Origin of the sequence: Paraburkholderia bengalensis, assembly GCF_037126505.1 — a bacterium.
GTDB lineage: Bacteria > Pseudomonadota > Gammaproteobacteria > Burkholderiales > Burkholderiaceae > Paraburkholderia > Paraburkholderia bengalensis.
The window spans coordinates 1-56,911 of record NZ_JACFYJ010000011.1 but is presented as its reverse complement, the minus strand read 5'-3'; the positions used below and the strand labels follow the sequence as shown (position 1 = coordinate 56,911).

Sequence of the window (56,911 nt, the reverse complement as noted above, 5' to 3'; positions counted from 1 at the left end):
ACTGGCGACGCTCATGCTGCTGAATAGCAGTGAACGCCGTATCGAATCGCTCGATCCCGATGTACTCGCGCTACGCCACTACGAACTCGTCGAAGTGCGCGAGCTTCGTGGCGGCTCGGCGTCGCTGCAGCTCAGCGCGCGCGGACGCGATCTGCTCAAACGTCTTGGAATGAATGGCGCTGCCCGCGGCGCGTAGCCGCATATTGCATGTGTATTGCCGCCGACCGCGGCGGGCCTCGCGTGGCGCTATCGCCGGCGCGTACCGACGGCGTCGGCGGTCTGGCGCCGCTCGCTCACCAAGCTGTCGATGCTCATGCGCACGGTGATGTGCATGTTGCTCGCCCGGTACGACGACAACGCTTTCGCGTTGGGCCTGGATTCCGGCGCGAGACGCGGGCCATCGTCGCGTGCTTCGGGCGTGACGGGCGGCGCGGGGCTTTCGGTGGGGATGGAGCGCCTGGTTTCGATGCTGCTGTCGGTTTTGTTGCTGGTTGCGGTCGGTCTCGCGCTTTCGGTTGCAATGGCGCTTTCGTCCACAAAGACGCTTTCGGTTGCTCGCGTGCTTTCGTCCACAAAGGCGCTTTCGGTTGCTCGTGCGCTTTCGGTTGCTCGTGCGCTTTCGGCCGCAATGGCGCTTTCGTCCACAAAGGCGCCTTCGGTCACTCGCGCGCCTTCATCCACGACAGCGCTTTCTTCCGGCACCGAGCGTTCCACCCGTTCGACACGGTTCACCCGTTCGAGGCTCAGTACCGTCGCGACGCCATCGACGGTCGCACGCTTCTCCGGCATCACGCTGCCGTCCGCCAACACAGGCTCGCGCCGCGCGGCCGCCTCGGCCGGTGCAGACGAAGCGTCCGACGCTGTAACCGCAGCGTCCGACACATCGACCCAACGCGGCAACTCGGCGAGATCGAGCAGCGTGAGCTTGCCGCCGTAGACGGCACCCGTGTCGATGTTGATCACGTTGTCTTTTGCGGTAACCCCGGGCATGGGCGTATGACCGACGATCACGGCCGTCACATTGTCGATATGCCCGGCGACATGCGCCTGCCCACGCACACCGTATTTCGCCCTGTCGAGCAGACTGCGCAATGTGTTGCGCGACGGTGCGGGATGCGACTGGTACGACTTCCAGCGCGTGCGCGACCAGATCGCCTTGCGCCGCATCTTGCCTTCGCCCTTTTCTCGCTCGATCTCGCTGACAAGTCGCGTCCAGTCAGAAACGGGCGAATCTGCGTGCACGATGCCGACCAGCCCGTGCTCCGTTTCGATTTCGATCACATACGGCAGCGACGCCATGTACTGCGCGATTGCGTTGACCCATTCGCGCTCGTCGGCGCGGTCGAGCAGCCAGTTCGCGCCGTTGCCCAGCAGCGACAGCGCCTGCTCTTCGCCCGCATGCCAGCGAACGATCACGTCCTCGTGGTTGCCCTTCACCGACCGGATGCCGAACCGCTGGACCGTCTCCAGCACCGAATGCGAGTCCGGCCCGCGATCGACGAGATCGCCGACGGCAAACAGGCGGTCGCGTTGCGGATCGAAGCGGCGCGCTTCGAGTTCTGCACGCAGTTGTTTAAAGCAGCCGTGCAGGTCGCCCACGACGAAATCACGTCCCAGGTCGTTACGCGGATAGCGGTGAACGGCGCGATAGGGCTCTTTCATGGTTCAGGACAATACGAAGAACGACGTTGGGCGGCGCAAAATAATTCGCAAGAAATTCGCCAATAAACAATGAGGGGCAGAAAAAACAAACCGGCGCGTTGCATCGCTGGTCGCAAGCATAACGCGACGAAATGCGACAAGGTGCTACACAAAAATCGTTTGTGTAACCGTTCGTGAAGCGCGTGGCGGGCTATCACCCGCTCAGCTCATTACTGCCTTCAGGTCAGGCCGAATCGGCCTGTGGCGCGCTGTGCGTCGCACAGGCTTGCCGGCAGTTCGACGCAAGCATGCGCGCGAGCAGCACCTTCGAAATCTGCAATTCATTCGCGGCGGCATCGAGCCGCCCCTGATTACGCGCGATGGCCAGTTCGACCGCGTTCCACTCCGGAATCTCGGCGTCCTCGTGAGCGGCGCGCATCAACGGCATGCTCGCGGCCTGATCGAAGCCCAGATCGGCAGCGGTGATCAACGGACCACGGCCCGTGACGATCGCATGACGAATGCGGTTGATCATCTCGCGCACGTTGCCGGGCCACGTGTGCGTATCGAACGCCTCCCACGCGCACACGGAAAAACCCTGCACGCCGTGACGCGAATCGGAGCGGAAGCTCTTCAGCAGATGAGTCGCGAGCAGGCGGATGTCCGGACCGCGTTCGCGCAGCGGCGGAATGACGATCGTGTCGGCACACAGGTGCGCAAAAAGCCGCGCGTGCAGACGATGCTCGTCCGCAGCGCGCCGCAAGCCGGCATGTGTCGAGCAGATGATGCGCACGTTGCAGGCGCTGTCATCGAGGCGATCCGCGAGACGCTGCTGCGTCGCAAGCGGCAGTTCGCAGATGCCGTCGATGTACAGTGAGCCGCCCTCGGCCATGCCCAGGCGAGAGCGACGATGGCCGTGTCTGTCTTTTCCGCCGGCTTGTTCGCGGCTTCTTTCGTCGTCTCTTTCGTTATTTTTCCCGCCGCTCTGGTCCTGATCCCCGTTCCCCGCACTGGCCTCCTCGTCGCCGAATAGCTCCATTTCCAGACGCTCTGGTGCATACGCTGCGCAATCGATCGACACGAACGGTCCTTCGCGGCGCGCGGAACCCAGATGGATCGACGACGCCGTCAGGCGCCTTCCGCTGCCCGATTCCCCGACGATCGTCACAGGACGCTCATGTTCCGCCGCGCGCCTGATCGCCGCGCGCGCGTCGTTCATCGCCGCGCATGCGCCGATCATCGTGAGCGCCCCCGTGCTCGCGCTGCGCTGCTCGTTTGCGTCGGCAGCCGACGTTTCATAGGCGCGATCGAGTTCCTGCGCGATCATCTCCGCCGCGGCGGGCAAGCGGATATAGCTCACGCAGCGCGTGCGCACGATACGGCCGATCTCGGGATCGGCAAGGTGCGCATTGGTCACCACGGCCACCCAGCCGATGGCCGCACCCGTTCGCGTGAGTTCGTCGACTTCGTTCAGATCGGCGGGAATATTCAGCGAAGAAAATTCGATCAGGCCAGCAGCGCGATCGTTCGATAACAGCACGGCACCTTGGCGCTCGCGTATGTCGATGCTCCGGATGCGCCATTGCCGCGACGGAAGATTGCCGTCAAGGCAGGCACGCTCGGGATTACATACGTGATACAGCCGCTTTAGATTCAGGTTCATGATGTGATCGGTCGACCCGCCTCAATGAAGAACAAGTACCGACGGCTTCACGCTCCCCTGGTCAATCGTCCGCGATCGGTTACTCAAAAAGTAACGGAATCAGCGACGCATCAGCGTGGCCGGTTGTTACCGTTTGAAAACGTCGATTCGTGACTACAGGTTGGCGTTTTGGCTGCGTGGCGCTTGCTATCAGCGTGCGAACGACGCTGCTGAACGCGATGAAGGGACGGGGAAAGAGTGCGGCGTGCAGTGCTTGCAGTTACGGGAGTAACGATCCTTTACATTCGACACAAACCACTGTGGCGCACGGTACACAGCGGTAATGAGTTGCCTTGGGAACGCAGAAGTTCTTCCCAATTATCGCTGTATATGACGAGAAAAGTACTGCGTATGAAGAGGTGCGGCACAAGGTGGACCGGTAAGCTTGCGTTATTTTGGGTGGTGCGCGCAGTCTTTACCGAACGCCGTCAACTTGCGGCGCGCATGATACTGCGGCGCCCCTTAAGAGAACCTGATGGCCACAAAAATTGGCGAAGATTTGAATGGAGAAAGTCAGTGTTACAGCGCAGATCATAAGCGTTTACCTATCGTCTGTATCGAATCTTCTTACTATGCGTGCGCCGACGATTCTTCATATGTCAGAGGCGAGCGCGGCGGCCCTTCGGCCCGGCTTCGAATCGACAATCGTTGCACGAGCATCTACTTGCCGACCGTCGCCGCACTGCTTTGCACGCAAAACCAAAACCCGTCCGGCACCCGCCTGCCGGACGCGGCGCGGATCGGCGCGGACCGGCCTCAAAAGCCTGCCGACAGCGAAACGTATAGAATCGGGCCTTCGTCAACAGACGGACGTCCGCCCTGTGCGAGGCCTTCGTCGGCGCTGGGAAACCCCATTTACCTGGCGTCACTGCACGCACGCTTACTTCATGAACGCCTCTTCCTCCCGCTCAGCTTCGCTCGGGCCGCTGCCTTACGTCGTGGCCGCGACCTTCTTCATGGAGTACCTCGACACGACGATCATCGCGACGGCGCTGCCGCAGATGGCGCACTCGTTCGGCACCAGTCCGAACGCGCTGAGCCTCGGAATGAGCGCGTATATGATCGCGCTCGCCATTTTCATTCCGGCGAGCGGCTGGGTCGCCGACCGCTTCGGATCGCGCAGCGTGTTCTTCTCGGCGATCGTCACGTTCACGCTGGCGTCGCTGCTATGCGGGATTTCACAGAACGTGGGCGAGTTTACGGCCGCGCGCGTCCTGCAGGGCATCGGCGGCGCGCTGATGGTGCCCGTCGGCCGGCTGACCGTCGTGCGCAGCACCGACAAGAAGCAACTGATGCAGGCCATCTCGACCATCACCTGGCCTGGCATCGTCGCGCCTGTGATCGGGCCGCCCGTCGGCGGGTTCATCACGACGTATTCTTCGTGGCGCTGGATTTTCCTGCTCAACCTGCCCGTCTGCCTCGTCGTGCTGCTGGCCGTGCTCAAGTGGGTGCCGAACCTGCGCAGCGCCGAGCGCCGTCCGTTCGACGTGATCGGCCTCATGCTGAGCGGCGCGGCACTGACGGCGATCCTGTCCGGCGCGGACATGGCGAGCCAGCCGGAGACCAATCCATTCGCCGGGCTCGGCGTCATTGCCGTCGGCCTTGTGATCGGCGGTATCGCGTTTCGACAGGCGCGCCGCCGGCGGCATCCGCTGATCGATGTCACGACGCTGAACATCCCGACGTTTTCGGTGACGGTCGTCACGGGCACGTTGACGCGCATTGGCATCGGCGCGGTGCCGTATCTGATGCCGCTGCTGTTTCAGATCGGTTTTGGTTTGTCGGCATTCAAGTCGGGACTGCTGCTGCTCGTCAGCGCGGTGGGAAATCTCGGCATGAAGGCGCTCACGACGCCGATCCTGAAACGCTATGGCTTTCGCGGCGTCTCGATCGCGGGCAGCGCAGTATGCGGCGTCGCCACGATCGTGTGCGGCTTGCTGACGCCCGCTTCGCCGCTTGTGTGGGTTCTTTTCGTCGTATTCGTGTACGGGCTTGCGCGCTCGCTGCAGTTCTCCACGCTGGCGACGCTCGCGTACGCCGACGTCCCACCCGAACAGACCAGCGCGGCCAATACGCTGTGGAACGCGGCGGCGCAAATGAGCATCGGCCTCGGCATCGCGTTCGGGGCACTCGCGCTGCGGGCGGCATCGTCGATCAACGGCAAGGGCGGCGACGCCGCAGCCGTGTTCTCGCTCGACGACTTCCGCTTCGCGTTTCTCTGCGCGGGCGTACTGACCCTCGTCTCCGTCTATGGTTACGTGCAGCTCGCGCGCGACGCCGGGCATACCGTCAGAGGCGCATCGCGGTAGCAGCGATGTCGGCCTGGGCCTTCGCCGACATCGCGCGACACACCGATTAACCCGCCTCGACACCGCGTGGGGCATCGACGTCAAACACACTCATGAACGCACACATCGACTATCTCAATCCCGACCTTCCGCACGGACTGCGCCGCGTGACGATGCCCGTCGTCGACGCCACACCGCAGACGCTCGAAGGCTTCGGCAGGCTCGTCGCCGATCCGGCAGACTGCGCCATCGAAATCGTGCAATGGCCCGCTACAGGATCGAGGCCCATCGAGCCCGGCACGGGCGACGAAGCGGGTACGACGCAAGGCGTATTCGTGAGCGAATGGCGCGGTGAAATTCTGTATGGCCGAAATGAGGCCGTCGACGGTCACTATGTGCTCGCCTACGCCGCGCAGCCGGAAGCCGCCCGCGAAGACACCAACGAGCCGCCGCAGCGCATGCTGCTGTGGCACGCGAACTACCATCCCGACGGCGGACAACTTTTCTTCCCGCTCGACCATCGCCCTTTCTATGTTCCGTTGGCGCTGCCCGGCGACGACATTGCGCCCGAAAAGTTCGTGTGTTTCCGCTTCGACGGTCGCGAGGGACTCTACATTCACCCCAACATCTGGCACGAAGGCGTATTCACGCTCGAAGGGACGCAGCGCTTCTTCGACAAGCAAGGCGCCGTGCATGCGCGCGTTTCCGTCGAATTCGCGCGGGAGTTTGGCTGTCTGCTGGAAGCGCCCATCGCGCGTGCTTAGTCCTTTCGTGCGGTTCCCGTCCGGCTGCGCGCTGCTGGGTGCGTAGACACAACTCGCGCGGCGCGGCGGAATTCAATTCGACGCGCGCGACCGAATGCAGGTTCGGTGTAGAGACGACTGCGTCGTCAATCAACGCGCCCTGTTGCTGCCCGCGATTTTTTCACGCGCAGCCGGTTTTTTTACGCCGCCTTTATTCGCAACGCTCTACCCTTGAGTGCATCTCGACAACCGTTCAGGCTGCACCTCAACGATATGGCTTCCGCTCAAGTTCTAGCGAGACGCGACACCGCCCCGGACATCTCCCCGCGAATGCGCTGCAACGTCGTTCCTCTGCGCACGCCCCGCGTGCAGCTCGAAGTGCTGCTGACCGGCGCTCATCCCGACCAGCTACACGCCAATCTCGCGACGCTGTACCACTCTCCGCTCGGCGTCTACGTCTTTCATACCGATGCTTCGCGCGACACCCTGTGCGTGCACTTCGACATCGCGCCCGAAGATCTCGACTTCACGCTCCACACGCTGCTCACCACCTTGCCCGAAGCGACGATCGGCGCCATCACCCGTGCTGGCACGCGCAAGGAGCACTGACATGTACTCAGGAATCTGGCTTCCCCTCGTCACGCCGTTGCGCGCAGGCGAAGTGGATGTCGCGGCGCTCGTGGCGATCACCTCGCACTACGCTCGCACCGGCATCGCGGGTATCGTCGCGCTCGGCACGACGGGCGAAGCGGCACTGCTGTCCGATATCGAGATCCCGTGCGCCGTGTCGGCGTCGCCTGCCTGCATCAGTGACAGCACTTCGATCAGCAAATCCGCGCAGACGTCAAGGGACGGCTGCCTGTGTTTCAATAGATTCGCATTGCGCGACGTCGCATGCCATTTCTTTACGACATTTTTTTTGTGGCGCCCATGTGCGAGCCCTGAAGCTTACTCATCGCATGAAGTCCGCAGAGATGGCATGACAAAACGCCATACAAAGAACGCACCGCATCCGCCTCTTGCACACCTGAAGCGAGGAATCGGCAGCGTGGTGCTCAGACGCTTCGATCCGTCGCGCGACTCGTACGAGCAACTCACGACGATGCTGCATCGCGCGTTCGCACGTCTGGGCATGATGGAGCTGAACTGCACCTGCGTCGATCAGGACGTGTCGGTCACGATCCGGCGCGCGCAGGCGGGCGACTGCTTCGTCGTGGTCAGCGACGCACAAGTGATCGGCACGATGACGCTGTCCGCCAGCGACAGCGAGTCGGCCTGCGAGCACTACCACCGGCGCGATGTCGCGACGATTCGTCAGTTGGCCATCGACCCGTCATGGCAAAACCGCGGCATCGGCAAGTCGCTGCTTGCCTTCGCCGAGCATTGGGCCGCGACACGCGGCTACGCCGAACTCGCGCTCGATACACCGTACCCCGCTGCGCATCTCGTTTCGTTCTATCGCGCGCAGGGCTTTCGTATCGTCGATGCCGTGCGCTTCAAAGGCAAAGTGTACGAGAGCGCGATTCTCAGCAAGGCGCCCGTGGTGGCGCGCACGCTGGCTGCGTGGACCCATCAGATCGCGTTGCCCAGCGCGCGATTCGTCCGCTTTGCTGCATAACGTGGGAATCGATGCGATTCGATGCGTGCCTGCATACACCACATTGACGGCGCACGCAGCAGCTTGTATGACTTCGTGATGCCGCCCGGCGGCACAAGCACTCGATCACCCTTCGGCGCGTATCGTCCCGCGTTCAACGGATTCGCCTTGCAGATAGTCTTCGCCGTCGATGTCATAACCCGACGGTTCCCAGCGAATCGCCAGCAGCACCAGCAGCGACGTGAGCGGCGCGACGGCGATCACCCAGAATACCTTCGTGCCGAGCGCGCCTGCCAGAACGGGGAACAGAAACAGCGAGATCGTCGACGCCGTGCGCACGAGCGTCTGATTGAAGCCGACGCCGATGCCGCGCAGCCATGTCGGATAACTGAGCGACGCGAACGTCATCGAATGCGAGCCGGGGCCAAAGCCTTGTCCGAACAGATAGCCGCCCAGCAGCAGGATCGCCGCGACGACGAGCGCGCTGCCGCTTGGCCGGCCGATGAGCGCAAGTCCGATTAGCGAAGCAAACTGCAGCGCATGCCCGAGCACCGTCATCTTCCACGCACCGACCGTCGGCGCCGTGCGCACGCCGATCAGGCCGCCGACAAACGCGAATAGCAGGTTCAGCGCAAGCGAGGCGACGATGGTCGTGAGCGGACCTTGCGCGAAAAAGCTGGTGATGATGACAGGCAAGCCGAAGATGATCGCGTTATAGCCAAACGACGATGCGCTGCCGATCACGGCCGCGAGTATCGTGCGCTTGCGATAGGTCGCGTTGAACAGCACGCCGTAGTTGCGCCACGAAGCGCGGCGCGGCCGCACTGTGGGCGCCGCAGTCCGCTCGACGATCGCGTCGATGCCATAGGTGCGCTTCAGGATACGCGCGGCACCGTCCAGGTCGCCCTGGTTCGCTGCCCAAACGGGCGATTCGCTGATATAGCGGCTGCGCACCAGAATGATCGCAATGGCAGGCACCGCGCCGAACGCGAGCGTGAGTCGCCACAGCCAGCCCAACTGCTGCGCCGGCAAGATCGCGTAGAGCCCGAGAATGAGCAGATAGCAAGTGCTCGTTGCCGCGTACCACGCCGGGCACCACGCCGCGACGCTCGCGGCCTTGTTGCCTTTTCCCGCCACGCGGGAGAACTCCGCGAGAAAGGCCATTGCCACTGGCAGATCGAGCCCGACGCCGAAGCCCATCAGAAAGCGCGCAGCGCCGAGCACCCATGCGTTGGGCGCGAGCCCTGCCGCAATGGCGGCGACGACGAAGAACAGCATGTCGGCCATGAACACGCGATAGCGGCCGATGCTGTCCGTCAGATAGCCGCCGAACAGCGCGCCCAGGATCGCGCCGAAGGCGATCGCCGACGACACGAAGCCGACCTGCACGGGCGACAACGCGAACTGCTTCGCGATGTCCTTGATGCCGTAAGCCAGCGAAGTCAGATCGTAGGCGTCGAGAAAGACGCCGCCCAGCGCGATGGCGATCACGACGCGGGCATTGCTGCCCTTCGCGGCACCCGCATTGACGATACGCGATACGTCTTGCGCCGAACGGATGATGGCGGGTTGCGCAATGACTGGTTCGATAGAATCCCGAAGCGGATCGGGTGAAATAGCGACGGTAGACATGGTGGCTTTCTAAGGTTAAGTCAACAGTCCCTGCATGCTATCGATGCGCCATTCGCATTCCAAACGATCTTTACGCATATGTAAATCGCCAAGCGATCGGCGATCAACTGCGATCGACAGCGCCCGCGCGGTTTGCCGCGGCTAGCCGTCGACGGCAACCGCACTGGCCACCGCGTCGCGTTGCAGCTCGCTGCGCGAATGCGCGAGACTGAAGCGCTCGCTGGCCGGCTCACCGTTCAGGTGATAGTTGCCGACCATGCCTTCGCGCTGGATCGCCGGATTGTGCGAAGCCAGCACGCGCGCGTTGCGCCAGTGGCGATCGAGCCGTCGCGTTTCGCTGGTTGCCGAGGCGCCGCCCACTTCGAACACGAGCGTGGCCGCTTCCAGCACCTGTTCGATCACGATCTGCTGCGCCTTGTATGCCTCGATATCGAGTGCGATATAGGTCTGCGTCGTCGCGCGGCCTTCGAGCCGCGCCTGATACGCGCTTTCGAGCGAACGCGCCACCGACCCGGTGATGCTTTGCGCCGAATAGGCAAGGCTCGCAAGGCGCCCCACCACGCGATGCACGAGCGGATTGTCGCGCGGGCTCGACCGTCCCGGCACGCCGAATGTGCGCGTGCGCGCCTGCGCGAATGCGATGCCGTCGCGCAGCACGGCGCGCGCGATGCCCGTCAGTGTGGCGAGATGAACGGTTTGATAGAACGCCGTGAGCGACGTGTTGCGGCGCGGCTCCGACGCCTTGTAGCGCTTGAGCAGTTGCGCGTTGTCGACGTGAACCGACTCGAAGCGCGTTGTGCCGCTCGCCGTCAGCCGCTGGCCGAAGCCGTCCCAGTCATCGATGCGCGTCACGCCGCGCGCGTCGGCGCGAACGAGCACGCGCACATCGTCGGTGCCGTCGTGCGCCGCGACGTCGATCCAGTCCGCGTAGAGCGTGCCCGTGCTGTAGTACTTCTCGCCGTTCAGGCGCCAGCCGCTGCCGCTTGCATCGGGCGTCAGCGTGACGCTGTTGTGCGTGGCGCCCGTACGCTCGGAAATCGCCGCGCCGACCACCTCGCCTGCGGCAATTTTCGTGAGCCAGCGCTCGCGCAGACTTTCATCGTCGCTCTCGAGCATGCTTTCGATGAAGCCGGCGTTCAGTCGCAAGATCTGCGGCAGGTTCGAGTCGGCTTCGCCAAGCCGCGTCAGCAGGCGGAAAAACTGCGGCAATGTCGCACCGCCACCGCCGTAACGCGTCGGTACACGCAACGCCGTGAAGCCCGCCTCCTTGAGCCAGCTCACCGGTTCGTGCGCAAGTTCGCGCTTCTGCTCGCGCTCGATGCTTCCCGCTGCGATGCGCTCGAATATGGGCGCAAAGCGTGCATCCAGTTCGGCTTCGTCCGCATCTTGCGCGCTCTGAATCGTACTCATCGACACTCTCTCTTCGGTTTCACAATCGGTCAGACTACGTGCCCGACTGATGTCGATGCAACCAACAAAAGCCGATAACGATATGGTCGAACGCGCTGACGCTTCGCTTTAGACGAATGTGTGCTTTGGATATCGCGCGATGAGGATTGCGCTTGCGCAATGTGCGTGGCCGATGCCGTGATCCGGCGCGTGCGAAGACGAAAAGAAGCGCGCCAGGAGAACAGAGCGTTCTTCTCATTGGCGCGCTCGACAGGCGTCGCACAACCTGCAAGCAGAACGCCCATGCACATCGCGATCAGAACCGTGGCGCGTCTGAGATTCATCCGCGTGCGGCTGCCTGTACGTCGGCGACGAAAACGCCTGGGACAATTACAAGCGCGAACAGCTGCAGCAGAACTTCATCAACCAGGAACGCATGAACGCCGAGATGAACGAGAACGCCGCGTGGAGCTGGAGCATGTGGGGTCCAGGCTGGTGGGCATATTGATCGCGCGATAGCGGCCGCGTGACATAAACGGCCGCGCGCGGGCGCCGGTTTAGAAGGCGCTTCGATATGCAAAGAGTCCAGGCAGTCCGCCCGTCATCACGAACAGGATATTCTGCCCGGCCACATATTCGCCGGATCGCACGCTGTGCAGAAGTCCCGCAAACGCCTTTCCGCCATACACGGGATCGAGCAGCAGTCCTTCCATCGACGCCATCAGGCGAACGGCCTCGCGCATGCTGTCGGTCGGAATGCCGTAGCCCGGTCCGCGCTGCGTTTCGTCAATCACAATTGCGCTGCTTTCCACGTGCAGGTTTGCATCGATGAGCTGCGCCGTCTGATTGGCTTTGTCGAGTGTGGTTGTGCGCATCGGTTCGGCCTGGGCCAGCACGGTATGCGCCGCGACAATCGACGGATCGAGGCCGAGCGCGATAAATCCGGCAACAAGCCCCGCTTGCATGCCGCCGCTTCCATTGGGCACGACGATGCGATCGAATGCGATGCCCTGCGCGTCAGCTTGCGCAACGATTTCCGCCGCGCAGTCCGCATAGCCCAGACATCCCACCGCACTCGAACCGCCGAGCGGGCACACATACACGTTGCGCCCCTGCGCCCGCAGTTCGTCGGCGCGCTGCTCGGCGAATTCGAGTGCATTGGCGGTGCCGGGCAGATCGTGCACGCGTGCGCCAAACAGATCGTCGAGCAGAATGTTTCCGTTGTCGGTGTAGTCGCTGTCGAAACGCGGCACGGCGCGTGTCAGGACGAGTTCGCAGGCGAGGCCCGCGCGCGCCGCGACGGCCGCCGTGAGCCGCGCATGATTGGACTGCCGCGCGCCCACCGTGATGATGGTGTCCGCGCCTAGCTCGCACGCCTCTCCAAGCAGGAACTCGAGTTTCCTCAATTTGCTTCCGCCGCCGCCAAGACCGATCAGATCGTCACGCTTGACGTAAAGGTTCGCGCCGCCGAGATGCGCACTGAGGCGGGCGAGATGCTGGATCGGCGTCGGATTCTCAAGAAGCGTACGGCGCGGAAAATGGGAAAGATCGAGTTGGCGTGACGAGGGCATGGCGTTCATTGATCCGTGACGTATCGGTGCGGCGCGGCGGAAGGTCTTCTCGCCGATGTCGATGTCGATGTCGATGTCGAGGTCGGCGCGAGGCCAACGATTATAGTGAGTCGGCCCGGAACGCGCTGACAGCCGGTGATTCGACCGACGCAGCGCCCGCCACTCCACGTTACGTCATGCACGCTCAGGCCGGCTGATCGCTCTCGACAGTGCCGTGCAGCCACGTAGCCGGAAACAGATGCTGATTCAGAAAATCGACGAATGCGCGCACTTTGGGCGGCGTCATGCGGCCCGACGGCCATAGCGCATTGAAAGGAATCCGGTCGTTCGTGAACTCGCGAAGCACGGTGACGAGCGAACCGTTCGCGAGTTGCGAGCGCACCGCGAAATCGGGCGCATTGGTCAGCCCGAGTCCCTGCTCGGCCAACGCGATGAGCGGCTCCACGGCAGTCGCGATAGCCGTCGACGGCAGCTCGACGTCGAACCGCGCGCCATCGCGCGTGAACGCCCAGACCCTGAGCCGCCCAGTGCGCGAGAATCGATGCTGCAAACAGGCATGCGCGACGAGTTCTTCCGGCGTAGCCGGCGTGCCGTGCTGCGCCAGATACGCAGGCGAGCCGACGATGACATGCGAATAGTGGCCGAGCGTGCGCATCGTGAGTTGCGAATCGACGGCATCGCCCGTGCGCAACACGACGTCGAAGCCGTCCTCGATCACGTCGACCATGCGATCGCTGAAATCGATGTCGAGCTGCACGTCGGGATAGTTGCGCATGAACGCCGACAGCACGGGCATCAGCAGCGTGCCGACGAGCGGGATGCTCACGCGTAGCCGTCCCATCGGCTTCTCGCGCGAGATCGCGAGTTCCGATTCGGCCTCTTCGATCTCGTTGAGTATGCGCTGGCAGCGCGCGAGAAACAGTTCGCCTTCGGGCGTGAGGCGCACGCTGCGCGTGCTGCGATGAAACAGCCGCACGGCGAGGCGCGTCTCGAGCCGCGCGACCGCCTTGCCGATCGCCGACGAAGACAGCCCCAGTTGCCGCCCCGCTTCCGCGAAGCTCAGCGTTTCCGCTGCACGCGTGAAGATCACCATGCCGCTCATGTGATCCATCGCGCCGCTCGAGCGCCCGCTGACGACGCCCGAGACCGGCGCGGATCGTTCTGTTGAAGGACGAGTGGACTTGACCATTGCAACGCTCCCCGGCTGTGCAAAATCAAACCATCTATGACGCCGCGTTCAGGCGAACGAACTCGTGCGAATCGAATGACGCGTGCGCACCGTCGATCAGACGATGCATCCGCACGGTGTCGGCGAAGGTCGGCGTCGTCTGCGTGCCATGTTCGACGTCGTGCGCATAGGCCCAGTACAGCTCGGCCAGTTCGAGCACGGCGGACGGCCGCGCCGACTCCGGCAAGCGCAGATACGGCTGCGGCACGGGCAATCGTTCGAGCGGCGCTTTGTCGCCGTGGGCGCCGAAGATTTCATAATCGTCGCCTACATCGCCGAACGCCGATGCATTCACGATCCGCAAGTCGCCCTCCGTACCCGTGATGTCGATCTGCACGCCGGAGCCGTTGCGCTTGCCGCCTTCGACATGCACCGAAACGACTGCCGTCTCGTTCAGCATGCCCATCAGCACGAGCTGAGCGGGCGTCGAAGTGGGCGTGGCAACGCCCGTCTCGCGGATCGGAACGACGGGAAACTGGTTCGGCGTCAGCGCCGCAATGGTGTGAGGCCAGCCCGTCGCCGCGAAGAGCATGTCGAGAAAATGCCCGCCGTAAATCGCCACGACTGACGAAAAATTCTCGGGCGGCACGGTCCATTCGAGCGCCCGCCCGCGCGTCGCCTGGAAGTAATTCATGCTGACGTGCATGCGCGGAGCGCAGCTCGCCCACATAGCCCTGCGCGATCAGGTCGCGCACGTAACGGGTGTGCGGCGCGAGCCGCCTCTGCAGACCGGCCACATGACGCACGCCGCGCGCTTGCGCGAGACGCAGCAGTTCCTCCGTTTCGCCCGGCGTGGTCGTCAGCGGCCATTCGCAATAGACATGCTTGCCCGCGGCGATCACGCGCTTCACCGTCTGCGCATGCTGCGGAGCCGTGTTGAGCACGATCACGAGATCGATATCGGCGCTGTCGACGAGTTCATCAATAGATTCGGCCACGCGAGCGATGCCGTATTCACGCGTTGCCGCTTCGGCGGCTTCGCGCCGATGGCTGTACACCGCCTGCAGCGTGTATTGCGGCAACAGGTCGAGCACGCGCAAATGACCGTGCTTCGCCCAGTTGCCGACGCCGATGACCCCCACGCACAACGGCGCAACGTGTGACGCGTCCATGTTCTCCGACTCTCCAGATGAATGATCAGGGCAGTCTCGCGCGGCACACGCTTCGAATCGCGGCACGCGTCGAGACGGGTCGAATTATCGGAATGGCCGCCCGGACGATAAATGCGGCAGAGACGACATCACTGTTTTTCCTGCGCCAACAATCGCTGCGAATGCGCGACACACCGAGTGTAGGCCTTTCCCCGCGAGGCGCGGTGCGATTGCGGACACGCGCGTCCGGGGTGATCGAACCCGTGGCCCGTTTTTCGCGCCCGCCGCCGCGTCTACAGTTGCGTTCAAGCGTCGCCCGTCAGCGGCCAGATGCAACGGCACTGCGCAACGGCGCGCAACGGCTTTACGGATCACTCAAGTTTGTGGAGAAAGAAATGTCCAGGCTCTTTTCGAAAATCCCGGTCGGTCAGTACGAATTCGCGCATCGCGTCGTCCTCGCCCCGCTCACCCGCATGCGTGCCGAGAGCGGCGCGCGTCCCGGCCCGCTGATGGCCGAATACTACGCACAGCGCACGTCGCCCGGCGCGCTGCTCATCGGCGAAGCCACTATTGCGGCGCCGAACGGCAACGGCTATCTCGGCGCGCCGGGCCTCTACGACGACAGCCAGATCGCGGGCTGGAAGGCCGTCACGCACGCCGTGCACGCCAAGGGCGGCAAGATTTTCCTGCAGCTTTATCACGCCGGCCGCCAATCGAACGCGCAATTGCAGCCGGGCGGTGGCCGCCCTGTCGGACCGTCCGAAGTACCGCATGGCGGCGTCGCATACACGGAAGCGGGCTGGGTGCCCAACACGCCGAACCGCACGCTGGAAACGGCGGAGATCGCGGACATCGTCGAGAGCTTCCGCATGGCCGCCGCGCGCGGCGTCGAAGCGGGCTTCGACGGTGTCGAACTGCATGCCGCCAACGGCTATCTGCTCGACCAGTTCCTTCAGGACGGCAGCAACCGGCGCACCGACGAATACGGCGGCTCGATCGAGAATCGCGCGCGCCTGCTGCTCGACACGACGCGGGCCGTGATCTCCGTGTGGGGCGCGGACAAGGTTGCCGTTCGCCTCGGACCGAGCGGCTCGTGGGGCGATATGTCGGACAGCGACCCGCAGACGCTCTTCACCTACGTGGCGATGGAACTGGACAAGCTGGGCCTCGCGTATCTGCACCTGATCGAACCGCGCATCGCCGGCAATGTCGAGGACGAGGCCCGCGAGCAGCACCCGATCGCCGCGAAGTCGCTGCGCGCGCATTTCCGCGGACCGATCGTCGCGGCGGGCGGATTCGACGGCGACAGCGCCGAGGCGATTCTCCAGTCGGGCGACGCCGATCTCGTCGCGTTCGGACGACACTTCATCGCGAATCCGGATTTGCCGGAGCGGTTGCGCAAGCGCCTGCCCCTCAATCCGTACGATCGCGCGACCTTCTTCGGCGGCACGGATCTCGGCTACACGGACTACCCGTTCCATCAGGAAGCCGCCGTCGCGGCATAACGCGGCGGGCGGGCACGCGGCGGCATGCGTCGCCGTCGATCGCCTGCGCGGACATCGCATGTTCGCACTGCATCGTCCCGGCGACGGCCGCTCATCACACGTATGCGCGGCGCCGAATGTGGCGCTGCCGCGCGTTTCCAGCATTTCGCGCGTCGGCTTTCGTGACCTCTCATCCGCGGCTGTCCCTGTCGGCGATGACGGCGCTCGTCATGGCCTCGCTGCTCGCGCTTCCTGCCTTCGCGCACACGCATGGCGCCGTCGTCGCGGGCGTGCTCGCGTGGGGCATCGCATATGGCGCGATCCCGCTGTGCCTGAGCATATGGATGCGGCTGACGTCGCCGCAGCGGCCGGAAGCGGCCTCCGCGCTGTTCGTCAGCGCCGTGCAGACGGCCATCGCGGCCGGCTCGCTGGCGGGCGGCGTCGCGGTCGATCACGCGGGCGCAACGGGCGCGATGCATCTGGGCGTGCTGCTCTCGGCGCTGGGCCTCGCCGTGCTCGCTTCGTTCGCGACGACGCGGCGCACGCTGGCGACCGTGCTCGCGCAATAAGCGTGTTCGATCGACGGCCTTGCCCGAACGGAACGGTCGAAAGCAGAGCGCCGCCGCTCAGGCCTCAGGCTGCCCATTCCGCTTCCATCACACGCCGACAGGCGTGCAGAGACGCTCTTGCAACAGCGGCGCTCAGCGGCGCCGTCGCGCGCGTCCGGCCTCATGCACTTCGTGAATCACGGCGGCAAGGCGCTGCGACGCGTCCTGCATCTGCCCAGCACTGAATCCGCCGAAACCCAGCACCAGCCCGGATCGCGCCGTGTCCCGCGCGTACATGGGCGAAACGGCGCGCACGGAGACGCCCGATTTGGCCGCGAGTTCGGCGACGATCCGATCGTCCACGCCCTTCGCCAGCCAGAGCACCAGATGCATGCCCTGATCGCCGGGTTCGACCCACGCGAGCGGCGTGGGAAGCAACCTCGTCAGCGTCTCGATCAGTTGCGTCCGATGTTCCGCGTAGACATTGCGCACCCGGCGGATGTGCCGCTCCAGATGCCCCTGCGCGATGAACGCCGCCAGCAGATGCTGGTCGGCGTTCGGCGGATGCCGGTCCATCAGCACGCGCGCGCCGCAGAACGCATCGATCAGATCGGCGGGCGCGATCACATAGCCCAGGCGCAGCGACGGATACAGAATCTTGCTGAACGTGCCGAGATACACCACGCGCTCAGGGTCGAGACCTTGCAGCGACGGAAAGGGATGCCCCTGATATCGAAGCTCGCTGTCGTAATCGTCCTCGACGACCCACGCGTTGACTTTGCGCGCCCACGCCAGCAACGCCGCCCGGCGCGCCATGCTGAGCGGCATGCCCAGCGGATACTGATGCGACGGCGTGACGAACGCAGCCCGCGCACGGCGCGCCATGCCGATGCCGGCTTCGACGTCGATGCCTTCCGCGTCGACGGGCACGCGGATCATCGAATCGCCATGCCCCGTGCTTTCGAGAATCGCGGTGAGGCCGCGATACGCCGGATTCTCGACCCACACCGGGTCGCCCGCTTCCAGCAGCACCTGGCTGGCGAGATAGAGACCCTGTTGCGTGCCGCTCGTGATGAGCACCTGATCCGCGTCGCAACGCACGGAGCGCGACTTGCGCACGTACTGCGCAATCGCTTCGCGCAACGGCCGCGCGCCGAGCGGGTCGGCGTATCCGGCGGGCGCGCCCTCGCCTTTGGCGCGCACGCGGTTTCCGAGCCGGCGCCAGATGTCGGCGGGCGCGGTGAGGCCGCCTGGCACCGAGATCGCAAACGGCACGGGCGCAAGCGGCCTGAATTCGCCTGCTATCTGCGCAAAGGCCGCCGCGGGCGCGGGCAGGCGGCTGCGGGCGGTTCTGCGAATAGCCCGCGAGCGCCGCGCAGGCGGCTCGATCGCGCGTGGCAAAGCGAGCGCCGACGCAACGCGTGTGGCCGACCGCCCTTTCGATTCCAGAAAGCCCTCTGCGATCAGTTGCTCGTAGGCTTCGATCACGGTGCCGCGTGCGACGTCGAGCGACGCTGCCAGCAAGCGTGTGGACGGCAACGCATCGCCGGGACGGATGGCGCCGTTGCGCACGGCCTCGCGCAACGCGTCCGCGAGCTGCCTGCTCAGGTTTCCGGCCTCCCGGTTCAGTACTCCGAGCGACGGTATGCCCGCCACTCCGGCCGTTCTTGGCATGATTCTGGTCCTGTCGAACTGGTCTAAACTGGATCTACAGAATAAACCAGTTAAAGGACACCATGACGGTCGTCCAATACGCAACTACACGCGCTTCACTTTTTATCAGGCAGACGCACATGTACCTACCGGCGCACTTCACGGAATCCCGCACTGACGTCCTGCACGCGCACATCGCGCGCAACCCGTTCGGCATGCTCATCACGCATGGGGCGAACGGACTCGACGCCAACCATCTTCCCTTCGACCTCGCGGCGGACGACGGCGAGTTCGGCGTGCTGCACGCGCACGTCGCGCGGGCCAATCCCGTGTGGAAGGATGTCGCGAACGGCGACGAAGTGCTGGTGGTGTTTCGCGCAGGCGATGCGTACATCTCGCCAAACTGGTATCCGAGCAAGCACGAACTGCACAAGCAGGTGCCGACCTGGAACTACATCGTCGTTCACGCGCATGGACGCATCACGGTCCGCGACGACGAGCGCTACGTGCGCGGCGTCGTCGGCCGTCTGACGCGCGCGCACGAAGCCGCGCAACCGCGGCCGTGGAAGATGGGCGATGCGCCGAAGGAATACATCGACACGATGCTCGGCGCGATCGTCGGGTTGCAGATCGATATCACGCGTCTGACGGGCAAGAGCAAACTCGGCCAGAACAAGGAGGCGCGCGACATTCGAGGCGCAGGCGAAGCGCTCGTGGCAAGCGGCCCCAGCGTGATCGGCGAAGCGATGCTGGCTCACCTCGACAAGAAAGCCGAATAGCGCACATGCCGTTTTGCCCGCGGGCTGGACGTTCCCTGGCTCCAACCCGCGACAAGCCGCAGCGAGGAACGTCCCTCGACAACGCGCCTATTTCCCTGCCGCCGCGCGCTCTATCTCGGCGATGTCGATCTTCTTCATCGTCATCATCGCGTCCATCGCGCGCTTGCCGGCTTCGCGATCGGCACCCATGACGAGTTCGAGCAGCCGTTTCGGCGTGATCTGCCACGAAAAGCCCCAGCGGTCCTTGCACCAGCCGCACGGCGCTTCCTTGCCGCCATTGCCCGTGATGGCCGCCCAGTAGCGGTCGGTTTCTTCCTGCGTGGCGGTCTCGACCATGAAACTGACGGCTTCGTTCGCCTTGTAGTTGGGTCCGCCGTTCAGTCCCACGAAGCGCCGCCCGAGCACGGTGAACTCGACTGTCAGCTCGTCGCCTTGTCCGATGCCAGGAATCGGCGATGCGTGGCCGTCGTCGACGTGGCTGTCGGGAAAGGTCGCGGCATAGAACTGCGCCGCCTCGCGCGCCCTGCCTTCATCGAACCACAGACATGTCACAAGCTCCGCCATCGCAATCTCCTTTTAGACGTGGCGCCGTCGTGATGACGCCAGTTCGTGGGTGCACCGCCCGGTCGCTTCCCATCTGCGCCGACTATACAGAGTCTGCGCGCGCACGTCGCGTTCCCGCCGTCTCCGTCATGCAAGGCGCTTAACCGAAACTCCAGCTTCCTTCGACGACGATCGCCGTCTTCACCGAATTGGCGAGAAAGCAGGCGTCGTGCGCGAGATGATGCAGATGCGCGAGCGCCTCGTTGCTGGGCGCTTTCGAGCCTGCGAACGCAACGGCCGGCCTGAGCACGACGCGCGTCACGACTTGCTTGCCCGCGTCGGTTTTCTCCATCGTGCCCTCGGCTTCGTCGCGATACGACGTAACGACATAACCCTGCTCCGCCGCAATCGACAGAAACCACAGCATATGGCAGCTCGACAGCGCCGCGACATACGCCTCTTCGGGATCGACGCCCGCGGGGTCGGAGAACGGCACGCGCACGACATGCGGCGAACTCGACGCAGGCACCACGGCGCCGCCGTCGAATGTCCATCGATGCGCGCGGCTATAGCGGTTGTCGGTGAATGTGCTGCCGTTGCCGCTCCATTCGATCAGCGCAGTATGTTTGGCCATGCCCGAAAAGCCCTCGTGAAATGAACGGTCAATCAGAAATCAGATGGGTGTCAGCAAGCTTTCGCCCGCGATGTGCAGCAACGAGGCGCCCTGCATCACGACGGCGCCGCCCATTGCGCAAGCGTCGCGATCGTATTGATGTTGCGCGCCGTCCCTGTTTTCGCGGCGGGAATGCGCAGCTTCGACTTCGCCATGCCGTCGCCGTAATGCACGTAGATTTCGTGCTTGCCGAGCGCGACCTGTTCGTTCTGCTGGCCGGCAATGTGCGCGAGCGTGTCGGCGGGCGGGGCGGCGTCGAGAAAGATCGCGACGGTGCGGTTCGGCGCTTCGCGATGAAACGGATTTGCGGCCAGCACGGCGGCCATTTCCTCGCCGGTGCGGATCAGCACGCCGACGGGCTTGCCCGCGTATGCTTCGAGGCGCTGTTCGAGCGCCTGCTGCGCCGCGCGCTTCGCGAGCGTGCTGTCGAACACGACGTTGCCGCTCGCGATATACGTGCGCACGTTCGCGAAGCCCGCCGCTTCGCACAGGTGGCGCAGTTCGGCCATCGGCAGCTTGCCGGTTCCGCCGACATTGACGGCGCGCAGCAATGCAACATAGGTAGTCATGGTCGGTTCACAAAGTGGCCGGGAGAGCGGCACGGGACACTGGCTTTCGATGCTACCTCATCGGCCATGCCGCGATCATGCCGGACCATGTGAAAACGCGCGGCCCGGCGTGAACACCATCGCCATCGCGATGCATCAATGCGCGCCGCGCTTCTCGCTGTCGAGATGCGCCATCTGCGCGGCCGCGTAACGCTCGCCCGCTGCCGCGCCTTTGGGCACGGCCTCTTCGATGGCGGCGAGGTCGTCGGCGTCGAGCTTCACGTCGAGTGCGCCGAGTGCTTCCGTCAGCCTGTCGCGCCGCCGCGCGCCGACGAGCGGCACGATGTCGTCGCCTTGCGCGGCGACCCACGCAATCGCGATCTGCGCCACCGACACGCCCTTGCTTTGCGCAACCTTGCGCAGCGCTTCGACGAGCGCGAGATGCGCTCGACGTTCTCGCCCTGGAAGCGCGGGCTCATCGCGCGGAAATCGCCCTTGCCCGCCGCGTCCTTCTGCCAGTGTCCGCTGATGAGCCCGCGCGACAGCACGCCGTAAGCCGTCACCGCGATGCCGAGTTCGCGCAGCGTCGGCAGGATGTCGTCTTCGATGCCGCGCGAGACCAGCGAATACTCGATCTGCAGATCGCAGACGGGCGCGACGGACGCCGCCTTGCGGATCGTCGCCGCACCCACCTCGGACAAGCCGACGTGGCGCACATAACCTGCCTGGATCATCTCCGCAATCGCGCCGACCGTCTCCTCGATGGGCACGTTGGGATCGAGCCGCGCGGGACGGTAGATGTCGATATGGTCGACGCCCAGGCGCTGCAGTGAGTACGCGAGAAAATTCTTCACGGCGGCGGGCCGCGCATCGTAGGCCGTCCAGCCGCCTGCCGGATCACGCATCGCGCCGAACTTCACGCTGATGAGCGCGTTGTCGCGCCGCGACGCCGGCGCGCTACGGAGCGCCTCGCCGAGCAGGATTTCGTTGTGGCCCGAGCCGTAGAAGTCGCCCGTGTCGAACAGCGTGATGCCCGCCTCCAGCGCCGCATGAATGGTCGCGATGCTTTCGGCGCGGTCGGCCGGTCCGTACATGCCCGACATGCCCATGCAGCCGAGGCCGAGCGCCGAACTCGCCGGTCCCGTCTTGCCGAGTTGCAGTTGCTTCATGTTGGTTCTCTCCGTGAATGCGTTGATCGGTTGAACCGTCGCGCGTCGACTGGTGTGCGCCGTGCGCGACGTGTGCCACGCAGTATCGGCGCAAACCGACCGTGCGATAATCCACTTCAATCCGAATGCCCTGTGCGGAATTGCGAACAATCGTCGAACCCGATCTGGCCGATCTGAAAGCCTTTGTCGCCGTCACGGCCGCGCGCGGCTTTCGCAATGCGGCAGTCACGCGGGGCGTGTCGGCGTCGTCTCTGAGCGAGGCCGTGCGCCGTCTCGAGCAGCAACTCGGGGTGCGCCTGCTGAACCGGACCACGCGCAGCGTCACGCCAACGGAAGCGGGCCAGCGGCTGTTCGAGCGGCTTTCGCCCGCGTTCAGCGAAATCTCGACGGCGCTCGACGCGGTCAATCTGTTCCGCGACAGCCCGACGGGCACGTTGCGGCTGAACGTGCCGTCCATCGCCGCGCGCGAAATCCTGCCCGCCTTGCTGTCGCGTTTTCTGGCCGCGCATCCCGGCATCACCGCCGAGGTCGCGTCGAACGACACCTTCATCGACATCCTCGCAGCCGGCTTCGACGCGGGCATCCGCTACGACGAACGCCTCGAACGCGACATGATCGCCGTGCCGATCGGCCCGCCGATGCAGCGCATGATCGCGGCCGCGTCGCCCGCGTATCTGCACACGCACGGCGAGCCGCGGCATCCCGACGAGCTGGTGCGGCACGCGTGTATCGGCCATCGCTTCGAAAGCGGCGTGCTGGCCGTGTGGGAATTCGCGCGCGGCAGCGAGACGGTGCGGATCGTGCCGAATGGGCCGCTCATTGCGTCGGTCATCGAGTTGCAGCGGCGCGCGGCCATCGACGGGCTCGGCATCGTCTATTCGTTCGACGAGTTCCTGCGCCCCGCGCTCGACGACGGCACGCTCGTGCCGATTCTTCACGACTGGTGGCAATCGTTCACGGGCCCGCGTCTGTACTACGCGAGCCGCGAGCACATGCCCGCGCCGCTGCGCGCGTTCGTCGATTTCGTCTTGCAGGATAACGGCCGCCGCACGGCGTGCTGATTCGGCGCTGATTCAACGCTGATTCAACGCTGATTCAACCCGACATGGCGCGCGTCAGTGCGCTTCCCTTGGCTGCGTGCCCCCGGCCGTCATGGCCGTCACGGCGAGCACATCCTGTTCTCTGCCTGGCTCGCGCGCAAGCGGGCCGGCGTGCCACCCACCGATCGTCGTCCGCTTCACGGCGAAGCGCGTCGACACGCCGCGCCCGACAACACGTTTTCCCCGTCTTGCGCGTGCTGCCCGCATGACTTGCCGCGATTGCGTGTACCCTCCGGACTGTATTCAGCGACTTGATGAGCACGCGCACCGACACGACCGACGACCGGTAAATCCGAGTCGCCGGGCATGGAAGTGCGAAGGTCCACTCGGCGGCTGCATCGCGCGATGCCATCGCATGAGCACGGAATCGATCGATGACGACGCATCCATTGCCTGCCGTGCTGTTCGGCGCATTCGACCGGCACAACTTCGGCGACCTGCTGTTTCCGCATGTGGCTGCGCGCCTGCTGGCCGCGCGCGGCGACCGCGCCGTGCAGATGGCAGGACTCGCCGCGCGCGATCTGCGCGCGCAAGGCGGGCATCGCGTGACGCCGCTTGTACAGTTGCGCGACGCCGCGTTCGACCTGATCCACGTGGGCGGCGAAATCCTCTCGTGCGATGCGTGGGACGCCGCCGTCATGCTGCAGTCGCCCGCCGACGCGCAGCGAATCATCGCGTCGCAGCGCCACGCGCGGCTCGAATGGGCGCAACGCGTGCTGGGCATGCGCGATCTTGCGCCGTATGTCGCGTCGAAGCGCACGGTGCCGGGCGCCGCGCACGTGGCGTTTCATGCTGTCGGCGGCGTCGAACTCGACGAGCGGCCGGGCGCGCTGCGCGACGAAGTGCTCGCCAGGCTCGCCAGCGCCGATGCCGTCAGCGTGCGCGACGTCCACACGCAGAGGCTGCTCGCGAAGTCGGGCGTCGAAGCACGACTCGCGCCCGACAATGCGCTGCTGGTCGCCGAACTGTTCGGCGACACGATCCGCGAGCACGCGGCCCACGGGGCTGTCGCGCGAATCCGCGAGGCCGCGCCGCGCGGCTATCTCGCCGTGCAGTTCAACGCGACATTCGGCGACGACGCGACGCTCGCGCGAATCGCCGCGCAACTGGACCATGTCGCGGATGCACACGATCTCGCCGTGGTGTTCTTCCGCGCAGGCGCGGCGCCGTGGCACGACGACCTGTCGTGCTTGCAGCGCACGGCGGCGCGCATGCGCGCGCCTCGCGTGCAGATGCTCGGTTCGCTGAACATCTGGGACATCTGCGCGTTGATTGCGGGAAGCCGCGCGTATCTCGGCAGCAGCCTGCATGGGCGGATCATCGCGATGGCGTATGCGCTGCCGCGCGTGAACCTGCTGCACGACCAAGACTTCGCGCGGCCATGCAAGCAGCTCGCGTTCGCCGAAACCTGGGAAGACGCGATCCCAAGCGGCGCATTCAACGCGACCCATGCACCCGCCGCGGTGCGTGTCGGCGAAATCGCCGACGGCATCGACGCTGCGCTGTCCGTCCCGTCCGCGCGGCTCACGCGATTGGCCGCGCGGCTCGCGACGCTGTGCCGCGACGCCTTTCAAACGGTGGTTCCGGTGACGGGCTGATCGAAGCGCGTGAGCGCCGTCGATGTGCAGAATCGGCGCAATCTGCCGTTAAAGGGATGGAAGCCAAGGATCGCAGCCAGGCATTGTGGCCGATCCCGGCAGCACCGACGCCCCGACCGGCATTTTCGCCGGGACGCACCCGCACCGTAAAATAGCGAGATATTCGACTCTGGACCCGTCATGCCCAATCACCTTGGCCCGCGCACCTCAGCCGACGACGACTCGGAAATGTTCGATCTCGCGCCCGTCGCGCTCTGGCTCGAGGACTTCAGCGGCGTGAAGGCGCTGTTCGAGGACTGGCGAGCGCAAGGCGTGACCGACCTGCGCGCGCACATCGGCGACGACATCAGGCGCGTGGCCGAATGCGCGAGCCGCATCCGCGTCGTCAAGGTCAACCAGAAAACGCTGTCGCTGTTCGAAGCGGCGGATTTCAATGCGCTGACGGACAACCTGCCGGCGATCTTCCGCGACGACATGCTGAAGACGCACCTCGAAGAACTATGCCAGTTGTGGGCGGGCCAGCCGCAGTTCACGAGCCAGACGGTCAACTACACGCTCGGCGGGCGCCGCCTCGACGTGCTGCTCAAGGGCAAGGTGCTGCCGGGACACGAAGCGCGCTGGGACCGCGTGCTGGTATCGACGGAAGACATCACGGAACTCGAAGGCGCGCGACACCGCGTGACGGCCGCCGAGCAATACGTGCGCGGACTGTTCGAGCATTCGCCCGTGTCGCTGTGGGTCGAGGACTTCAGCGCCGTCAAGCGGCTGCTCGACGAAGCGCGCGCGGCGGGCATCAGCGATTTCCGCACCTTCACCGACGTGCATCCGGAGTTCGTCGAGCGCTGCATGGCGGAGATTCATGTGCTCGATGTGAACCAGCACACGCTGGATATGTTCGCCGCGCCCGACAAGCGGACGCTGCTCGCGCGCCTGCCCGAAGTGTTCCGCGACGACATGCGCCCGCATTTCCGCGAGCAGCTGATCGACCTGTGGGAAGGCAAGCTGTTCCAGCAGCGCGAAGTGCTCAACTATTCGCTCGAAGCGAACGAGGTGCACGTGCATCTGCAGTTCTCCGTGCTGCCCGGGCACGAACGCGACTGGGACCTCGTGCTCGTCGCGCTCACGGACATCACCGCGCGCAAGAAAGCCGAAGCGTATCTGGAGTTTCTCGGCAAGCACGACGTGCTGACAAAGCTGCGCAACCGCTCGTTCTACGTCGACGAACTGAACCGGCTGGAGCGCAAGGGGCCGTGGCCCGTCACCGTGATCATGGCCGACCTCAACGGCCTGAAGCGCGTGAACGACCAGCTCGGCCACGCCGCCGGCGACGCACTGCTGCGCCGCGCCGGCGAAGTGCTGGCCAAGGCGATGGAGACGCCGTTCAACGCGGCGCGCGTCGGCGGCGACGAGTTCGCGATTCTGCTGCCCGGCACCGACGAGCGCGGCGGCGCGGCGATGATCGAAACGATCCGCCAGCTCGTCGATCTGAACAACCAGTTCTATCCGGGCTCGCCCATCAGCTTTTCGATGGGTGCCGCGACCGTGCAGCGCGGGGAGCGGATCGAAGCGGGCGTGCAGCGCGCCGACCTTCTGATGTACGAGGAAAAGCGCGCGCACTACACGTCGCAGGCAGCGGCGGGCGCGGACAAGTAGCCGTCATTGCTTCACGGGCACGCCGTAAGCGCTGACGATGCGGCGATCCTGTTCCGCCGCCGAAAACAGCTCCCATTCGAGCCCGTTCACGTCGACGCTGCTCGAATAGCCCTGCACCGCGTCGTCCTCGAAACCGACGTGACGCAATTGCCCCGCTTTTTCAGGCTTTTCGTTGATGGAGAAGTTCAGCAGTTGGGTGCGCCACATCGCGTACTGGCCGGGCACAACAGCCGAGGGCGGCTGTCCGAGACGGCGGCTGTAGTCTTCGATCGATTCGTCGAGATTCGCGACGGCCAGCGCGATGTGAAAACGCTTCATGATGGTGCGCTCCTGGAAAGTGATTCGCGTTGTTTGAATGGACGGCGCAACCATCGTAATTGCGGCGCCTAAGCGTAGCCAGATCAGCAAACATGCTGGTATCGGCGTTACCTGCTTTTCGACATGAAGGGAGACACGCGCCATGCTGTCCCATGTGTTCGTCGGCGTGAACGACTTCGAGCGCGCATTCGCGTTCTATTCAACCGTGCTGGCCGAGCTGGGCCTCGTGCTGAAGTTTCGCGAGGACGACCGGACGTGGGCGGGATGGATGAAACCCGGCGTCGCGCGGCCGCTGTTCCTCGTCGGCAGGCCGTTCGACGGCGCGATGGCCGTCGCGGGTAACGGTCAGATGATCGCGTTGCTCGCGCGCGACCGCGCGAGTGTCGATCGCGCGCATGCGGCGGCGCTCGCGCACGGCGCGAGCTGCGAAGGGCCGCCCGGACTGCGGCCCGAATATCACGCGAATTACTACGGTGCCTACTTTCGCGATCCTGACGGCAACAAGCTCTGCGTGTGCTGCCACCATGCTCCGTGACGGCGCGACCGGCTGCATGACGTCACGCGCGACGTAGCGCACCACGTCATGCGGGCGCTCAGTTCGTCGTCACATACTTGCGCGCGGGCGCGGGCCGTTGCACGGGCGGCGCCACGGGGGCGAGCGTGCCGCGCATGCGCTTCACTTCGTCGACGGGACTCAGGCCGAACAGGCGCTTGAATTCCCGGCTGAATTGCGACGCGCTTTCATAACCCACGCGCGCCGCCGCGGCGCTCGCATTCAATCCGTCCTGCACCATCAAGAGACGCGCATGATGCAGACGCGTCGTCTTCACGTACTGCATCGGCGAAGTCGACGTGACGGTCTTGAACTGCGCATGAAACACGGCGAGGCTCATGCCCGATTCGCGCGCCAGCGTTTCGACATCGAGATTGCCCTCGTACTCGGTGTGAATGCGCCGCAGTGCCTTCGCGATGCGCCCGAAGTGATGCTGATGCGTGAGCGCCGCGCGGATCGCATCGCCCTGCACGCCCGTCAGCACGCGATAGCAGATCTCGCGCACGATCGACGGCGCGAGAATGCGCGCATCGACGGGCGATACGAGGGCTTCGAGCAGACGCAGCACGGCGTCGCTCAGCGGCTGGTCGAGCGGCGTCGAGTAGATGCCGCGCGGCTCGCTGTCGACGGCGCCATGCGTTTCGTTGAGCAGCATCAGCAGTTCGGCGACCATCGTCAGATCGACGCGGATCGAAATGCCGAGGAACGGCTCGTCGACGCTCGCTTCCGTCTCGCATTCGAACGGCAGCGGCACGGACAGCACGAGATATTGCTGCGCGTCGTAGATATACGAATGGCCGCCCAGATAGCCGCGCTTTCTGCCCTGACAGACGATCACGATGCTGGGCTCGTACATGACGGGGCGGCGCGGCATGGGATGATTCGCGCGCAGGAACTTGACGCCTTCGAGGGGCGCATCTGTCATGCCCTCAGCGGGCGCCAGCGTGCGCAGCAAGTCCACCATGCGCTGTTGCGGCGCGTGCCCGGCGAGCGACGCGTCAGATGAAGGTTTTGTGTCGGCCATGATGAAAGTCCAGTTGGCGAAACATGAGACGCCAGAGAATATGGCTTGAAATCTAGCATTAAATGGCCTATCGCGAGCGCGGCCAGGAGAATTAGGCAAGCCTTCAAGACGTTCAGGTATTCCCTGGGCCCGTTGCGGTCCCTAACATGGGAACCCTGTCGCAAAGCCCGCTTTCTGTCCGCACTATTCGTCCGCCGCCTCCCATAAGGCACGCGAGCCCGCGCGGCCCGGTTGTTCCGGCGGATCATCCTGCGGACATCCCGCGTGCCTCGGCGCACGACAGATTCGTCCGCCGCGCCCCCTGCTGCGCGGCGCCTCGGCACAACGCATCAACCAGCTGGAGCCCTCATGACCACGACTTACGCCTATGCCGCAAGCGACGCGCAATCGAAACTCGCGCCGTTCGAATTTCAGCGTCGCGATTTGCGCGAACACGATGTGCAAATGGAAGTCCTGTTTTGCGGCGTCTGTCACTCGGACCTGCATCAGGCGCGCAACGAATGGAAGAACACGATGTATCCCGTCGTCCCCGGCCATGAGATTGTCGGCCGCGTGACGAAGGTCGGGCCGGACGTATCGAAGTACAAGGTCGGCGATCTCGTCGGCGTCGGCTGTCTCGTCGATTCGTGCCGCACCTGCGCGAGCTGCCAGGAAGGCCTCGAACAATACTGCGAGAACGGCTTCGTCGGCACCTACAACGGCAACGACCGGCAGACGGGCGCTGTCACGTACGGCGGTTACTCGACCCAGCTGGTCGTCGATGAAGACTTCGTGCTGCGCGTGCCGGAGAACCTCGATCCCGCAGGTGTTGCGCCGCTGCTGTGTGCGGGCATCACGCTGTACTCGCCGCTGCGCACGTGGGGCGCGGGGCTCGGCAAGAAGGTCGGCATCGTCGGCCTGGGCGGCCTGGGTCATATGGGCGTGAAGCTCGCGCATGCAATGGGCGCGCATGTCGTGCTGTTCACGACGTCGCCGTCGAAGATCAAGGATGCGAAGCGTCTCGGCGCCGATGAAGTCGTGATTTCGAAGGACGCGGCGCAGATGGAAGCGCATCTGAACAGCTTCGATCTGATCGTCAACACCGTCGCGGCGCAGCACGATCTGAATCCGTTCATCAGCCTGTTAAAGCGTGACGGCACGCTGACGCTGGTGGGCGCGCCAGAGCACGATCATCCGTCGCCGCAAGTGTTCAACCTGATCATGAAGCGTCGGCGTCTGGCCGGCTCGCTGATCGGCGGCATTGCCGAAACGCAGGAGATGTTGGACTTCTGCGGCAAGCACGGCATTACGTCCGACATCGAGATGATTTCGATGCATCAGATCAACGACGCATACGAGCGCATGTTGAAGAGCGATGTGAAGTACCGCTTCGTCATCGATCTCGATTCGCTGCGCAAGTAACGGGCAGCAGGACCCCGCGCTTTACCCCTTCCAACCGGGCCGCGCAGCATGGCGGCCTGTCCCTGCTTCCCGCCTGGCCTTTGCCAATGCAGCCGTTGTATCGGCGCGCCTCCCTTTCGGGACGGAGCACGCCGAGGTGTTTTCTGCTGGTCCGTGTTTTTGTGGAATGTCCCGTCTTTTGTTTTGCGTCGGACCGGAGTGAGGCGCTAAGGCGTCGACTCCCGCGACCGCACTGCGTGCATGGGACCAGAGTAAGGCGCTAAGGCGTCGACTCCCGCGACCGCACTGCGTGCATGGGACCAGAGTAAGGCGCTAAAGCGCCAACTCTGGCGACCGCACTGCGTGCATGGGACCAGAGTAAGGCGCTAAAGCGCCAACTCTGGTCGACATAGGAGAGTTACGTGACTGATCGTATTCAGGCGATGCGTACGTTCATGCGCATCGTCGATACCCATAGCTTTACACGCGCCGCTCAATCGCTCGACATTCCACGCGCGACGGCGACGACCATCGTTCAGAACCTGGAGGCGATACTCGGCACCGCGTTGCTGGTGCGCACGACCCGCCGCCTGAGCCTCACGCCGGAAGGCGCGGCGTACTACGAGCGCTGCGCGCAGATTCTCGCCGATATCGACGAGATGGAAGCAAGCCTGCGGCAAACGCTCGACAACCCCAGCGGACGCTTGCGTGTCGAGATGCCGGGCGCGGTGGCGACATCGATCGTGCTGCCCGCGCTCGACGATTTTCACGACCGCTACCCCGCCATCGACCTCGCGATCGGCGTGAGCCATCGCAATGTGGATCTCGTCGGCGAGGCGGTCGATTGCAGCATCCAGCTGGGCGAGTTGCCCGACTCAGGCCTGGCCGCGCGTCGGCTAGGCACGCTCGAGCATGTGACGTGCGCGAGTCCCGCCTATTTGCAGCGGCACGGCACGCCGGAGAGTCTCGACGATCTGGCCAATCATGTCGCCGTGAACTGCATGTCGCCGCATAACGAACGCGCCGTCGATTTCGATTTCGATGTCGGCGGCAGTCCGTTGACCGTCAAGGTGAACGGCTTCATCAAGGTCAGCGACGAGCATGCTTATCTGACTTGCGGGCTGCAAGGGCTCGGACTGATCCAGCCTGCGCGGATCGCCGCACAGCCGTTGCTCGATCAGGGCTTGTTGCGCGAGGTGCTGCCGCAGTGGAAGCCCGTGCCGATGGCCGTATCGGTGGCTTACGTGAAGGGGCGGCGCGTGTCGCCGCGTGTTCGGGCGTTCGTCGATTGGCTTGCCGATCTGTTCGAACAGCAAGGGCATGTGGAGGCGGATCTGTCGCGCGTGAGGCTGGTTTTGCGCGGGGGGTTGCAGGCGGCCTGAGCTGGCAATCGCGCGCGCTAGTCGGGCGATGACGAGCGCACCTTGCGCGCCCGCGCCTCCCCCACCACCCTCGCCAACGTCGCATCGCTCATCCGCGCGGCCACGTCGCGCACATACTCATGATGCCGCGCGTCGAGCGGCGCACGCAGATGCTGCGCCTGCAGATAGCGGATCAACGCAATCCGCCGATGCCCAAGCGCAATGCTCTGATCGAGCAGCGCAACGGCGGCCTGTGCATCGCCTGCCGCATACGCGCGCTTGAGCAGTTCGGATGTTGCAGCGCGCGACATCTCGAACGCTCAGCGCACGTCGGACGCCGCGCGATACACGTCGAAATCCTCGCGCGTCCAGTCCAGCTCGACACCGATCCGCTTCGTGCCCTCGCGAATCTTCGGCTTGTGCAGCGACAGCGTGAGTGCATCGAGCGCCGGCCATTCGACGAACGACAACTGCGCGATTTCGACGGCGAGCGTCTCGAGCATTCTCGTATGCGGCTTCGCAGACAGAAACTCGCTCACGCGATTGCAATACCGCTCGTAATCGATCATCGCATGCGTGCCCGCCTCCGAAGGCTCGCATCGGTAAGCAAGGCTCGCGTCGATCACGACCGGCTGCGGCGCGAGATGCTCGTGCGCGTGAATGCCGATGCGCGTCGACACTTCGAGCTCGTCGATGAACACACGCCAGCCCTTGCCTCGCGAAGACGCAGACAAAGCAGGCCGCACATAAGCCGCCAACGGCGCTTCGAACGGCTTCACGAGATCAGCGGCTCGGCCGCGTCGAGCATGATACGGACGAAGTAATCGGCGAAGCTGCGGCGCACGACGATCTCGAACGTATCGTCGGCGACGGGCACGAGCACGATTGACGCCTTGAAGTAATGGCTCTGCGCGCACTGCCCCGGCGCGAACATGCGCGGATGCAGATCGAGCGGACAGCCCCGCGCGATCACGTCGCGCACCTTCTCGCCGCTCACTTCGAGCACCGTCCATCCGCTGCCGATATCGACGGCGGATGCGAACTGCCCTTGCAGCGCCTCGACGAGTTTGTCTTCGGCGATGGGCGCTTGCGGCTGCTGCGAGCGCACGAGCCATTCATCCGGGCCCAGCCACAGCACGTCGTAGCCGTTGCCGCGCGCCACCGTGTTCGGCTTTGCGGGAGCGCGGCAACCCGTCACGCTTTCGACGGCACCCTGAAACGCGGCGTCGTTGGCATCGCCGCGCAGGTTGACGAGATCGCAAAACGCCTTCTCGCGCAGATGGAACTTCTTCGACGGCGCGCTTGCATGCTTCTTCACGAGCGCATCGACACCGACGAGCGGCGATTCCTGCCACGGTTGACCGGCCCCACGCTGCGCGACAGCCGACGTTGCGCCCGGTGCATTGTTCCTTGCTTCATTCCACATGTTGACGCACTCCTTCCGTGTCGTAGAAAACGGGGCTCGCGATCTTGGCGGCGATCTGCTTTCCGCTTGCCAGCGGAATCGTCACGCTCTGCCCCATCTTGTTCAGGCCGCCCTTGACCACGGCGAGCGCGATCGAACGATTCAAAATCGGGCTGTAGTAACTCGACGTCACATGACCAAGCATGGGTGCCGTCTCGCCCTGGAACGGACCCGCCACAATCTGGCTTCCTTCGGGAAGCACGAACTTCGGATCATCGGTAAGCAGACCGACGAACTGCTTGCGGCCTTCCTTCGCGGTATCCGAGCGCGTGAGCGACCGGCGACCGAGGAAGTCCTTCGTCTTCGCGACCAGCCCGCCCATGCCGAGATCGTGCGGCGTGATCGAACCGTCCGTATCCTGACCGACGATGATGTAGCCCTTCTCCGCGCGCAGCACATGCATCGTTTCCGTGCCGTACGGCGTGATGTCGAACTCGGCGCCCGCGGCCATCAGCGCTTCCCACACCGCGCGGCCCATGTTCGCGGGCACGTTCACTTCATACGCAAGTTCGCCCGAGAAGCTGATGCGCATCACGCGCGCCTTCACACCCGCGACGGTGCCGTTGCGATACGACATGAACGGGAACGCTTCGTTGGCGAAGTCGATGTCGCTGCACACTTTCTGCACGACCTTGCGGCTCTTCGGCCCAACGACCGCGAACGTCGCCCAGTGATCGGTGACGGACGCGAGGCGCACCTTCATGTCCGGCCACTCGGTTTGCAGCCAGCGCTCCATCCACGTCAGCACGCGCGCCGCGCCGCCCGTCGTGGTCGTCATCATGAAGTGCTGATCGGCGAGGCGCACCGTCACGCCGTCGTCGAACACCATGCCGTTCTCGTCGAGCATCAAACCATAGCGGCACTTGCCGACTTCGAGCTTGGTCCACGGGTTCGTGTACATCCAGTTCAGCAGCTTCGCGGCGTCGGGCCCCTGAATGTCGATCTTGCCGAGCGTCGACGCATCGAGAATGCCGACGCTGTTGCGCACCGCGAGGCATTCGCGCTTCACCGCCGCGTGCAGATCTTCGCCGCTCTTCGGGAAGTACCACGGGCGCTTCCAGTTGCCGACGTCCTCGAACATCGCGCCGTTTTCGACGTGCCATTCGTGCACGGCCGTCTTGCGGATCGGATCGAGCAGGTCGCCGAGTTCGCGGCCCGCGAACGTGCCGAAGGTCACGGGCGTGTAGTTCGGGCGGAACGTCGTCGTGCCTGTTTCCGGAATCGTCTTGCCGAGCGCGTCGGCGAGAATCGCCATGCCGTTGATGTTGCCGAGCTTGCCCTGATCGGTGCCGAAGCCCATCGCCGTATAGCGCTTCACGTGCTCGACGGATTCGAAGCCCTCGCGCGCGGCAAGCAGAATGTCCGACGCCGACACGTCGTTCTGGAAATCGACGAACTGCTTCGGTCCGCGCGTCGCTTCCGCGCGGCTGCCGACGAGCCACAGCGGCTGAATCGGCGACTCGACCGTTTCCGCGACATGCGGCACCTTTGGACGCGTCGCCGCATAGCCGATCGACTTCACGGCTTCGACGCCGGCATCGACGGCGAGCCGCAAACCGCGCGCAAGGCTGAACTCGCCCGCCGCCGCGCCGATGCTCGTCTCCGGCTGCATGCCCTTGCCGGGCACGAAACACGCCTTCGAGTCGTTCCAGTGCGCCTTGCCGCCCGACTGTGCGAACAGGTGCAGCACGGGACTGTAGCCGCCCGACATCGCGACGAGATCGCACGGCAGGTCTGCCTGCTTCGCGCCCGTCTTGCCGTTCGCGTACGCAACCACTTCAACGGACGTCACACGCTGCTTGCCGTGCGCTGTCATGACGGCTGCGTTGTTCATGATCTTCACGCCGTGTCGGCGCGCCGCCGCCTGCAACGCGCCGCTGCCTTGCGCGCGCGGATCGACGACCGTGACGGTCGCGCCGCAGGCCTTCATGTCGAGCGCGCACTGATAGCCCGCGTCGTTGTTCGTGAACACGACGGCGTTGCGGCCCGGCATCACACCAAAGCGATGGATATACGTCGACACCGCCGACGCCAGCATCACGCCCGGCAGATCGTTATTGCCGAACACGATGGGACGCTCGTGCGCGCCCGTCGCGAGAATCACGCGTTTTGCGCGGATTTTCCACAGCAGTTCGCGCGTGCCCTTGCGCATCGATACAGGCAGATGGTCCGTCAAACGCTGCGTCACCGTGACGAGGTTGTGGTCCTGATAGCCGAACGCCGTGCTGCGCGACAGGATCTTCACGTCCGGCATGCGCGACAGTTCGGCCTCCATCTTCTCGACCCAGCTCATCGCCGAGCGCCCGTCGATCTCCGTCTTGCACGACAGCAGACTGCCGCCGAGTTCGCGCTGGTCGTCGACGAGAATCACGCGCGCGCCGCTCACGGCCGCCGCATGTGCCGCCGCCAGACCCGTCGGGCCGCCGCCCACCACCAGCACGTCGCAATGCGCGAAGCACTTGTCGTAGCGATCGGCGTCGCGCACTTCCGGCGACTTGCCGAGACCGGCTGCTTCGCGAATCTTCTCTTCGTACTTCGGCCAGAACTTCGCGGGCCACATGAACGTCTTGTAGTAGAAGCCCGCGGGCATGAAGCGCGCGAACTTCTGGTTGATCGCCATGCGATCGTGTTCGAGATTCGGCTCGGCATTCACGCTCGTCGCGACGAGCCCCTGGTACAGCTCGATTTCCGTCGCGCGCGCGTTCGGCACCGTGTACGCGCCGCGCTCCAGTTGCACGACGGCATTCGGCTCGGCCACATCGGCCGTGACGATGCCGCGCGGGCGGTGATACTTGAAGCTGCGCGCCACGAAGTGCACGCCGTTGGCGAGCAGCGCGGACGCGAGCGTGTCGCCCTGAAAGCCCTGATACGTGCGTCCGTTGAACGTGAAGGTCAGCGGAATCGCGCGGTTGATGCGCCCACCGGCGCCGAGGCGGTTGTTCTGGCTCATTGCTGGTTACCCTCGTTTGCTTCAGCGGACGTGTGGCCCGTCTTGAACGTGTCGTAGCCTTGAATCTGATAGGTCACCGTGTCGCGCGTCGCCATGAACCAGCGTCGGCAGCCCTGCGTGTGCAGCCATTGCTCGCGATGCACGCCGCGCGGGTTCTTGCGCATGAACAGGTAGTCGCCCCACTCTTTGTCAGTGAGCTTGTCGGTGTCGAGCGGGCGGGCGATATCGGCTTCGCCCCCGCAGGTGAATTCGGATTCGGCGCGCGGCCCGCACCACGGGCATTCGATCAGCAGCATGTCAGGTTCTCCTCTCGCAGTGCGCGTTTAGTGGGCCACGGCAGCAGCGCCGTGTTCGTCGATCAGATGACCGGTATAGAAACGGTCCAGCGAGAACGGCGCATTCAACGGATGCGGCTCGTCCTTCGCGATGGTGTGCGCGAACACCCAGCCCGAGCCGGGCGTCGCCTTGAAGCCGCCCGTGCCCCAGCCGCAGTTGAAATACAGGCCCTTCACGTCGGTCTTGCTGATGATCGGGCATGCATCCGGCGACACGTCAACGATGCCGCCCCACTGGCGGTTCATCCGCACGCGCGAGAACACCGGGAACATTTCGACGATCGCTTCGAGCGTGCCTTCGATGATGTTGAAGCTGCCGCGCTGCCCGAATCCCGTGTACTGATCGACGCCCGCGCCGATCACGAGATCGCCCTTGTCGGACTGGCTGATGTACGCGTGCACCGCGTTCGACATGATCACCGTGTTGACCACGGGCTTGATCGGCTCCGACACGAGCGCCTGCAACGGATGGCTTTCGAGCGGCAGGCGGATGCCCGCCATGTCGGCGAGTGTCGTCGTGTTGCCGGCGGCGACCACGGCGACCTTCTTCGCCTTGATGAAGCCCTTCACGGTATCGACGCCCGTCACGCGACCACCGTCGCGGCGGATGCCCGTCACCTGACAGTTCTGGATGATGTCGACGCCCGCCTGGTCCGCGCCACGCGCGAAGCCCCACGCGACGGCATCGTGCCGCGCGACGCCCGCGCGACGCTGAATGGACGCGCCCAGCACGGGATAGCGGCTGTTCAGATTGATGGTCGGCTCGATTTCCTTGATCTGCTCGGGCGTGAGGAATTCGGCATCGACACCGTTCAGGCGGTTCGCGTTCACGCGGCGCTCGGTGTCGCGCACGTCCTGCAGCGTATGCGCGAGATTCATCACGCCGCGCTGCGAGAACATCACGTTGTAGTTGAGGTCTTGCGACAGGCCTTCCCACAGCTTCATCGCCTTTTCATACAGCGCCGCCGATTCGTCCCACAGGTAGTTGGAACGCACGATGGTCGTGTTGCGCGCCGTGTTGCCGCCGCCGATCCATCCTTTCTCCAGAATCGCGACGTTCTTCACGCCGTGTTCCTTCGCGAGGTAGTAAGCGGTCGCGAGACCATGCCCGCCGCCGCCGACGATCACCACGTCGTATTCCTTCTTCGGTTCCGGGCTTCTCCATTGCCGCTCCCAGTTCTCGTGATACGACAACCCGTTGCGGAACAGACTGAAAATCGAATAGCGGCTCATCTCGCAGACCCCTTCGTTGTTGCCTTGCTGGTTTCCATTAACACTCGATGACGTTCACGGCCAAACCTCCGCGCGACGTCTCCTTGTATTTCGTTTTCATGTCGGCGCCCGTTTCGCGCATCGTCTTGATGACGTTATCGAGCGTCACGTAGTGCTGGCCGTCGCCCTTCAACGCCATGCGCGATGCGTTCAGCGCCTTGATCGCGCCCATCGCGTTGCGCTCGATGCACGGAATCTGCACGAGCCCGCCGACGGGGTCGCACGTCATGCCGAGGTTGTGTTCCATGCCGATCTCGGCGGCGTTCTCGACTTGCGTCGGCGTGCCGCCCATGACGGCCGCGAGCGCCGCCGCCGCCATCGAGCACGCAACGCCCACTTCGCCCTGGCAGCCCACTTCCGCACCCGAGATCGACGCCGTTTCCTTGTAGATGATGCCGATCGCGGCCGCCGTCAGAAGGAAGTCGACGATGCCGTTTTCATTCGACCCCGGCACGAACTTCACGTAGTAATGCAGCACGGCGGGAATCACGCCTGCCGCGCCGTTGGTCGGCGCCGTCACGACGCGGCCGCCCGCGGCGTTCTCTTCATTGACGGCCATTGCGTAGAGGTTGACCCAGTCGAGCATCGACAGCGGATCACGCAGCGATTCTTCCGAACGCGAGCGCAACTGCACGGTCAGATCGGCGGCGCGGCGCTTGACCTTCATCGGACCGGGCAGCTCGCCGTGCATCTTGCAGCCGCGCTCGACGCATGCGGCCATCGTGCGCCAGATGGTGAGCAGGCCTTCGCGCACGTCTTCGGGCGAGCGCGACGCGCATTCGTTCGCGAACGTCACCTGCGCGACGGAGAGCCCGCTTTCGCGGCAGACGCGCATCAGATCGTCGCCGGTGCGGAACGGATACGGCACTTCGCCGCCCGCGCGCACGCCGTTCACGCGATCGCCGTCGCGGTTGACGACGAAGCCGCCGCCGACGGAGTAATACTCTTTCTCCACCAGCAACTGGTCGTTCTCGTCGAACGCCTGGAAGCGCATGCCGTTCGGATGCACGACGCTGCCCGCGCCGCTCATGAGGCGGCGAAAGAACGACACGCTTTCTTTCTCGTCGAAGCCGATCTCATGCTTGCCGAGCAGCGCGAGGCGCTTGTCTTTGCGGATCTGCGCAAGGCGCGGCTCGATCAGGTCGGGGTCGATGGTGTCGGGCAGATGGCCTTCGAGGCCGAGCAACACGGCCTTGTCGGTGCCGTGGCCCTTGCCCGTCGCGCCGAGCGAGCCGTACAGCTCGACCTTGACGCGGCGCACGAACGCAAGCAGGTTCGCGTCCTCGATATGCGAAGCGAAGCGGCACGCGGCGATCATCGGGCCGACAGTGTGCGAACTCGAAGGGCCGATGCCGATCTTGAACAGGTCGAAAACGCTGACGTTCATGGAAACCTTGCTCAGTTGAGTGGGCGGAATTTCGTCGAATCCGGCGTGGATTGCGCAGTGACGCCAGTACACCAAAGCGTAAAATCGGCTGATAGAACAAAAACGGCATCGGCGTGGGATGGCAGCGCCAGATCGCGCCCCGAATGCGTTTCTGCGCAACTCCGTGACGGAAAAACGCAAGTCCCCGCAGCGTGCGATCCGCGGGATCGCAGGCGGGACGGTGGGCTGGCGCTTCGCATCCGCGAAGGTCGATGTCGGAAAACGACAAGAGGCGCAAGCGAGAATCGGCGACGCTAGGGTTATGCCGCGCGCGCGTGGTCGGCCGTCACCCAATTTGTTTCTGCCGGCTCGCGCCGCTTTGTGCAAGCGCCTGTCGGCTGTGTTGAACCTGTCGGACCCTTGCGCCATTGCGCCATGACCATCGCTGATTCGCTACCGCTGACTTCCATCGACGCGCTTCCCAAAGAGCGCATTCGATTCGGCATCATCCTGCTGCCGAACTTCACGCTGACGGCGTTCTCGGGCTTCGTCGACATGCTGCGCCTGTCCGCCGACGAAGGCGACTACAGCAAGCCCGTGCGCTGCTCCTGGAGCGTGATCGGCGAATCGCTAGCGCCCGTGCGCGCGAGTTGCGGCATCCAGATCACGCCGTGGGAAACCTTCGCCGATGCCGAGCCGTTCGACTACGTGGTGGTGGTCGGCGGGCTGCTGCATTCGGGACCGCAGGCGAGCGACGACACGCTGCAGTTCATCCGCGCGGCCGCGCGCACGAGCGCGACGCTGGTCGGCATCTGCACGGGCGTGTTCGCGCTGATGCGCGCGGGCGTGCTCGACGCGCACCGCATCTGCGTCAGCTGGTTTCACTACTGGGATTTTGTCGAGCGCTTTCCGTCCGTCGATTCGGATGCGCTGGTAGCAGATCGCCTCTTCGTGATCGATCGGCGGCGCATCACGTGTTCGGGCGGGCGTGCTTCGATCGACGTGGCCGCGGCGATCTTGCTGCGGCACTTCGAAACCGCCACCGTGCAGAAAGCACTGCGGATTCTGCTGGTCGGCGAGATGCAGAAGGGCAATGCGCCGCAGCCGCATCCGCCGGGGCTCGAACCGGCGACGCATCCCAAAGTGAAGCGCGCGATTCTGCTGATGGAGCAGCACGTCGGGCGCGCGTTGCCGCTAGAGGAACTGGCTTGCAAGCTGGATCTTTCGCCGCGACAGCTGGAGCGGCTGTTCAAGGCGGAGACGGGGAAAAGTCCGCAGTCGTTTGCCAAGCAGGTGCGCTTGCGCACGGCGGCGTGGCTGCTGACGAGTTCCGACCGGACGGTGGCGGATATCGCTTCGAGTTGCGGGTTTTCCGATGCTTCGCATCTCGGGCGCGAGTTTCGCAAGGAGTTCGGCATGCCGCCCGTGATGTTTCGCGAGCAGCGCGGCGGAGCGCCTGTTGAAGGCGATGCATCGGCGGCGTATGACGAGACGTTTCCGGGGCGAGTCGACGTGTTTTAGGGCTCTTCTGCGGTTGCGACTCGCAGAATACGAAATCAGATGTTGCGAGCGATGGCACCACTGCTTTTGTGTTTTATTTCGGCATCCTATGTTTCGGATCGTTCCGACGCGCAATCACGATTCTGACCATCAGCTTTTGATTAGCGCTAGCGGGATCGGCAGCATTCGCCTCGATCGTCGGTCGTCGCCGAAAACACAAATGACAACAGCGGTTGCACGACGCGGGACAGCCTGCCCCGCGTCGTGCTAGTCAGAAGCGAACCAGAAGCCAAGCCCGATCAGGAATCCTCGGCCCACCCCATATTGTCGCGCGCCATCATCGCCGTCGAAGCACCCGGCCCGAACGTACCCGCCGTATAACTGCGCGGCTTGTCGCCGTTGCGCTTCCATCCTTCGATGATGGGGTCCACCCACGTCCAGGCCGCTTCCAGTTCGTCGCGGCGCATGAAGTGCGTGAGCCTGCCGCGCACGACGTCGATCAGCAGGCGCTCATACGCTTCCGCGCGACGGCTCGTGAAGGCCTGCTCCAGATCGAGATTCAGATTCACGGGCAGCGTGCGCATGCCGCTGCCCGGCTCTTTTGCAAGCATCTGCAATTGAATCGACTCGTTCGGCTGCAGCTGGATCACCAGACGATTGCCGCAGTTGCGCGGACCGCAAGGGCTATTCGGCATGATAGAAAACGGCAGATCCGCGAATTCAATCACGATTTCCGACAGCTTCTTCGCCATCCGCTTGCCCGTGCGCAGATAGAACGGCACGTTCGCCCAGCGCCAGTTGTTGATATGCGCGCGCAATGCGACGAACGTTTCGGCGCGGCTGTCGGGCGGCACGTTGGCCTCTTCCAGATAGCCCTTCACCGGCTCGCCGCCGACGGCGCCCGCCGTGTACTGGCCGCGCACGGTATCGCGCGCGATGTCTTCGGCTGTCATGGGGCGCAGCGAGCGCAGCACTTTCAGCTTTTCGTCGCGCACGGCATCGGCATCCAGCGATACAGGCGGCTCCATCGCGACGATGCACAGCAACTGCAGCAAGTGGTTCTGCACCATGTCGCGCATCGCGCCCGTGTGATCGTAGAAGCCCGCGCGCGTGCCCACGCCGACCGACTCCGCCACCGTGATCTGCACGCTGCGAATGTACGGCGCCTGCCACAGCGGCCCGAAAATCGCATTGCCGAAGCGCAGCACCATCAGGTTCTGCACCGTTTCCTTGCCGAGATAATGGTCGATACGATAGATCTGATGCTCGGCGAAATGCTTGCCGACGGCATCGTTGATTGCCTTCGCCGATGCCAGATCGTGACCGAGCGGCTTCTCCAGCACGACGCGCGAATATTCGTCGAGCAGGTTGTGCGAGGCGAGGTTGTCGGAGATCGTCGTGAACAGTTCCGGCGACGTCGACAGATAGAACACGCGCAGCGCGTTTTCACGCGACACTTCGGCAAGACGCGCGTAGTCGTCCGATTGATCGACATCGACGCGCACGTATTCGAACAGCGACAGAAAACGGTCCCACGCGGACGCGTCGAACGCATTCGACTCGATGAAGGGCCTGCTCTGCTCCTCCATCCATTTCACGTAGTCGTCGCGCTGCCAGTCGCGGCGGCCGATTGCGAGAATGCGCGTTTCGGCGGGCAGATTGCCGTGCGTGTGCGCCATATACAGCGCGGGCAGCAGCTTGCGGGCTGACAGGTCGCCGGCGCCGCCGAAGATGATCATGTCGAGCGGGCGGTCCGGCGAAACAGGAGCGGTGGAAGTCGTCATAGCGCGATCGCAAAAATGAACTGCTGGGGAAAACGCCAACCTGCCCGCGCCGCCCGTTGAGGCAGCGCTTACGTCGGACATGTTCGCGCGAGACGCCTATGGTGCAACGTTTTCGGATTGTTTGCACGCTTGCTGTCGTGACGCGAACGGACGTTCGTTCGGCTTCTTCCTGCTACTTCCCGCTTTTTTCCGTGGCTTTGCGCGCACTGCTGCCTGAAAGGCAACCGTCATCGACGCTCGTTCATGCAAACGCTCATGCTCGCGCTCAGCCAGGACTCACACGGCGCCGAGCGCCGCGCGCGCGACGCGTCCCGCCGCGAGATCCCACGCCGCGCAACCGACCGTCTTGAACACGATGGGTTGGTCGAATGCCGGCCTGCGCGCGAGCGCGCCGTCGATGCCCGTCACCGTCGACCAGTCGATGCCCGCCTGAATGAAATCACCCGCTTCGTGCTTGGCGCCCGCCAGATCGTCGACGAACAGCGCGCTGCCCGCGAGCGTGCGCGCGCCGATCTCGCACATCTGCGGCGTGAACGCGCCGACGCCGATCACGAGGCGCTGCGCGCGCGCGCGTCGTCGTAGACGGCCTGGCGGCTCGTCGTCAGCGCGATGACGACATCGACAGAAGCGGGCGTCGATGCATCGGCGAGCGGCTGCAGATCGCGCACGACGCCGCGCTGCGTGTCGCAGAACGCCTGCGCGCGCGCCGCCGACGTACCCCGCACGCGTACGCGCGCATCCGGATACAGCTCGCCGATTGCCTGCAGATGACTCACGGCCTGCGTGCCCGTGCCGATCAGCAGAATGTCCTGCGGCGCGGCGCGCGACAGCGTCTCGATGCCGAGCATCGTCATCGCGGCCGTGCGGCGGCCCGTGACGGTCGGGCCGTCGAGAATGAACAGCGTCTTGCCCGTATCCGCGTCGAACGCCATCACCTGGCCGTGGATGGTGGGCAGCGCCCGCTCGCCGTTGCGCGGGCACACGTTGACGAGCTTGTGGATTGCGAGATCGCAGGCCGCTGCGGGCATCGACAGCATGATGCCGTTGTCGTTCAGCGGCACGACGAGCCGCTCGGGGCTCGCGACGCGGCCGGCGGCGTAATCGGCGGCGGCTGTCTTCAGCGCGTCGACGAGCGCGCGAAACGGGATCAGGCGCGCCGTGCCGGCGGCGTCGAAAATCGGCGTGCTGCTCATGTCGATGCTTGCTCCTTGCGCGTTTAGCGCGTTCAGCGCCCTCTGGCGCCGTTAGCGCCGTTTAGCGAACCAGAAAACCGTACGTCAGCGGATCGCGCTCATCGACGATCCAGTTTGCGAACCCGCAGATATGCGCGTCGCCTTCGATCTCGGGAATGATGGCGTCATAGCCGGCGAGCTTCGTCTCCGACAGCACGCGCCCGCGAAACACGGTGCCGATGATCGACTCGTTGACGAGGGTCTCGTGCCTGCCCAACTGGCCGCGCAAATACAGTTGCGCGACGCGCCCCGCCGTGCCCGAGCCTGTCGGCGAACGGTCCACTTCGCGGTCGGCGAACACACAGCAGTTGGCCTGCGTCGAGCCCGCATGTCGCGGCGCGTTGTCGATGATCGTGCCGTAGATGTGGTTGATTTCGGGAATATGCGGATGCTGGACCTTGAAGGCCTCGTTGACCGCGCGTTTCACTTCGGCGCCGAACTGGATCAGCTTGTCCACGTGCGACTCGCGCACCTCGAGGCCGAACGGTTCGCCTGACGTGTAGAAATAAAACGCGCCGCCGAACGCGATGTCGCCGCGAACGGTGCCGAAGCCAGGTGTCTCGACGCTCACGTCGCGCAGCCAGATGAACGACGGCACGTTGACGAAACGCACGCTGCCCGCGTGATCGCCGTCCCACTTGACGAACGCCTCGATGAAACCGCACGGCGCATCGATGCCCACGCGTGTTTCCGGCTCCGTGCGCTCGACCCAGCCGAGTGCGACGGCCGCCGTGGCGAGGGCGATGACGCCGTGGCCGCAGTGGTCGCTATAGCCTTCGTTGTGGACGAAGATGATGCCGAAGTCGGCGCCTTGCGTGACGGGCTCCGTCAGATAACCGCCATACATATCGGCGTGACCACGCGGCTCGAGCATCAGCGCGCGCCGCAGATGATCGGCGTGTTCCTTCAGCCACGCGCGCCGCTCGACGATGGTCTTGCCGGGCATCTTCGGCAGCCCGCTCGTGACGATACGAAACGGTTCGCCGCCCGTGTGCACTTCGACCGTGCTGATGACGCGGTTCAGTTTCATGATGCGTTCGTGCCTAGGAAAAATGCCTGGACCCGCTGCATGTCCAACATATCGTCTCACTCCGTGATCTTTGTCTTATACTGGATCGAAATGTAGACCAGCTTGGGTCGACGATCAACCAGTTTCAAAAAATTGTCCCGCCAAGTGGTCGGAATCGCATCCAGATTCTTATCGACGACACGCATTCATGGCCTCGACCTCATTCGCGCTGGACCGCGCATTTCGCCCGAAGCAGATTTACGAGCAGGTGGCCGAGCGCATGCGCGGCGACATCCGCAGCGGCCAGTTCGCGCCCGAGGCGCGGCTGCCGTCGGAGCGCGATCTGGCCGCGCGCTTCGGCGTCGGGCGGCCCGCGGTGCGCGAGGCGCTTGGCGCGTTGCAGAACGAAGGGCTCGTGGTGACGCGGCGCAATTCCGGCACGTATGTGTGCGCGGACGCGTTGCAGCGGCTGTCGGCGGCGCGCGCGGAAGATCGGGCGTCGGGCGATGCCGACATCAGCCCCACGTCCGCGCTCGATGTGCGTCTGATCCTCGAGCCCGCTATTGCGCGTCGCGCAGCCGCGCATGCGCATCGCGACGAACTTGCCGAGCATTACCTCGCGCAGATGGATTCGATCGACGACGTATCGGACGCCGTGCAGCGCGCGCTATGGAACGATAGCGACCGTTTGTTCCACCGGCAGCTTGCCGTGATGACGGGCGACGCGCTGCTCGTGAAGATCGCGGACGAAGTCGCGAAGGCGATGGACCAGCCGTTGTGGAAGCGGCTGAAGGATGACGGCATTCATGATCCTGGGCGGATCAGGCTTTATGTGGCCGAGCATCGGCTGATCTATGAGGCCATCGTCAACGGCGATGCAGATGCGGCTGCGTTTTATGTCGAGCAGCACATCGTGAGGGTGCGGCGCGATATCGCGCCGAAGTAGGTTTTTGTTGTTGGGGGGTTGCTGCGCAGGCTGGTGATTGTGGTTCTTTTCGCTGGCATCAGCGTTGCGCCTTCGCGGATACCAGCGAAAAAGGACACACAAACACCAGCCTGCGCAGCAAACCACCCCAGCGTCGCAGACAAAGCCAATACCGAAACCCTGCTACAACATGCTCCTGGGCCGCTGCATCGTCCCGTCGACAAACCGCTGCAAACGAAACGCAGAAAGATCCAGCGAAGGCTGCCCTTCATCGATCCACTCGGCCATCAGCCGGCCCACAATCGGTCCCATCGCAAATCCGTGCCCGCAAAAGCCGGTCGCGACCAGCAGACCCTGCGTCTGCGTCGCGGCGTCGAGCACGGGAATCCCATCGGGCAGCACGTCGATCAGCCCCGCCCACGACTCCACCACCTGCGCGTCCCGAAGCGCCGGAAACAACGCCCGCAGTTTCCTCAACGCGCGTGGCTCATGCGAACGGTTCGGCTGCGGATTCGGATCGCGCGGATGCACCACGCGCTCGCCCGCCGGCACCGCGCCCGGCAGCCGATCCCGCAGATCGCGCACGAACGCCCCGTTCAGATGGAAGCTGAACTTCTGACGCTGCGACCATAACTCGGGCAAAAACCACTTCAATGCGCGCAGATGCCCGAACGTCATGTCGACGTCCACTTGCATGTCGTCGGCGAGATTGATCGCGCCGTTGGCGCGCTGGCGGATGCCAAGGCCGTGCCCCCAGAACGTGGACGCCGTCACGGCCGGCAGCGGATTGGTGCGCATGCAGGTACCGCGTACGGCTTGCTGCGGCAACGCAATGCCCAGCGTATCCAGCAGCCGCCAGCTGCTCGCGCCCGCCGCGACGATCACGTGCCGCGTGCGGATTGTGCCGCGCTCGGTGACGACGCCCGTCACGCTGCCCGCGGCCCTTTCGATAGCGACCACGCCACAGCCTTCGACGAAACGCGCGCCTCCTTCGACCGCGCGCATCGCGAACGCGGCCGCCGCGCGACGCGGCTCGGCCTGGCCGTCGCTTGCCGTGTACAGGCCGCCCAGCGCCTTGCCCTGCATCCCGCGCACGACCTGATCGATCTGCGTGCGATCGAGCACGCGCGTATCCAGCCCATATTGCTTCGCGACGTCCATCCATTGCTGAAACGACGCCCAATCCTCGTCCTTGTCCGCGACGTACAGGCACCCGCCCTGCCGCCATTCGAGATCGACGTTCAGCTCGCGCTCGAGCTGCTCCCAGATGCGCATGCCCGCCATCATCAGCGGCACCTCGGCAGCTTCACGGCCCTGCTGGCGCACGAAGCCCCAAGCGCGCGTCGATTGCTGGCCGGCGATGCGCGACTTGTCCAGCACCACCGCCTTCAGCCCGCGCCGCGCGAGGTAGTACGCCGCCGCGCAACCCATGATGCCCGCGCCCGCGATCACGACGTCGGCTTGCTCGGGAAACGGCGCGTCGGCGGGGCTCAGGTCGGCGTGCAGCGGATAAGTAGTCGTCATCGGGAAAGAAAGCTGGGAAGGCGGGGGTCAGCATCTTCTCAGGCCCGTGCGCACGCCGCAATCCCGCCAGAAATTGGCCATCGAAGGCGCAATGCGCGATGTCATGCTATTTGCATACGTTTCGCCGCTAAAATAGAAAGGCTCGGCATCAAATCGGCTTCGACCTCATTCGCACACGGCGGCCGAACTCATTAGAATCGGCGGATTCGTTGAAAGGTGCACCGATGATGCGGGCATGGCGCGACACCAGGCGCGCCCGAGTCGCGCGCTACCGTTGCTGTCTCACGACGGCAGCACCGACGCCCCGAGGTACCGGCTGGCATCGCTGCTGCCGCGACGCCGCGTCATAAACAACTATTTACTCCGACAGAAACTTCGCGCATGTCCAACGAAGCCACCTCAACCGACTCGCTCGCCGTCGCCGAACGCGTGCGCGAGTTGATGAGCCGTCACGGCATCGGCAAACGTCAGCAAACCAGCGAGCTTTGCCGGATTCTCGATTTGAGCTTTTCGCAGGGTCACCGCAAGCTGCGCGGCAACAGCCCGTGGACGCTCTCGCAGATCAAGAAGGTCGCCGAAGTGTTCGGCGAGCCCGCCGCGCAACTGTTCGGCGCGCAGTCGCTCGATCCCGGCATGGTCGGCGCGACGGCGCAGGAGGCCGTGTTCGCGATCGGCGGCATCGAGCTTGCGTGCACCGCCTGGATCGGCGCGCCGATCGAGGCAGGCAGCCGGCCGGAATTCATCGCGTGGTCGAAGCTCGACCAGTGGCGCGTCGTGCGTTACGACGGCGCGCTTTACCAGAACGCGTACGAAGTCCACAAGATCGAGATCTACCCGCGCCGCGCTGAAACGGACAAGCCGCTGATCGCCGTGGTCGACGACGACCAGGCGTCCGCCGACAACCTGCGCGATTACCTGGAACGCAGCGGCTTCGCGGCCGTCGCGATTTACGGCCTCGCCGCCTTCGCCGACACGCTGCAGACGCAGGTGTTCGACGGCGTCGTGATCGACTGGCTGTTCGGCGCGCAGACGTCGGCGGACGCGATTCGCGCGGTGCGTGCGTCGGAGAACCCGGATGCGCCCATTTTCGTGCTGACGGGCGAACTGCTGACGGGCAAGGCGAGCGAGTCGGAAATCAGCGACATCGTGCGCAATTACGACGTGGCCTGCTACGAAAAGCCGGCGCGCATGGCGATTCTCGTCGCCGATCTGTCGAAGCGCCTGAGCCGCGCCTGAGCCACATCTGAAAAGCACACGCGGCCGCGGCGCCCGGCCGGTCACCCCGCCACGGACGCCCCGTGCCGCGCCGTCAGCGCGCGCTGCACGGCGTCGCGCAGCACGTCGTAGTGAACGGGCTTCGCGAGGCTGTCGAAGAACAGATCTGCCTCGGCGCGCGTCTGGCCGTCGGGCGCGTACGCGCTCACGGCGATCACGGGCGTGCGCGCCGTTTCGGGCGTCCTGTCGATGTATTCGGCCATGAACGCATAGCCGTCCTTGTCCGGCATGTGCAGGTCGAGCAGCACGAGATCGCAGCGCCGCTCGGCGAGCCAGGCGTGCGCGTCGTCGGCATTCGCGACGGCGGCGGCGTCGCATTCCATATGTTCAAGCATTTCGCACAGCGACTCGCGGATCAGCTGGTTGTCGTCGACGATCAGCACCTGCGGCCGCCCCACGCCCTGCGCCGCCTGCGGACTCGCCGACGCCTCCACGGGCGCGGCTACGGCCTGCACGGGAATCGTCACGGTAAAGCGCGTGCCCTTGCCCACCTCGCTGTCCACGCCGAGTCTCCCGCCGAACAGTTCGACGAGCCCTTGCACGATGGCCAGCCCCATCCCGGCGCCTTCGAAGCGCCGTGTGCGCGACGCGTCGAGCTGCGTGAACTCCTTGAAGATCAGCGGAATCTGCTTGTCGGGCACACCCGCGCCCGTGTCGGTGACGACGATGACCAACGCGTCGTCGCGCTGCTCGAAGTGCAGCGTGACGGTGCCGCGTTCCGTGTAGCGGATGCCGTTGGTCACGAGGTTGTTGACGATCTGCCGGATGCGGTGCGGGTCGGAATCGACCAGTCCGCAGCGCCCGCTCGCGCTGCCCTCGAACACGAGGCCCTTCGCCTTCGCGAACGGCTCGTGCTCGTCGACGATCGAGCCCAGCAGCTCGCGCGGATCGAAATGCTCGTTGCGCAATTCCAGCTTGCCCGCACCCAGGCGCGCGTAGTCGGTCAGATCTCTCATCTGCGCTTCGAGGTGACGCGCGGCCGTATCGAGCCGCTGGATCACCTTGCGGTCCGCCTCGGAGTGAAAGTTGAAGCCGAGCAGCTCGATCGACGACACGATCGCATGCAGCGGCGTGCGCAACTCGTGGCTGATCATGCCGAGGAACGCGTCCTTCGAGAGACTCGCCTCGCGCGCGGCGCGGCTGGCCTGGTGCTCGGCGTCGAGCGCGGCGTGCTGCTGCAGGATCAGGTTCGTGCGGCGCCGGCCGTTCATCACGAGCAGCACGGTGGCCGCCGCCGACAGCAGCAGCAGCACGAGCCCGCCCGCGAACAGCATGCGCCGCTTCGCGATGAAGTCGGTGTTCATCGCCTCGCGGTCCTGCAGGTCGACGTTGCGGCGGCTCAGCGCGAGATCGTTGACCTCCCGCCAGTGCTTGCGCAACTCCTGGACGATCTGCGAAGCCAGCGCGGGCGAAGCGGGCAACGCATCGAGGGAAGGCTGCAAGGCGGTCAGCATCTCGGTGAGACCCTCAATCTCAACCTGCTGGCGCTGCACGGCTTCCGTGCGCGCGGCGAGGCGCTGAGTCGAGCCCGCCATCACGCGCAGCTTCGATTGCAGCACCTGGAAATGCAGCATGAGCCGCTGATAGTCGGGATCGACGCCCGTCTGATACTGCAGCAGCTGACTTTCGAGCCGCGCGTAGGCGATCTGGAGTTGCGCCGCGTCCCAGTAGAAGCCGTCGTAAGTGCCCGTCAGCTGCTGGGTCGCGCGGGGATTGAGAAGTGCGGAGTACAGCAGATAGCTGATCGCCGCGGTCGGCGCCGCGAGCGCCGCGATCCAGATCACGACGAGTACGACGCGGCGCAGCGGGCGCCGTCCTATTTGACGATGAGAGCCTTGATCTGCCATACGAATTTCGCGTCCGACGACGCTCCCGCCAGCTCGCCGGGAAACTGGTCGCGCGGATAGATGAGAAACAGCGGCCCGAAGTCGCTGACCTGCAGGCGCTTGCCGTTCATGCTGTATGCGACGATCACGCCGTAGCGGCTCGTGTCGGACACAGGAACGGTGTACGTGTAGTCGTCCAGCGTATGAATCTCGACCTCGTCGCCGTACGCGCCCACCGTCTTGAGGATATCCGCGAGCAGCGGCCCCGTGAAGGTCGATTTTGCCGTCCAGGTCGTCGATGTCGAAATGGAGTGGGCGGGCAGCGCGAGAATCTGCGCTTCGGAAAAATGGAACACGCTGTGATCGGCGTCGTTGGTCTTCGCGATCTTGCCTTTGACGTCGAGCGCGAGCGTGGCGGCAAGGGGAGCGGCCCCCGCCTGCGCCGGGCCGAACGCCAGCGTCAGGACAATCCCCAGCGCAAGCGCGCGCAGCCATCCGCAATGCTTGTAGTGCACTTTCAGGTCCCTCTTGTGTGGTCTTGTTGCCTTCGTTGCCGGCATTGTGCCTGACAACGACGTCAGACGATAACTGTCAGCGTCGACGCACGCCTCGACACAGAATCTTTACATGGCGTGCATAATATCGGCTCCGTCTCAAAAAAGCCGCCTCGCCGACGCGCGTTCATCCGGCCCAACGTCCAGCCCAGTTTTCGGCCCAATCCGGCCCAATTTCCAGCCCACCACACAGCGCAACACCCGACATGAAAAAGCCGGTTCTACCGTTGACCTACGAACAGCTCGACCACTGGATCGAGTCGCTGCAGCCCGCACTGCTCGAAGAGCGCTTCGCGGCAGCGGTCGGCATTCTGCGAGGCGGTGCGCCGCTCGCGCTGATGGCCTCGCACACGATCGGCGTGCCGGTGGCGTTTCTCAGCTACGACCGCCGCGCGCGCCATGTGACGTGGGATTCGGCACAGCCGCTGCCCGCGCCCGGCTCGAAGGTGCTGCTGTGCGAGGACATCGCGGGCCGCGGTTTCACGCTGGTCGACTGCATCGCGTTTCTCGAACAGCACGGGCTGACCGTCAAGACGCTGACGGGCGCCTTCGACGAAATCAGCCGTATCCGGCCGGACTATGCAAACGACGCGTCCGGCTTTTTTGCGCTGTTTCCGTGGGAAAGGCAAGCGTATACGGACGGCTATCGCGAGGACTGGCTGAACGTCGAGTCGGGTTCCGCCGACGCCATGTCGGACGATCACGAATACGCCACCTATGCGATCGACCTGGACGGCATCCTGCTGCCCGATGTGCCGCTGGCGCGCTATGACGAAGATCTCGCCGCCGCCCTGAGCGAACGCGACGCACTGCTGCCCTACGACATCCTGCCCGACGTCGATCTGCAGAAAGTGCGTGCGGTGATCACGGGCCGGCCGCACGCCGACTTGCAGCGCACACGCGCGTGGCTCGAGCGGCACGGTTTCGGTCACCTGGAACTGTTGATGCGCACGCCCGACCTGCACGACGAAACGCCCGAAGGCGCCGCCGGGCACAAGGCGAGCGCGGCGCTGCGCTGCGGCGTGACGCACTTCATCGAAAGCGATCCCGTGCAGGCGCTCTTCATCGCGAAAGCGGCGCCCCTGTTGCGTGTGATCTGGTGGGACGCGCTCAAGCACAAGGGCACGCTGATCAGCGCCACGACCTGGCGCTAAACACGGTCGCTTGGCGCAGCCGCTAATCCGGCGCCTTCCCCGGCGCCTTTCCCTGCTCGTTCCCATCACCGAGCCGCAGATGCTGCGCCGCGCGCTGCGAGGCGACGACGATCAGCTTCATCGTCGCGCGCGTCGCGCCGACGAACAGCTTGCGCGCGTTGCGCTCGTCGAATGCGTCGAAATCGACCTCGCTCAAAATCACGCACGGCGCCGACTGTCCCTTGAACCGATAGATCGAGTCGAGCAGCACATCGCCCTCGCGATACGCCGGGTTGCCGAACAGATCGTATTTGCCCGTGAAGCTGCGCAGCCGATGCGGCCCGAGATGATCGAGCGTCCCCAGCACCGAACCCTCGCGCCCGCGAAACGACAGCACCGCGATGTCCTGCTTGCGAAAGCCGAGCGCGAGCGCCTGCGTGATCGCGCGCTTGGTGGCGTCGATGCAGCTGTCGGGCGTCTGGGTTTCGTCGTAGACGGACAGCGAGATGTCGGAGCCGTCGAACGGACTGCCCGCCGCGAGGCCGCTCGCGAGTGGCACCGTCGCGCCGACCACGTTGCGCAGATAGTCGAGAATGTCGCGCGGACTGCGGTAGTTGGTCGATTCGCGCAGCACGGTCCAGCCCGGCAGCGCGACGCTCTCGCGCATGTACAGGTTCTGCAGCGGATCTTCGAGCCACCACCATGCGCCGTTCGGCTTCAGCAGCCGTTCGAGCGCGGGCACCCACGGCTGCTGGAAATCCTGGCCTTCGTCGACGATCAGCACGTCGTATTGCCAGCGCGCGTCGATGGGCGCGTTGGCGAAAGCGCTTTCGAGCTGCTCGAATACGTCGCTCGTCTGAAAGTCGGGCGCGCGGCCGCTTTCGCGCAAAATCCAGTCGCATAGCTGGTGATAGTTCGCGACCTTCGCCTCGGGCGGCGCGACGCGCGCGATGTGGTCCGCGAGCGGCCGGTTGAAACAGACGTACAACGGCCGCTCGCCGCGTGCGACGGCGTCCTTCATCACCTGCACGGCCAGTTGCGTCTTGCCCGAGCCCGCCGTGCCGATCACGCGCAGCCGGAACGGCGCGAATTCGAGGCGCCGCGCCCATGTCGCGAGACCGCCCGCGAGCCGCGTGACGAGCGTGCCCGCCTGGCCGACGAGCGCGCTCGCATCGGGCGTGAGCGACAGTTCGTCGGCGAGATAGTGATGGATTTTCGATGCGCACGGCAGACGCGGTTCGTCCTCCGGCAGCGCCTCGCGGATGATGCTGACGAGCCTGTCCTTGCGCGTGGCGTCGACGATGCGCGCCGGGTTCACGCCCGCGATGGCCGCGTCGCGCACGACGTGATCCGGACAGTACAGCAGTTCTTCGATGAAATACGTGCCCGCGCCGAAAGCGGCCGTGAAGCGCCGGTGCAAGCCTTCGATCGTGCGCGCGAGCGCAATCGCGACGTTGCGCTCCGTCTGCATGTACACCTTGACGAGTCCCTTCGGCGTTTCACGCAGAAAACCCGTTTTCTGCTCGACGATCATCACGCGCCCCGACGGGCTGACGATCACGAAATCGGCCTCGCCGAACACGGAAAAGCCTTCGGAAAGCCGTGTCCAGTGCACGCCGTGATAGACCGTGTAGTCGCGCGGCAGCCCTTCTTCGAGCAGCGCCAGGGTCTCGCGCTCGCGCGCGGCGGCGCCTGTGGTGGCGAGACTCTTCCAGTCGTCGGGGACAATGCGGGCCATGCGCGCCTCGTCAGGTTGAAGTGCGCCCATTGTACGCAACGCCTACGGGGACATTGGCTGGGACATTGGCCGCGGCCGGAAAGAAAAGCCTGCTTCGTGTATCGTTATTGGTTGGGCGCCGCGCGCCAGGCGCGTCTGGATCGAAGCGAACCGTAATGATCCGGACGACGGGAACACACCGCGCGGCGCAGCTTGCCAACATAAGAGGAAAGAGGATTACCGGATGATTACAATCTGGGGACGCGCCAACTCGGTCAACGTACAGAAAATCCTGTGGGTGTGCGACGAACTGGTCCTGCCATACGACCGTATCGACGCCGGCCTGCAATTCGGCCGCAACAACGAGCCCGGCTATCTCGACATGAACCCGACGGGCAAGATTCCTACGCTTGTCGACGGCGACTACGTGCTGTGGGAATCGAACTCGATCCTGCGCTATCTGGTCATGCAATACGGTGCCTCCAGCCTGCTCTATCCCGACGAACCGAAGGCGCGCGCCAGCATCGACCGGTGGCTCGACTGGTCGCTGTCCACGCTGCAGCCCGCCGAGCGCCCCGTGTTCTGGACGATCGTGCGCACGCCGCAAGCCGGGCGCGACGAGGCGCAACTCGCCGCCGATATCGACAACGTCGCGACGTTGTGGAAGATGCTCGACGCTCATCTGCAAGGGCGCTTCTTTATCGAAGGCGAGAAGTTCACGCTCGCCGATATCGTGCTGGGTGCGTATGCGAAGCGCTGGTTCGGTTTGCCCGGTGTCGAGCGGCCGTCGATGCCGAATCTCGAACGCTGGTATCAGCGGCTCGCGACCCGCTCGGGTTTCAAGCAATATGTCGACTTCGATCTGACCTGAACACATGACCATCACGCTCTACGCATGGGGCACGCCGAATGGCCGCAAGGTCAGCGTCGCGCTCGAGGAAATGGAACTGCCGTACGTCGTCAGGCCCGTCAACATCTTGAAGGACGAGCAGTTCGACCCCGACTTCCTCGCCATCAGCCCGAACAACAAGATCCCCGCGATCGTCGATCCCGACGGACCGGATGGCACACCGATCAGCGTGTTCGAATCGGGCGCGATCCTGCTGTATCTCGGCGAAAAGACGGGCAAGTTCTTGCCGAAGCGCCTGCGCGAGCGCGTGCCCGTGCTCGAATGGCTGATGTGGCAGATGGGCGGGTTCGGTCCGATGCCGGGACAGGTGCATCACTTCGCGGCACTCGCCTCCGAAGACGACAAACGCTACGGCCTCAAGCGCTTCTCCACCGAAACGCGGCGGCTCTACGCCGTGCTCGATGCGCGCCTGGGCAAGACGGAGTACGTGGCGGGCGAGCTGTCGGTGGCGGACTTCGCGATTCTCGGCTGGGCATGGCGGCACGAGCGCCACAAGGTCGATCTCGCCGATTATCCGAACGTCAAGCGCTGGTACGACATGCTGTTCGAGCGGCCGGGCGTGCAGCGCGGCTTCGCGGTGAAGCTCGATTGACGACACACGGCGGGAACAGCACGCGCGAAGCGCTCGCTCGCACCTCGTGACGGCGGGACGCCCGCGCTGCCGCCCGGCGATGAACCGTATAATCGACGGATGAAAAACGCCAAGCCAACGGCAGCCGCGCTCGCGACTGCGCCGGATCATTCGCACAGCGCGCATAGCGCGCAGGCCGCGGAGCAGGCTCGCGAGCATGCGCACGCGCACGCTGGCGAGCAGGTGCACGGCGAACATGACGAACACGGCGACAAGCACACGCATGCCACGCCCGCATCGGCAGAAGCGGCGCTCGCGCTGGCGGAAGAATATTGCCGCGAGCGCGGCGAGAAACTCACGCCGATCCGCCGCAAGGTGCTGGAACTGCTGTTGACTTCGGGACGCGCCACCAAGGCCTATTCGCTGCTCGACGACATGCGCCAGATTCATCCCGGCTCCGCGCCGCCCACGGTGTATCGTGCGCTGGACTTTCTGCTGTCGGCGGGGCTCGTCCACAAGATCGAGTCGATCAACGCGTTCGCCGTCTGCCACGATCTGACGCAATGCCAGCACGGCATACTCGTCGTGTGCCAGCAGTGCGGCAACGTGACGGAGCTGCATCAGCCCGCGCTGCGCGAAGCGCTCGTCGCCCAGATCGAAAACGCAGGCTATCGGCTCGCCGGCGATGGAATCGAGCTGAAAGGGTTGTGCTCAGCGTGCCAGGCGGCACAACCCGCCGGCAGCTGAACACGTCTTAAATGACGCCGCAGTCCGAGCTTCAGGTCAGACCGGCGGCGCGCGCGCCTATCGCGTCGTGCAACAACGTCACCAGCGTCTCAGGCGGCGCCGGTTTAGTCATGAAGTGCTGGAATCCTTCGCCGATGCTGCGCAGCCGGTAGGCTTCATCGGTATGGCCCGTCAGGGCCACTGCGACCGAAGGGGAATGATCGCCCCGAATCTCATGATCCCGCACCCGCTGAATCAGATAGAAGCCGTCCATCGCCGGCAAGTCCAGATCGCAGACGACGGCATCGGGCAGCACGCGAACGGCCGCTTCGACTCCCTCTTCCGCATCCGCCACGGCGATGACGTTGGCGCCTTCCGACTCGAGCAGAATTTTCAACGATTCCCTGTTTTGCGGGTCATCTTCAACGAGCACGATCGTGGCCTGATCGAGCCTCAGTACTCCGTTCATCTTGATGTTATTGCTTGAAAAGCTGGTTATGCATTCTGACGTGGCCATGATGTGATGCATTGGTGTACCGCGCCAGCGCCGGCAGCGGAAAACGGTTCAACGTATAGACGTTCTTGCCCACGGATGACGGACGCGCTGTTCGCCCGCCAGGCTCCCTGTTTCGCGATTCGCGGCTGCGCGCGGTAGCGGCGCAGCGCATTCTCCATTCGGACTCGATTGTACGCGTCGAGTTGCAGGAGTCCGTGCCCTTGTCCGTCCGGGCATACAGCTTGACGGGAAACGGCACGACGACATGTTGACGACCGCGCGAGGCGCTTGCGTGACCGCCGCGAGGCAGACTTGCGAAACGCATAAGACGAAGCACGTTGCGTGCCTCGCGGCGTTTGATCCAGCGCGGCGTGCGGCGCGCGCATTGGTCGCGTCGGTCGTCGCGTGGGTCGCGTTGGTCAGATGATTGGCGTCGCGCTCACGTTTGAGCGGCGCGTCCGACGCCGTGCGTCAGCAATGCCACGGCATGCCGCGCGATGTCGTCGGCTGTCAGCTTGCGGCGGGCCGGGTCGTTGCGCCACACCGACGACGTCGCGAGCGGCAGGATCGCCAGGCCGATTACCGACAGAAACACCAGCGACGGCTCCAGCGCTGCATTGAGCCGCCCCTCTTTTTGCCAGCGCTCGATGAACGCGATGCCGCGCTGCTGGTTCGCATTGCCGAACCGCTCGTGCATGCGCTGCTTGAGCAGACCGCCTTCGCTGATGACCTCGCGTATCCACAGCGACGGAAACCACGGGTAGTCGCCCGCCACTTCGACGAGCCGCCGCGCGAGCAGCGTGATCGCCGCGACGGGATCATCGGGATTGGCCTGAAACGCGCCGCCAAGGCGTTCTCGCAGCGGCAGGAAGCGCTCGTCGATCAACACGTCGAGTAACTGATCGCGCGTCTTGAAGTAGTAGTGCATCATCGCGGGCGTGAAACCGGCCTCGCGCGCGACCTGGCCGAGCGTCGTATCGACGATGCCCTGGCGCGCGAACAGCGCAAGCGCGGCATCGAGCAGACGCGCGCGCTGCTCCGGTCCACGCCCGCTGCCCGCCGGCCGGCCCGGGCG

At 64.7% G+C, this 56,911-nt stretch carries 49 protein-coding genes and 3 pseudogenes (1 of these 52 cut by a window edge); 21 read left to right on the top strand and 31 right to left on the bottom strand.

Features of this window, described 5'->3' with window-relative positions:
• A protein-coding gene (locus tag H3V53_RS09705; protein WP_336597772.1) for a hypothetical protein crosses the window boundary here: on the top strand, positions 1 to 196 show its 3' portion. The gene continues 17 nt to the left of window position 1, outside the view; only the last 196 of its 213 coding nucleotides appear in the window; its start codon lies off the left edge, out of view; the stop codon is at positions 194 to 196.
• A 50-nt stretch (positions 197 to 246) separates the two neighbouring features.
• Here H3V53_RS09705 and H3V53_RS09700 read toward each other — a convergent pair whose 3' ends face one another.
• Positions 247 to 1,662: a metallophosphoesterase gene (locus H3V53_RS09700; protein WP_336597771.1), complete on the bottom strand. Its 1,416-nt coding sequence runs from the start codon at positions 1,660 to 1,662 to the stop codon at positions 247 to 249.
• A 223-nt stretch (positions 1,663 to 1,885) separates the two neighbouring features.
• Complete coding sequence (locus H3V53_RS09695) at positions 1,886 to 3,304, bottom strand: sigma-54-dependent transcriptional regulator (RefSeq protein WP_336597770.1); 1,419 nt, start codon at positions 3,302 to 3,304, stop codon at positions 1,886 to 1,888.
• A 926-nt stretch (positions 3,305 to 4,230) separates the two neighbouring features.
• Between H3V53_RS09695 and H3V53_RS09690 the strand changes: the two genes are divergently transcribed.
• The 4 genes from H3V53_RS09690 (at position 4,231) to H3V53_RS43610 (ending at position 7,992) form a co-directional block, all read left to right on the top strand.
• On the top strand, positions 4,231 to 5,652 hold the full coding sequence (locus H3V53_RS09690) for an MFS transporter (RefSeq protein WP_336597769.1): 1,422 nt from the start codon (positions 4,231 to 4,233) through the stop codon (positions 5,650 to 5,652).
• 92 nt (positions 5,653 to 5,744) lie between these two features.
• The gene (locus tag H3V53_RS09685) at positions 5,745 to 6,395 is read left to right on the top strand and encodes an ureidoglycolate lyase (RefSeq protein ID WP_336597768.1); all 651 of its coding nucleotides are present in this window, start codon (positions 5,745 to 5,747) and stop codon (positions 6,393 to 6,395) included.
• A gap of 309 nt (positions 6,396 to 6,704) precedes the next feature.
• Positions 6,705 to 6,983, top strand: a complete 279-nt coding sequence (locus tag H3V53_RS09680; RefSeq protein ID WP_336597767.1) for a hypothetical protein — start codon at positions 6,705 to 6,707, stop codon at positions 6,981 to 6,983.
• Between the two features lie 370 nt (positions 6,984 to 7,353).
• Entirely contained in the window at positions 7,354 to 7,992 is a 639-nt protein-coding gene (locus H3V53_RS43610; RefSeq protein WP_419539468.1) for a GNAT family N-acetyltransferase, read from the top strand.
• 105 nt (positions 7,993 to 8,097) lie between these two features.
• Here H3V53_RS43610 and H3V53_RS09670 read toward each other — a convergent pair whose 3' ends face one another.
• From H3V53_RS09670 to H3V53_RS09645, 6 genes and pseudogenes are all read right to left on the bottom strand, one after another.
• The gene (locus H3V53_RS09670; protein ID WP_336597765.1) at positions 8,098 to 9,603 is read right to left on the bottom strand and encodes an MFS transporter; all 1,506 of its coding nucleotides are present in this window, start codon (positions 9,601 to 9,603) and stop codon (positions 8,098 to 8,100) included.
• Positions 9,604 to 9,744: 141 nt separating this feature from the next.
• Positions 9,745 to 11,013: an acyl-CoA dehydrogenase family protein gene (locus H3V53_RS09665; RefSeq protein WP_336597764.1), complete on the bottom strand. Its 1,269-nt coding sequence runs from the start codon at positions 11,011 to 11,013 to the stop codon at positions 9,745 to 9,747.
• A 536-nt stretch (positions 11,014 to 11,549) separates the two neighbouring features.
• Positions 11,550 to 12,563 (bottom strand): D-cysteine desulfhydrase family protein, encoded by a 1,014-nt coding sequence (locus H3V53_RS09660; protein WP_336597763.1) that lies wholly within the window; start codon positions 12,561 to 12,563, stop codon positions 11,550 to 11,552.
• Positions 12,564 to 12,747: 184 nt separating this feature from the next.
• The gene (locus H3V53_RS09655) at positions 12,748 to 13,674 is read right to left on the bottom strand and encodes a LysR family transcriptional regulator (RefSeq protein ID WP_336597818.1); all 927 of its coding nucleotides are present in this window, start codon (positions 13,672 to 13,674) and stop codon (positions 12,748 to 12,750) included.
• Positions 13,675 to 13,786: 112 nt separating this feature from the next.
• Positions 13,787 to 14,425, bottom strand: a complete 639-nt coding sequence (locus H3V53_RS09650; protein ID WP_336597819.1) for a hypothetical protein — start codon at positions 14,423 to 14,425, stop codon at positions 13,787 to 13,789.
• A gap of 163 nt (positions 14,426 to 14,588) precedes the next feature.
• Positions 14,589 to 14,903 (bottom strand): annotated as a pseudogene (locus tag H3V53_RS09645) (Gfo/Idh/MocA family protein); the annotation flags it as partial.
• A 374-nt stretch (positions 14,904 to 15,277) separates the two neighbouring features.
• Here H3V53_RS09645 and H3V53_RS09640 point away from each other — a divergent pair.
• Together H3V53_RS09640 and H3V53_RS09635 are read left to right on the top strand one after the other, a co-directional pair.
• Positions 15,278 to 16,387 carry an alkene reductase gene (locus tag H3V53_RS09640; protein ID WP_336597762.1) on the top strand — a complete coding sequence of 370 codons (1,110 nt, stop codon included), beginning with the start codon at positions 15,278 to 15,280 and terminating at the stop codon, positions 16,385 to 16,387.
• A gap of 161 nt (positions 16,388 to 16,548) precedes the next feature.
• On the top strand, positions 16,549 to 16,935 hold the full coding sequence (locus H3V53_RS09635) for an MFS transporter (RefSeq protein WP_336597761.1): 387 nt from the start codon (positions 16,549 to 16,551) through the stop codon (positions 16,933 to 16,935).
• A gap of 132 nt (positions 16,936 to 17,067) precedes the next feature.
• Here H3V53_RS09635 and pdxR read toward each other — a convergent pair whose 3' ends face one another.
• Positions 17,068 to 18,588: a MocR-like pyridoxine biosynthesis transcription factor PdxR gene (gene pdxR, locus H3V53_RS09630; RefSeq protein ID WP_336597760.1), complete on the bottom strand. Its 1,521-nt coding sequence runs from the start codon at positions 18,586 to 18,588 to the stop codon at positions 17,068 to 17,070.
• A 119-nt stretch (positions 18,589 to 18,707) separates the two neighbouring features.
• On the opposite strand from pdxR, the gene H3V53_RS09625 reads away from it, so the two are divergent.
• Entirely contained in the window at positions 18,708 to 19,346 is a 639-nt protein-coding gene (locus H3V53_RS09625) for an FMN-binding negative transcriptional regulator (RefSeq protein ID WP_336597759.1), read from the top strand.
• An 87-nt stretch (positions 19,347 to 19,433) separates the two neighbouring features.
• Here H3V53_RS09625 and H3V53_RS09620 read toward each other — a convergent pair whose 3' ends face one another.
• The 4 genes and pseudogenes from H3V53_RS09620 to H3V53_RS09605 all read right to left on the bottom strand — a co-directional run bounded on the left by H3V53_RS09620 (position 19,434) and on the right by H3V53_RS09605 (position 22,279).
• The gene (locus H3V53_RS09620) at positions 19,434 to 19,910 is read right to left on the bottom strand and encodes a VOC family protein (protein WP_336597758.1); all 477 of its coding nucleotides are present in this window, start codon (positions 19,908 to 19,910) and stop codon (positions 19,434 to 19,436) included.
• 139 nt (positions 19,911 to 20,049) lie between these two features.
• A complete protein-coding gene (locus H3V53_RS09615; RefSeq protein ID WP_336597757.1) occupies positions 20,050 to 20,523 on the bottom strand; it encodes an OsmC family protein in 474 nt (157 codons plus the stop codon).
• Between the two features lie 95 nt (positions 20,524 to 20,618).
• A complete protein-coding gene (locus H3V53_RS09610) occupies positions 20,619 to 21,131 on the bottom strand; it encodes a DUF1697 domain-containing protein (protein WP_336597756.1) in 513 nt (170 codons plus the stop codon).
• Positions 21,132 to 21,266: 135 nt separating this feature from the next.
• Positions 21,267 to 22,279 (bottom strand): annotated as a pseudogene (locus tag H3V53_RS09605) (aldo/keto reductase).
• 149 nt (positions 22,280 to 22,428) lie between these two features.
• On the opposite strand from H3V53_RS09605, the gene H3V53_RS09600 reads away from it, so the two are divergent.
• From H3V53_RS09600 to H3V53_RS09590, 3 genes are all read left to right on the top strand, one after another.
• Positions 22,429 to 23,340, top strand: coding sequence for a LysR family transcriptional regulator (locus H3V53_RS09600; protein ID WP_336597817.1), 912 nt, complete (start codon positions 22,429 to 22,431; stop codon positions 23,338 to 23,340).
• A gap of 413 nt (positions 23,341 to 23,753) precedes the next feature.
• Positions 23,754 to 24,977, top strand: coding sequence for a polysaccharide pyruvyl transferase family protein (locus H3V53_RS09595; RefSeq protein ID WP_336597755.1), 1,224 nt, complete (start codon positions 23,754 to 23,756; stop codon positions 24,975 to 24,977).
• 180 nt (positions 24,978 to 25,157) lie between these two features.
• Complete coding sequence (locus tag H3V53_RS09590) at positions 25,158 to 26,630, top strand: sensor domain-containing diguanylate cyclase (RefSeq protein WP_336597754.1); 1,473 nt, start codon at positions 25,158 to 25,160, stop codon at positions 26,628 to 26,630.
• A 3-nt stretch (positions 26,631 to 26,633) separates the two neighbouring features.
• Here the strand turns inward: H3V53_RS09590 and H3V53_RS09585 are convergent, their stop codons facing one another.
• Complete coding sequence (locus H3V53_RS09585; RefSeq protein ID WP_336597753.1) at positions 26,634 to 26,948, bottom strand: VOC family protein; 315 nt, start codon at positions 26,946 to 26,948, stop codon at positions 26,634 to 26,636.
• Between the two features lie 142 nt (positions 26,949 to 27,090).
• Between H3V53_RS09585 and H3V53_RS09580 the strand changes: the two genes are divergently transcribed.
• On the top strand, positions 27,091 to 27,483 hold the full coding sequence (locus tag H3V53_RS09580; RefSeq protein WP_336597752.1) for a VOC family protein: 393 nt from the start codon (positions 27,091 to 27,093) through the stop codon (positions 27,481 to 27,483).
• A gap of 58 nt (positions 27,484 to 27,541) precedes the next feature.
• On the opposite strand, the gene H3V53_RS09575 is transcribed toward H3V53_RS09580, so the two are convergent.
• Positions 27,542 to 28,525: an AraC family transcriptional regulator gene (locus H3V53_RS09575; RefSeq protein ID WP_336597751.1), complete on the bottom strand. Its 984-nt coding sequence runs from the start codon at positions 28,523 to 28,525 to the stop codon at positions 27,542 to 27,544.
• Positions 28,526 to 28,873: 348 nt separating this feature from the next.
• On the opposite strand from H3V53_RS09575, the gene H3V53_RS09570 reads away from it, so the two are divergent.
• Positions 28,874 to 29,926, top strand: a complete 1,053-nt coding sequence (locus H3V53_RS09570) for an NAD(P)-dependent alcohol dehydrogenase (protein ID WP_336597750.1) — start codon at positions 28,874 to 28,876, stop codon at positions 29,924 to 29,926.
• A 422-nt stretch (positions 29,927 to 30,348) separates the two neighbouring features.
• A complete protein-coding gene (locus tag H3V53_RS09565) occupies positions 30,349 to 31,287 on the top strand; it encodes a LysR family transcriptional regulator (protein ID WP_419539467.1) in 939 nt (312 codons plus the stop codon).
• A 17-nt stretch (positions 31,288 to 31,304) separates the two neighbouring features.
• Here the strand turns inward: H3V53_RS09565 and H3V53_RS09560 are convergent, their stop codons facing one another.
• The 7 genes from H3V53_RS09560 to H3V53_RS09530 are packed head-to-tail and all read right to left on the bottom strand — an operon-like array spanning position 31,305 to position 38,675.
• Positions 31,305 to 31,577 (bottom strand): hypothetical protein, encoded by a 273-nt coding sequence (locus tag H3V53_RS09560; RefSeq protein WP_336597748.1) that lies wholly within the window; start codon positions 31,575 to 31,577, stop codon positions 31,305 to 31,307.
• A 9-nt stretch (positions 31,578 to 31,586) separates the two neighbouring features.
• Entirely contained in the window at positions 31,587 to 32,045 is a 459-nt protein-coding gene (locus tag H3V53_RS09555; RefSeq protein ID WP_054926468.1) for a dihydroneopterin aldolase, read from the bottom strand.
• Positions 32,042 to 32,692 carry a sarcosine oxidase subunit gamma gene (locus H3V53_RS09550; RefSeq protein WP_336597747.1) on the bottom strand — a complete coding sequence of 217 codons (651 nt, stop codon included), beginning with the start codon at positions 32,690 to 32,692 and terminating at the stop codon, positions 32,042 to 32,044. The genes H3V53_RS09555 and H3V53_RS09550 overlap by 4 nt, the downstream gene beginning before the upstream one ends.
• The gene (locus H3V53_RS09545; protein ID WP_336597746.1) at positions 32,682 to 35,681 is read right to left on the bottom strand and encodes a sarcosine oxidase subunit alpha family protein; all 3,000 of its coding nucleotides are present in this window, start codon (positions 35,679 to 35,681) and stop codon (positions 32,682 to 32,684) included. Before H3V53_RS09545 ends, H3V53_RS09550 begins: the two co-directional genes overlap by 11 nt.
• Positions 35,678 to 35,977, bottom strand: a complete 300-nt coding sequence (locus H3V53_RS09540) for a sarcosine oxidase subunit delta (RefSeq protein ID WP_336597745.1) — start codon at positions 35,975 to 35,977, stop codon at positions 35,678 to 35,680. Before H3V53_RS09540 ends, H3V53_RS09545 begins: the two co-directional genes overlap by 4 nt.
• 27 nt (positions 35,978 to 36,004) lie before the next feature.
• The gene (locus H3V53_RS09535) at positions 36,005 to 37,249 is read right to left on the bottom strand and encodes a sarcosine oxidase subunit beta family protein (RefSeq protein WP_054926470.1); all 1,245 of its coding nucleotides are present in this window, start codon (positions 37,247 to 37,249) and stop codon (positions 36,005 to 36,007) included.
• A gap of 37 nt (positions 37,250 to 37,286) precedes the next feature.
• The gene (locus H3V53_RS09530) at positions 37,287 to 38,675 is read right to left on the bottom strand and encodes an L-serine ammonia-lyase (RefSeq protein ID WP_336597744.1); all 1,389 of its coding nucleotides are present in this window, start codon (positions 38,673 to 38,675) and stop codon (positions 37,287 to 37,289) included.
• A gap of 414 nt (positions 38,676 to 39,089) precedes the next feature.
• Here H3V53_RS09530 and H3V53_RS09525 point away from each other — a divergent pair, with 414 nt between their 5' ends.
• A complete protein-coding gene (locus H3V53_RS09525; protein ID WP_054926464.1) occupies positions 39,090 to 40,175 on the top strand; it encodes a helix-turn-helix domain-containing protein in 1,086 nt (361 codons plus the stop codon).
• Positions 40,176 to 40,453: 278 nt separating this feature from the next.
• Here the strand turns inward: H3V53_RS09525 and zwf are convergent, their stop codons facing one another.
• The 3 genes and pseudogenes from zwf to lhpH form a co-directional block, all read right to left on the bottom strand.
• The gene (gene zwf, locus H3V53_RS09520; RefSeq protein WP_336597743.1) at positions 40,454 to 41,938 is read right to left on the bottom strand and encodes a glucose-6-phosphate dehydrogenase; all 1,485 of its coding nucleotides are present in this window, start codon (positions 41,936 to 41,938) and stop codon (positions 40,454 to 40,456) included.
• Positions 41,939 to 42,214: 276 nt separating this feature from the next.
• Positions 42,215 to 43,131 (bottom strand): annotated as a pseudogene (gene lhpI / locus H3V53_RS09515) (bifunctional Delta(1)-pyrroline-2-carboxylate/Delta(1)-piperideine-2-carboxylate reductase).
• Positions 43,132 to 43,192: 61 nt separating this feature from the next.
• Complete coding sequence (gene lhpH, locus H3V53_RS09510) at positions 43,193 to 44,200, bottom strand: trans-3-hydroxy-L-proline dehydratase (RefSeq protein ID WP_336597742.1); 1,008 nt, start codon at positions 44,198 to 44,200, stop codon at positions 43,193 to 43,195.
• A 187-nt stretch (positions 44,201 to 44,387) separates the two neighbouring features.
• On the opposite strand from lhpH, the gene H3V53_RS09505 reads away from it, so the two are divergent.
• On the top strand, positions 44,388 to 45,125 hold the full coding sequence (locus H3V53_RS09505; RefSeq protein ID WP_054926459.1) for a GntR family transcriptional regulator: 738 nt from the start codon (positions 44,388 to 44,390) through the stop codon (positions 45,123 to 45,125).
• A gap of 162 nt (positions 45,126 to 45,287) precedes the next feature.
• On the opposite strand, the gene H3V53_RS09500 is transcribed toward H3V53_RS09505, so the two are convergent.
• Positions 45,288 to 46,628 (bottom strand): NAD(P)/FAD-dependent oxidoreductase, encoded by a 1,341-nt coding sequence (locus H3V53_RS09500; RefSeq protein WP_336597741.1) that lies wholly within the window; start codon positions 46,626 to 46,628, stop codon positions 45,288 to 45,290.
• A 381-nt stretch (positions 46,629 to 47,009) separates the two neighbouring features.
• Here H3V53_RS09500 and H3V53_RS09495 point away from each other — a divergent pair, with 381 nt between their 5' ends.
• Complete coding sequence (locus H3V53_RS09495) at positions 47,010 to 47,864, top strand: helix-turn-helix domain-containing protein (RefSeq protein ID WP_336597740.1); 855 nt, start codon at positions 47,010 to 47,012, stop codon at positions 47,862 to 47,864.
• A 41-nt stretch (positions 47,865 to 47,905) separates the two neighbouring features.
• Here H3V53_RS09495 and H3V53_RS09490 read toward each other — a convergent pair whose 3' ends face one another.
• Together H3V53_RS09490 and H3V53_RS09485 are read right to left on the bottom strand one after the other, a co-directional pair.
• Entirely contained in the window at positions 47,906 to 49,750 is a 1,845-nt protein-coding gene (locus H3V53_RS09490; protein WP_336597739.1) for an ATP-binding response regulator, read from the bottom strand.
• Positions 49,720 to 50,244 carry a putative pterin-binding protein gene (locus H3V53_RS09485; RefSeq protein WP_336597738.1) on the bottom strand — a complete coding sequence of 175 codons (525 nt, stop codon included), beginning with the start codon at positions 50,242 to 50,244 and terminating at the stop codon, positions 49,720 to 49,722. Before H3V53_RS09485 ends, H3V53_RS09490 begins: the two co-directional genes overlap by 31 nt.
• A 245-nt stretch (positions 50,245 to 50,489) precedes the next feature.
• Here H3V53_RS09485 and H3V53_RS09480 point away from each other — a divergent pair, with 245 nt between their 5' ends.
• Positions 50,490 to 51,437, top strand: a complete 948-nt coding sequence (locus H3V53_RS09480) for a phosphoribosyltransferase (RefSeq protein ID WP_336597737.1) — start codon at positions 50,490 to 50,492, stop codon at positions 51,435 to 51,437.
• 22 nt (positions 51,438 to 51,459) lie between these two features.
• Here H3V53_RS09480 and H3V53_RS09475 read toward each other — a convergent pair whose 3' ends face one another.
• Positions 51,460 to 53,154, bottom strand: a complete 1,695-nt coding sequence (locus tag H3V53_RS09475) for an ATP-binding domain-containing protein (RefSeq protein ID WP_336597736.1) — start codon at positions 53,152 to 53,154, stop codon at positions 51,460 to 51,462.
• A gap of 223 nt (positions 53,155 to 53,377) precedes the next feature.
• Between H3V53_RS09475 and H3V53_RS09470 the strand changes: the two genes are divergently transcribed.
• From H3V53_RS09470 to H3V53_RS09460, 3 genes are all read left to right on the top strand, one after another.
• On the top strand, positions 53,378 to 54,004 hold the full coding sequence (locus H3V53_RS09470) for a glutathione S-transferase family protein (protein ID WP_336597735.1): 627 nt from the start codon (positions 53,378 to 53,380) through the stop codon (positions 54,002 to 54,004).
• A gap of 4 nt (positions 54,005 to 54,008) precedes the next feature.
• A complete protein-coding gene (locus H3V53_RS09465) occupies positions 54,009 to 54,635 on the top strand; it encodes a glutathione S-transferase family protein (RefSeq protein ID WP_336597734.1) in 627 nt (208 codons plus the stop codon).
• Positions 54,636 to 54,734: 99 nt separating this feature from the next.
• Positions 54,735 to 55,361, top strand: coding sequence for a Fur family transcriptional regulator (locus H3V53_RS09460; protein ID WP_336597733.1), 627 nt, complete (start codon positions 54,735 to 54,737; stop codon positions 55,359 to 55,361).
• Positions 55,362 to 55,392: 31 nt separating this feature from the next.
• Here H3V53_RS09460 and H3V53_RS09455 read toward each other — a convergent pair whose 3' ends face one another.
• Both H3V53_RS09455 and H3V53_RS09450 read right to left on the bottom strand, forming a co-directional pair.
• Positions 55,393 to 55,857: a response regulator gene (locus tag H3V53_RS09455; RefSeq protein WP_336597732.1), complete on the bottom strand. Its 465-nt coding sequence runs from the start codon at positions 55,855 to 55,857 to the stop codon at positions 55,393 to 55,395.
• Between the two features lie 418 nt (positions 55,858 to 56,275).
• Positions 56,276 to 56,911 (bottom strand): TetR/AcrR family transcriptional regulator (locus H3V53_RS09450; RefSeq protein ID WP_336597731.1); only part of this gene is annotated, 636 nt, incomplete at its 5' end.

Bases quoted from the DNA above. Each gene is read 5' to 3' on its own strand.
- H3V53_RS09640 (WP_336597762.1), top strand. From the start codon at position 15,278: ATGTCCAGGCTCTTTTCGAAAATCCCGGTCGGTCAGTACGAATTCGCG.
- pdxR (WP_336597760.1), bottom strand. From the start codon at position 18,588: ATGCCAAGAACGGCCGGAGTGGCGGGCATACCGTCGCTCGGAGTACTG.
- H3V53_RS09480 (WP_336597737.1), top strand. From the start codon at position 50,490: ATGAAAAAGCCGGTTCTACCGTTGACCTACGAACAGCTCGACCACTGG.
- H3V53_RS09625 (WP_336597759.1), top strand. From the start codon at position 18,708: ATGTACCTACCGGCGCACTTCACGGAATCCCGCACTGACGTCCTGCAC.
- H3V53_RS09585 (WP_336597753.1), bottom strand. From the start codon at position 26,948: ATGAAGCGTTTTCACATCGCGCTGGCCGTCGCGAATCTCGACGAATCG.
- H3V53_RS09560 (WP_336597748.1), bottom strand. From the start codon at position 31,577: ATGTCGCGCGCTGCAACATCCGAACTGCTCAAGCGCGCGTATGCGGCA.
- H3V53_RS09460 (WP_336597733.1), top strand. From the start codon at position 54,735: ATGAAAAACGCCAAGCCAACGGCAGCCGCGCTCGCGACTGCGCCGGAT.
- H3V53_RS09570 (WP_336597750.1), top strand. From the start codon at position 28,874: ATGACCACGACTTACGCCTATGCCGCAAGCGACGCGCAATCGAAACTC.
- H3V53_RS09505 (WP_054926459.1), top strand. From the start codon at position 44,388: ATGGCCTCGACCTCATTCGCGCTGGACCGCGCATTTCGCCCGAAGCAG.
- H3V53_RS09575 (WP_336597751.1), bottom strand. From the start codon at position 28,525: ATGGCCGACACAAAACCTTCATCTGACGCGTCGCTCGCCGGGCACGCG.
- H3V53_RS43610 (WP_419539468.1), top strand. From the start codon at position 7,354: ATGACAAAACGCCATACAAAGAACGCACCGCATCCGCCTCTTGCACAC.
- H3V53_RS09525 (WP_054926464.1), top strand. From the start codon at position 39,090: ATGACCATCGCTGATTCGCTACCGCTGACTTCCATCGACGCGCTTCCC.
- H3V53_RS09670 (WP_336597765.1), bottom strand. From the start codon at position 9,603: ATGTCTACCGTCGCTATTTCACCCGATCCGCTTCGGGATTCTATCGAA.
- H3V53_RS09500 (WP_336597741.1), bottom strand. From the start codon at position 46,628: ATGACGACTACTTATCCGCTGCACGCCGACCTGAGCCCCGCCGACGCG.
- H3V53_RS09665 (WP_336597764.1), bottom strand. From the start codon at position 11,013: ATGAGTACGATTCAGAGCGCGCAAGATGCGGACGAAGCCGAACTGGAT.
- H3V53_RS09590 (WP_336597754.1), top strand. From the start codon at position 25,158: ATGCCCAATCACCTTGGCCCGCGCACCTCAGCCGACGACGACTCGGAA.
- H3V53_RS09545 (WP_336597746.1), bottom strand. From the start codon at position 35,681: ATGAGCCAGAACAACCGCCTCGGCGCCGGTGGGCGCATCAACCGCGCG.
- H3V53_RS09620 (WP_336597758.1), bottom strand. From the start codon at position 19,910: ATGGCGGAGCTTGTGACATGTCTGTGGTTCGATGAAGGCAGGGCGCGC.
- H3V53_RS09655 (WP_336597818.1), bottom strand. From the start codon at position 13,674: ATGGATCACATGAGCGGCATGGTGATCTTCACGCGTGCAGCGGAAACG.
- H3V53_RS09535 (WP_054926470.1), bottom strand. From the start codon at position 37,249: ATGAGCCGCTATTCGATTTTCAGTCTGTTCCGCAACGGGTTGTCGTAT.
- H3V53_RS09595 (WP_336597755.1), top strand. From the start codon at position 23,754: ATGACGACGCATCCATTGCCTGCCGTGCTGTTCGGCGCATTCGACCGG.
- H3V53_RS09700 (WP_336597771.1), bottom strand. From the start codon at position 1,662: ATGAAAGAGCCCTATCGCGCCGTTCACCGCTATCCGCGTAACGACCTG.
- H3V53_RS09695 (WP_336597770.1), bottom strand. From the start codon at position 3,304: ATGAACCTGAATCTAAAGCGGCTGTATCACGTATGTAATCCCGAGCGT.
- H3V53_RS09565 (WP_419539467.1), top strand. From the start codon at position 30,349: ATGCGTACGTTCATGCGCATCGTCGATACCCATAGCTTTACACGCGCC.
- H3V53_RS09690 (WP_336597769.1), top strand. From the start codon at position 4,231: ATGAACGCCTCTTCCTCCCGCTCAGCTTCGCTCGGGCCGCTGCCTTAC.
- H3V53_RS09680 (WP_336597767.1), top strand. From the start codon at position 6,705: ATGCGCTGCAACGTCGTTCCTCTGCGCACGCCCCGCGTGCAGCTCGAA.
- H3V53_RS09465 (WP_336597734.1), top strand. From the start codon at position 54,009: ATGACCATCACGCTCTACGCATGGGGCACGCCGAATGGCCGCAAGGTC.
- H3V53_RS09550 (WP_336597747.1), bottom strand. From the start codon at position 32,692: ATGTGGAATGAAGCAAGGAACAATGCACCGGGCGCAACGTCGGCTGTC.
- H3V53_RS09495 (WP_336597740.1), top strand. From the start codon at position 47,010: ATGTCCAACGAAGCCACCTCAACCGACTCGCTCGCCGTCGCCGAACGC.
- H3V53_RS09580 (WP_336597752.1), top strand. From the start codon at position 27,091: ATGCTGTCCCATGTGTTCGTCGGCGTGAACGACTTCGAGCGCGCATTC.
- H3V53_RS09530 (WP_336597744.1), bottom strand. From the start codon at position 38,675: ATGAACGTCAGCGTTTTCGACCTGTTCAAGATCGGCATCGGCCCTTCG.
- H3V53_RS09490 (WP_336597739.1), bottom strand. From the start codon at position 49,750: ATGGCAGATCAAGGCTCTCATCGTCAAATAGGACGGCGCCCGCTGCGC.
- H3V53_RS09615 (WP_336597757.1), bottom strand. From the start codon at position 20,523: ATGGCCAAACATACTGCGCTGATCGAATGGAGCGGCAACGGCAGCACA.
- lhpH (WP_336597742.1), bottom strand. From the start codon at position 44,200: ATGAAACTGAACCGCGTCATCAGCACGGTCGAAGTGCACACGGGCGGC.
- H3V53_RS09475 (WP_336597736.1), bottom strand. From the start codon at position 53,154: ATGGCCCGCATTGTCCCCGACGACTGGAAGAGTCTCGCCACCACAGGC.
- zwf (WP_336597743.1), bottom strand. From the start codon at position 41,938: ATGACGACTTCCACCGCTCCTGTTTCGCCGGACCGCCCGCTCGACATG.
- H3V53_RS09685 (WP_336597768.1), top strand. From the start codon at position 5,745: ATGAACGCACACATCGACTATCTCAATCCCGACCTTCCGCACGGACTG.
- H3V53_RS09650 (WP_336597819.1), bottom strand. From the start codon at position 14,425: ATGAATTACTTCCAGGCGACGCGCGGGCGGGCGCTCGAATGGACCGTG.
- H3V53_RS09540 (WP_336597745.1), bottom strand. From the start codon at position 35,977: ATGCTGCTGATCGAATGCCCGTGGTGCGGGCCGCGCGCCGAATCCGAA.
- H3V53_RS09660 (WP_336597763.1), bottom strand. From the start codon at position 12,563: ATGCCCTCGTCACGCCAACTCGATCTTTCCCATTTTCCGCGCCGTACG.
- H3V53_RS09470 (WP_336597735.1), top strand. From the start codon at position 53,378: ATGATTACAATCTGGGGACGCGCCAACTCGGTCAACGTACAGAAAATC.
- H3V53_RS09610 (WP_336597756.1), bottom strand. From the start codon at position 21,131: ATGACTACCTATGTTGCATTGCTGCGCGCCGTCAATGTCGGCGGAACC.
- H3V53_RS09455 (WP_336597732.1), bottom strand. From the start codon at position 55,857: ATGGCCACGTCAGAATGCATAACCAGCTTTTCAAGCAATAACATCAAG.